Source organism: Pseudomonas sp. RIT-PI-r (assembly GCF_001297015.1).
In the GTDB taxonomy this organism is placed as follows: Bacteria; Pseudomonadota; Gammaproteobacteria; order Pseudomonadales; family Pseudomonadaceae; genus Aquipseudomonas.
In genome coordinates this window covers 56868-113081 of the sequence record NZ_LIGE01000013.1, presented here as the reverse complement: position 1 = coordinate 113081, position 56214 = coordinate 56868, and the positions used below count along the sequence as shown (strand labels likewise).

The 56214-nt window shown below is 60.8% G+C and carries 60 protein-coding genes (2 of these 60 running past the window's edge); 30 read left to right on the top strand and 30 right to left on the bottom strand.

Annotation, left to right across the window (positions count from 1 at the left end; genetic code table 11):
* Together AK821_RS03265 and AK821_RS03260 are read left to right on the top strand one after the other, a co-directional pair.
* Positions 1–521, top strand: partial view of an adenosylmethionine--8-amino-7-oxononanoate transaminase gene (locus AK821_RS03265; protein ID WP_064388100.1) — the 3' portion only. It extends 886 nt beyond the left edge of the window; only the last 521 of its 1407 coding nucleotides appear in the window; its start codon lies beyond the left edge, outside the window; it ends in the stop codon at positions 519–521.
* Positions 522–653: 132 nt separating this feature from the next.
* Entirely contained in the window at positions 654–1373 is a 720-nt protein-coding gene (locus AK821_RS03260) for a 16S rRNA (uracil(1498)-N(3))-methyltransferase (RefSeq protein WP_007913710.1), read from the top strand.
* A gap of 130 nt (positions 1374–1503) precedes the next feature.
* Here AK821_RS03260 and trhA read toward each other — a convergent pair whose 3' ends face one another.
* Positions 1504–2121, bottom strand: coding sequence for a PAQR family membrane homeostasis protein TrhA (gene trhA, locus AK821_RS03255; protein ID WP_064388099.1), 618 nt, complete (start codon positions 2119–2121; stop codon positions 1504–1506).
* Positions 2122–2308: 187 nt separating this feature from the next.
* Here trhA and AK821_RS03250 point away from each other — a divergent pair, with 187 nt between their 5' ends.
* Entirely contained in the window at positions 2309–3229 is a 921-nt protein-coding gene (locus AK821_RS03250) for a LysR family transcriptional regulator (RefSeq protein WP_064388098.1), read from the top strand.
* Positions 3230–3526: 297 nt separating this feature from the next.
* Here the strand turns inward: AK821_RS03250 and madM are convergent, their stop codons facing one another.
* The 16 genes from madM to pilG form a co-directional block, all read right to left on the bottom strand.
* Complete coding sequence (gene madM / locus AK821_RS03245) at positions 3527–4291, bottom strand: malonate transporter subunit MadM (RefSeq protein ID WP_064388097.1); 765 nt, start codon at positions 4289–4291, stop codon at positions 3527–3529.
* 1 nt (position 4292) lies between these two features.
* Positions 4293–4709 (bottom strand): malonate transporter subunit MadL, encoded by a 417-nt coding sequence (gene madL, locus AK821_RS03240; RefSeq protein WP_038358777.1) that lies wholly within the window; start codon positions 4707–4709, stop codon positions 4293–4295.
* Positions 4710–4774: 65 nt separating this feature from the next.
* Complete coding sequence (gene mdcH / locus AK821_RS03235; RefSeq protein ID WP_064388096.1) at positions 4775–5695, bottom strand: malonate decarboxylase subunit epsilon; 921 nt, start codon at positions 5693–5695, stop codon at positions 4775–4777.
* Positions 5692–6312, bottom strand: a complete 621-nt coding sequence (locus AK821_RS03230; RefSeq protein ID WP_064388095.1) for a malonate decarboxylase holo-ACP synthase — start codon at positions 6310–6312, stop codon at positions 5692–5694. The genes mdcH and AK821_RS03230 overlap by 4 nt, the downstream gene beginning before the upstream one ends.
* Positions 6306–7091, bottom strand: a complete 786-nt coding sequence (mdcE, locus tag AK821_RS03225; RefSeq protein ID WP_064388094.1) for a biotin-independent malonate decarboxylase subunit gamma — start codon at positions 7089–7091, stop codon at positions 6306–6308. The genes AK821_RS03230 and mdcE overlap by 7 nt, the downstream gene beginning before the upstream one ends.
* Entirely contained in the window at positions 7088–7939 is an 852-nt protein-coding gene (locus tag AK821_RS03220; RefSeq protein WP_064388093.1) for a biotin-independent malonate decarboxylase subunit beta, read from the bottom strand. Before AK821_RS03220 ends, mdcE begins: the two co-directional genes overlap by 4 nt.
* Complete coding sequence (locus AK821_RS03215; protein ID WP_007913697.1) at positions 7932–8231, bottom strand: malonate decarboxylase subunit delta; 300 nt, start codon at positions 8229–8231, stop codon at positions 7932–7934. Before AK821_RS03215 ends, AK821_RS03220 begins: the two co-directional genes overlap by 8 nt.
* Positions 8231–9103 (bottom strand): triphosphoribosyl-dephospho-CoA synthase, encoded by an 873-nt coding sequence (locus tag AK821_RS03210; protein WP_064388092.1) that lies wholly within the window; start codon positions 9101–9103, stop codon positions 8231–8233. The genes AK821_RS03215 and AK821_RS03210 overlap by 1 nt, the downstream gene beginning before the upstream one ends.
* Positions 9103–10773: a malonate decarboxylase subunit alpha gene (mdcA, locus tag AK821_RS03205; RefSeq protein WP_064388091.1), complete on the bottom strand. Its 1671-nt coding sequence runs from the start codon at positions 10771–10773 to the stop codon at positions 9103–9105. Before mdcA ends, AK821_RS03210 begins: the two co-directional genes overlap by 1 nt.
* A gap of 298 nt (positions 10774–11071) precedes the next feature.
* The gene (locus AK821_RS03200) at positions 11072–11437 is read right to left on the bottom strand and encodes a DUF6124 family protein (protein WP_064388090.1); all 366 of its coding nucleotides are present in this window, start codon (positions 11435–11437) and stop codon (positions 11072–11074) included.
* A gap of 509 nt (positions 11438–11946) precedes the next feature.
* Positions 11947–12417 (bottom strand): chemotaxis protein CheW, encoded by a 471-nt coding sequence (locus AK821_RS03195; protein WP_064388089.1) that lies wholly within the window; start codon positions 12415–12417, stop codon positions 11947–11949.
* Positions 12410–18319, bottom strand: coding sequence for an Hpt domain-containing protein (locus AK821_RS03190; RefSeq protein WP_064388088.1), 5910 nt, complete (start codon positions 18317–18319; stop codon positions 12410–12412). Before AK821_RS03190 ends, AK821_RS03195 begins: the two co-directional genes overlap by 8 nt.
* Positions 18320–18330: 11 nt before the next feature.
* Positions 18331–20376, bottom strand: coding sequence for a methyl-accepting chemotaxis protein (locus AK821_RS03185; protein WP_064388087.1), 2046 nt, complete (start codon positions 20374–20376; stop codon positions 18331–18333).
* A 144-nt stretch (positions 20377–20520) separates the two neighbouring features.
* Positions 20521–21060, bottom strand: a complete 540-nt coding sequence (locus tag AK821_RS03180; RefSeq protein ID WP_007913675.1) for a chemotaxis protein CheW — start codon at positions 21058–21060, stop codon at positions 20521–20523.
* 10 nt (positions 21061–21070) lie between these two features.
* The gene (gene pilH, locus AK821_RS03175) at positions 21071–21436 is read right to left on the bottom strand and encodes a twitching motility response regulator PilH (RefSeq protein WP_007913674.1); all 366 of its coding nucleotides are present in this window, start codon (positions 21434–21436) and stop codon (positions 21071–21073) included.
* Between the two features lie 60 nt (positions 21437–21496).
* On the bottom strand, positions 21497–21901 hold the full coding sequence (pilG, locus tag AK821_RS03170) for a twitching motility response regulator PilG (RefSeq protein WP_007913673.1): 405 nt from the start codon (positions 21899–21901) through the stop codon (positions 21497–21499).
* Between the two features lie 225 nt (positions 21902–22126).
* On the opposite strand from pilG, the gene gshB reads away from it, so the two are divergent.
* The 7 genes from gshB (at position 22127) to AK821_RS03135 (ending at position 28175) form a co-directional block, all read left to right on the top strand.
* On the top strand, positions 22127–23098 hold the full coding sequence (gene gshB, locus AK821_RS03165; RefSeq protein WP_064388086.1) for a glutathione synthase: 972 nt from the start codon (positions 22127–22129) through the stop codon (positions 23096–23098).
* A 107-nt stretch (positions 23099–23205) separates the two neighbouring features.
* Entirely contained in the window at positions 23206–24105 is a 900-nt protein-coding gene (locus tag AK821_RS03160; protein WP_064388085.1) for an energy transducer TonB, read from the top strand.
* Between the two features lie 173 nt (positions 24106–24278).
* Positions 24279–24851 carry a YqgE/AlgH family protein gene (locus AK821_RS03155; protein WP_064388084.1) on the top strand — a complete coding sequence of 191 codons (573 nt, stop codon included), beginning with the start codon at positions 24279–24281 and terminating at the stop codon, positions 24849–24851.
* Positions 24851–25288, top strand: a complete 438-nt coding sequence (gene ruvX / locus AK821_RS03150; protein WP_034153652.1) for a Holliday junction resolvase RuvX — start codon at positions 24851–24853, stop codon at positions 25286–25288. The genes AK821_RS03155 and ruvX overlap by 1 nt, the downstream gene beginning before the upstream one ends.
* A gap of 80 nt (positions 25289–25368) precedes the next feature.
* Complete coding sequence (pyrR, locus tag AK821_RS03145) at positions 25369–25875, top strand: bifunctional pyr operon transcriptional regulator/uracil phosphoribosyltransferase PyrR (RefSeq protein WP_064388083.1); 507 nt, start codon at positions 25369–25371, stop codon at positions 25873–25875.
* 27 nt (positions 25876–25902) lie between these two features.
* Complete coding sequence (locus tag AK821_RS03140) at positions 25903–26907, top strand: aspartate carbamoyltransferase catalytic subunit (protein WP_007913665.1); 1005 nt, start codon at positions 25903–25905, stop codon at positions 26905–26907.
* Entirely contained in the window at positions 26904–28175 is a 1272-nt protein-coding gene (locus tag AK821_RS03135; protein WP_064388082.1) for a dihydroorotase, read from the top strand. Before AK821_RS03140 ends, AK821_RS03135 begins: the two co-directional genes overlap by 4 nt.
* Before the next feature lie 102 nt (positions 28176–28277).
* Here the strand turns inward: AK821_RS03135 and AK821_RS03130 are convergent, their stop codons facing one another.
* Positions 28278–28691: an NINE protein gene (locus AK821_RS03130; protein ID WP_161806643.1), complete on the bottom strand. Its 414-nt coding sequence runs from the start codon at positions 28689–28691 to the stop codon at positions 28278–28280.
* Positions 28692–28957: 266 nt separating this feature from the next.
* Between AK821_RS03130 and AK821_RS03125 the strand changes: the two genes are divergently transcribed.
* Complete coding sequence (locus AK821_RS03125) at positions 28958–29575, top strand: C40 family peptidase (protein ID WP_016985978.1); 618 nt, start codon at positions 28958–28960, stop codon at positions 29573–29575.
* A 124-nt stretch (positions 29576–29699) separates the two neighbouring features.
* Here AK821_RS03125 and AK821_RS03120 read toward each other — a convergent pair whose 3' ends face one another.
* Positions 29700–30734 (bottom strand): type IV pilus twitching motility protein PilT, encoded by a 1035-nt coding sequence (locus AK821_RS03120; protein WP_064388080.1) that lies wholly within the window; start codon positions 30732–30734, stop codon positions 29700–29702.
* 56 nt (positions 30735–30790) lie between these two features.
* On the opposite strand from AK821_RS03120, the gene AK821_RS03115 reads away from it, so the two are divergent.
* The 11 genes from AK821_RS03115 (at position 30791) to AK821_RS03065 (ending at position 38480) form a co-directional block, all read left to right on the top strand.
* The gene (locus AK821_RS03115) at positions 30791–31477 is read left to right on the top strand and encodes a YggS family pyridoxal phosphate-dependent enzyme (RefSeq protein WP_064388079.1); all 687 of its coding nucleotides are present in this window, start codon (positions 30791–30793) and stop codon (positions 31475–31477) included.
* 23 nt (positions 31478–31500) lie between these two features.
* Positions 31501–32319 (top strand): pyrroline-5-carboxylate reductase, encoded by an 819-nt coding sequence (proC, locus tag AK821_RS03110; RefSeq protein ID WP_064388078.1) that lies wholly within the window; start codon positions 31501–31503, stop codon positions 32317–32319.
* Between the two features lie 10 nt (positions 32320–32329).
* Positions 32330–32920, top strand: a complete 591-nt coding sequence (locus AK821_RS03105; RefSeq protein ID WP_064388077.1) for a YggT family protein — start codon at positions 32330–32332, stop codon at positions 32918–32920.
* A complete protein-coding gene (locus AK821_RS03100; RefSeq protein WP_064388076.1) occupies positions 32917–33213 on the top strand; it encodes a DUF167 domain-containing protein in 297 nt (98 codons plus the stop codon). The genes AK821_RS03105 and AK821_RS03100 overlap by 4 nt, the downstream gene beginning before the upstream one ends.
* A gap of 228 nt (positions 33214–33441) precedes the next feature.
* Positions 33442–34581, top strand: coding sequence for a homoserine O-succinyltransferase MetX (gene metX / locus AK821_RS03095; RefSeq protein ID WP_007913641.1), 1140 nt, complete (start codon positions 33442–33444; stop codon positions 34579–34581).
* Between the two features lie 7 nt (positions 34582–34588).
* Positions 34589–35209: a methionine biosynthesis protein MetW gene (gene metW / locus AK821_RS03090; protein ID WP_064388075.1), complete on the top strand. Its 621-nt coding sequence runs from the start codon at positions 34589–34591 to the stop codon at positions 35207–35209.
* 25 nt (positions 35210–35234) lie between these two features.
* Complete coding sequence (locus AK821_RS03085) at positions 35235–35669, top strand: DUF4426 domain-containing protein (protein WP_064388074.1); 435 nt, start codon at positions 35235–35237, stop codon at positions 35667–35669.
* Positions 35666–36262 carry an RdgB/HAM1 family non-canonical purine NTP pyrophosphatase gene (gene rdgB, locus AK821_RS03080; RefSeq protein ID WP_064388073.1) on the top strand — a complete coding sequence of 199 codons (597 nt, stop codon included), beginning with the start codon at positions 35666–35668 and terminating at the stop codon, positions 36260–36262. Before AK821_RS03085 ends, rdgB begins: the two co-directional genes overlap by 4 nt.
* A complete protein-coding gene (gene hemW, locus AK821_RS03075; RefSeq protein ID WP_064388072.1) occupies positions 36259–37464 on the top strand; it encodes a radical SAM family heme chaperone HemW in 1206 nt (401 codons plus the stop codon). The genes rdgB and hemW overlap by 4 nt, the downstream gene beginning before the upstream one ends.
* Positions 37465–37486: 22 nt before the next feature.
* Positions 37487–37810: a DUF3392 domain-containing protein gene (locus AK821_RS03070; protein ID WP_064116274.1), complete on the top strand. Its 324-nt coding sequence runs from the start codon at positions 37487–37489 to the stop codon at positions 37808–37810.
* Positions 37811–37931: 121 nt separating this feature from the next.
* On the top strand, positions 37932–38480 hold the full coding sequence (locus tag AK821_RS03065) for an RNA 2'-phosphotransferase (RefSeq protein ID WP_064388071.1): 549 nt from the start codon (positions 37932–37934) through the stop codon (positions 38478–38480).
* A 123-nt stretch (positions 38481–38603) separates the two neighbouring features.
* Here the strand turns inward: AK821_RS03065 and AK821_RS03060 are convergent, their stop codons facing one another.
* From AK821_RS03060 to AK821_RS03040, 5 genes are all read right to left on the bottom strand, one after another.
* Positions 38604–39392 (bottom strand): hypothetical protein, encoded by a 789-nt coding sequence (locus AK821_RS03060; protein WP_064388070.1) that lies wholly within the window; start codon positions 39390–39392, stop codon positions 38604–38606.
* Positions 39393–39567: 175 nt separating this feature from the next.
* Positions 39568–40293: a tRNA (guanosine(46)-N7)-methyltransferase TrmB gene (gene trmB / locus AK821_RS03055; RefSeq protein WP_064388069.1), complete on the bottom strand. Its 726-nt coding sequence runs from the start codon at positions 40291–40293 to the stop codon at positions 39568–39570.
* Between the two features lie 9 nt (positions 40294–40302).
* Positions 40303–41097 (bottom strand): thiazole synthase, encoded by a 795-nt coding sequence (locus AK821_RS03050; protein ID WP_007913621.1) that lies wholly within the window; start codon positions 41095–41097, stop codon positions 40303–40305.
* A 60-nt stretch (positions 41098–41157) separates the two neighbouring features.
* Complete coding sequence (gene thiS / locus AK821_RS03045) at positions 41158–41358, bottom strand: sulfur carrier protein ThiS (RefSeq protein WP_161806642.1); 201 nt, start codon at positions 41356–41358, stop codon at positions 41158–41160.
* A gap of 71 nt (positions 41359–41429) precedes the next feature.
* Positions 41430–41810, bottom strand: coding sequence for a DUF423 domain-containing protein (locus tag AK821_RS03040; protein WP_064388068.1), 381 nt, complete (start codon positions 41808–41810; stop codon positions 41430–41432).
* A 74-nt stretch (positions 41811–41884) separates the two neighbouring features.
* On the opposite strand from AK821_RS03040, the gene mtgA reads away from it, so the two are divergent.
* The gene (mtgA, locus tag AK821_RS03035; protein WP_007913618.1) at positions 41885–42607 is read left to right on the top strand and encodes a monofunctional biosynthetic peptidoglycan transglycosylase; all 723 of its coding nucleotides are present in this window, start codon (positions 41885–41887) and stop codon (positions 42605–42607) included.
* A 180-nt stretch (positions 42608–42787) separates the two neighbouring features.
* On the opposite strand, the gene rpoH is transcribed toward mtgA, so the two are convergent.
* The 4 genes from rpoH to ftsY all read right to left on the bottom strand — a co-directional run bounded on the left by rpoH (position 42788) and on the right by ftsY (position 46994).
* Complete coding sequence (gene rpoH, locus AK821_RS03030) at positions 42788–43642, bottom strand: RNA polymerase sigma factor RpoH (RefSeq protein ID WP_007913617.1); 855 nt, start codon at positions 43640–43642, stop codon at positions 42788–42790.
* Between the two features lie 114 nt (positions 43643–43756).
* The gene (gene ftsX, locus AK821_RS03025; RefSeq protein WP_064388067.1) at positions 43757–44782 is read right to left on the bottom strand and encodes a permease-like cell division protein FtsX; all 1026 of its coding nucleotides are present in this window, start codon (positions 44780–44782) and stop codon (positions 43757–43759) included.
* The gene (ftsE, locus tag AK821_RS03020; protein ID WP_003229148.1) at positions 44779–45450 is read right to left on the bottom strand and encodes a cell division ATP-binding protein FtsE; all 672 of its coding nucleotides are present in this window, start codon (positions 45448–45450) and stop codon (positions 44779–44781) included. The genes ftsX and ftsE overlap by 4 nt, the downstream gene beginning before the upstream one ends.
* Positions 45447–46994 carry a signal recognition particle-docking protein FtsY gene (gene ftsY / locus AK821_RS03015; RefSeq protein WP_064388066.1) on the bottom strand — a complete coding sequence of 516 codons (1548 nt, stop codon included), beginning with the start codon at positions 46992–46994 and terminating at the stop codon, positions 45447–45449. Before ftsY ends, ftsE begins: the two co-directional genes overlap by 4 nt.
* Before the next feature lie 345 nt (positions 46995–47339).
* Here ftsY and AK821_RS03005 point away from each other — a divergent pair, with 345 nt between their 5' ends.
* From AK821_RS03005 to AK821_RS02985, 5 genes are all read left to right on the top strand, one after another.
* On the top strand, positions 47340–48695 hold the full coding sequence (locus tag AK821_RS03005; RefSeq protein ID WP_008077830.1) for a M16 family metallopeptidase: 1356 nt from the start codon (positions 47340–47342) through the stop codon (positions 48693–48695).
* Positions 48688–50178 carry a M16 family metallopeptidase gene (locus tag AK821_RS03000; protein ID WP_064388065.1) on the top strand — a complete coding sequence of 497 codons (1491 nt, stop codon included), beginning with the start codon at positions 48688–48690 and terminating at the stop codon, positions 50176–50178. The genes AK821_RS03005 and AK821_RS03000 overlap by 8 nt, the downstream gene beginning before the upstream one ends.
* Positions 50178–50792 (top strand): 16S rRNA (guanine(966)-N(2))-methyltransferase RsmD, encoded by a 615-nt coding sequence (gene rsmD / locus AK821_RS02995; RefSeq protein ID WP_064388064.1) that lies wholly within the window; start codon positions 50178–50180, stop codon positions 50790–50792. Before AK821_RS03000 ends, rsmD begins: the two co-directional genes overlap by 1 nt.
* A 64-nt stretch (positions 50793–50856) precedes the next feature.
* Positions 50857–51852, top strand: coding sequence for a hydrolase (locus AK821_RS02990; protein WP_064388063.1), 996 nt, complete (start codon positions 50857–50859; stop codon positions 51850–51852).
* On the top strand, positions 51849–52679 hold the full coding sequence (locus AK821_RS02985; protein WP_064388228.1) for an AraC family transcriptional regulator: 831 nt from the start codon (positions 51849–51851) through the stop codon (positions 52677–52679). Before AK821_RS02990 ends, AK821_RS02985 begins: the two co-directional genes overlap by 4 nt.
* A 79-nt stretch (positions 52680–52758) precedes the next feature.
* On the opposite strand, the gene AK821_RS02980 is transcribed toward AK821_RS02985, so the two are convergent.
* Both AK821_RS02980 and AK821_RS02975 read right to left on the bottom strand, forming a co-directional pair.
* On the bottom strand, positions 52759–53613 hold the full coding sequence (locus AK821_RS02980) for a sulfurtransferase (protein ID WP_064388062.1): 855 nt from the start codon (positions 53611–53613) through the stop codon (positions 52759–52761).
* A 32-nt stretch (positions 53614–53645) separates the two neighbouring features.
* Positions 53646–54317, bottom strand: a complete 672-nt coding sequence (locus AK821_RS02975; RefSeq protein WP_064388061.1) for a TetR/AcrR family transcriptional regulator — start codon at positions 54315–54317, stop codon at positions 53646–53648.
* Between the two features lie 146 nt (positions 54318–54463).
* Here AK821_RS02975 and AK821_RS02970 point away from each other — a divergent pair, with 146 nt between their 5' ends.
* Together AK821_RS02970 and AK821_RS02965 are read left to right on the top strand one after the other, a co-directional pair.
* Positions 54464–55894 carry a coniferyl aldehyde dehydrogenase gene (locus AK821_RS02970; protein WP_064388060.1) on the top strand — a complete coding sequence of 477 codons (1431 nt, stop codon included), beginning with the start codon at positions 54464–54466 and terminating at the stop codon, positions 55892–55894.
* A gap of 29 nt (positions 55895–55923) precedes the next feature.
* Positions 55924–56214: the 5' portion of a hypothetical protein gene (locus AK821_RS02965; RefSeq protein ID WP_064388059.1), read on the top strand. It continues 255 nt past the right edge of the window; only the first 291 of its 546 coding nucleotides appear in the window; it begins with the start codon at positions 55924–55926; its stop codon lies off the right edge, out of view.

The following is a 56214-nucleotide window of genomic DNA, read 5'->3' as shown; positions in this document are numbered from 1 at the left end:
GCCTGACCACCGACGAGGTTTACAGCGCGTTCTACGACGACTATCCGACCCTGCGCGCCTTCCTCCATTCGCACAGCTACACCGGAAACCCGCTGGCGTGTGCGGCGGCACTGGCGACGCTGGATATCTTCGAGCACGACAACGTTATCGAAAACAACAAGGCACTGGCCCAGCGCATGGCCTCGGCGACGGCGCATCTGGTCGATCACCCGAACGTCTCCGAAGTGCGCCAGACCGGCATGGTTCTGGCCATCGAGATGGTCAAGGATAAAGCCACCAAAGAGGCCTACCCTTGGCAGGAGCGCCGCGGTTTGAAGGTGTTCCAGCATGCGCTGGAGCGTGGTGCGTTGCTGCGCCCGCTCGGCAGCGTGGTGTATTTCCTGCCGCCGTACGTAATCACCCCGGAGCAGATCGACTTCCTCGCCGAAGTCGCTAGCGAGGGTATCGACATTGCCACGCGCGACAGCGTCAGCGTCGCCGTACCGAAAGACTTCCACCCCGGCTTCCGCGATCCGGGCTAACCGTAACTTATCGTTCCCACGCTCCGCGTGGGAATGCAGCCCGGGACGCTCCGCGTCCCAAAGCGGACGCAGAGCGTCCATTGAGGCATTCCCACGCAGAGCGTGGGAACGATCTAATCTGAGAGACCCGAAATGAGACTGTCCCGCTTCTTTATCGACGCCCCCCTGAGCACCGGCGAACACGAATTGCCGGAGGCCCAGGCGCATTACATCAGCCGCGTGCTGCGCATGGCCGAGGGCGATGCGGTGCAGTTGTTCGACGGATCTGGCCATGAGTTTCGCGGCGCTCTGCTGGAAGTCGGCAAGAAGCGCGTGACCGTGCAGATCGACGAGCAATTCGCCGGTCAGGTCGAATCGCCGCTGCACATCCATCTCGGCCAGGGTTTGTCCCGTGGCGAGCGCATGGACTGGGCGATTCAGAAAGCCACCGAGCTGGGCGTGAATGAAATCACGCCGATCTTCAGTGACCGCTGTGAAGTCCGCCTCAAGGACGAACGCGCCGACAAACGCCTGCTGCACTGGCGCCAGGTGGCGATCAGCGCGTGTGAACAGTGTGGGCGCTCGCGGGTGCCGGTGATTCATCCGCCGGTGTTGTTGGCAGACTGGATCAAGCAGACCGAAGCCGAGTTGAAACTGGTGCTGCACCCGGTCGCGGAGCCGTTGGTGAGTCATGCCAAACCGGCGACGCTGGCTTTCCTGATCGGGCCGGAAGGCGGTTTGACGGATGCCGAAGTCGAGCAAGCCAAAGGCAACGGCTTCCACGCCGCCCGCCTTGGCCCGCGGGTCTTGCGTACCGAGACGGCGCCGGTGGTTGCACTGGCAGTGGCCCAGCAGCTTTGGGGGGATTTCTAATCCACAATTGGAATACGTTCCCCTGTAGGAGTGAGCCTGCTCGCGATAGCGGTGGATCAGCCACAAACGCTGTCGACTGACAGGACGCTATCGCGAGCAGGCTCACTCCTACAGGGGGATGGTGGCGTCTCTAGAGGACATAAAACAGAATCGCGACAAAGTGCAGCAAGCTCCCGGCAATCACGAACAGATGCCAGATCCCATGCGCGTGCCGCAGCCGGTGATCCAGGGCAAAAAAGATAATCCCCACCGTGTACAAAACCCCGCCTGACGCCAGCCAGGCAAACCCGGTAGTGCCCAGCGCCGCAATCAGCGGCTTCACCGCCACCAACACAATCCAGCCCATCACCGCGTAAATCACGATCGACAGAATCCGCGCTTCCGAACGCGGTTTGATTTCCTGCAGGATGCCAATCAGCGCCAGCCCCCAGACAATCCCAAACAACGTCCAGCCCCATGGCCCGCGCAGGGTCACCAGGCAGAAAGGCGTGTAGCTACCGGCAATCAACAGATAGATCGAAAAGTGATCGACCTTCTTCATGATCGCTTTCTTGCGCCCGCGCACGCTGTGGTACACGGTGGATGCGCTGTAGAGCACCAGCAAGGTGAACGCGTAAATCGCCACACTGACAATCTTCCACGGGCTGCCGTCGAGGCAGGCGATCACCAACATCCAGACGCCGCCGACAAAAGCCGCCACTGCCCCGACCAGATGGGTCCAGGCGTTCAGTTTTTCTCCGTGATACATGTATCGCTTACCTCATATTCATTACCGCAGCGCGCAAGGCTCGGGCCTTGAGCGTAAAAGCGCAATCAAAAGATCGCAGCCTTCGGCAGCTCCTACCTTCGAACGCATTCCAATGCAGGAGCTGCCGAAGGCTGCGATCTTTTGCTCTTGCGTGCACAATCGACGCATTCCAAAAAGAGTCCGCGCCATGCTGATCGACGAAGAGTTGACCCTGAAAAAACTCGAGGTGTTCCTCGCTTTCATGCGCACCGGCAACCTCGCCCGTGCTGCTGCCGAGCTGCAGACCAGCAACGTCAGCGTGCACCGCGCGATCCACTCGCTGGAAAGCGCCCTGCGCTGCCCGCTGTTCAAACACGAGGGCCGCAACCTGACACCGCTGGAAAGTGCTTATGTGCTGGAGGAGCGCGCGCAGAAGCTGATCAACGACGTCGTCGAAAGCGTACGCCTGACCCGCGAAGCCGCTGGCTTCTCGGCTGAACGCTTCAAGCTTGGCTCGCTGTACTCGCTGACGGTGAAAACCGTGCCGCAACTGATCATGGGCCTGAAAATCCGCCGCAGCGAACTCAACATCGACCTGATACTCGGCTCAAACATCGACCTGCTCTACAAGCTGAAGAACATGGAAGTCGACGCGATACTGGTGTCGCTGGACGACAGCATCAACGACCCGGATTGCGAGCAGATTGCACTGTTTTCCGACGACATCTTCCTCGCCACCCCGGCGGACTCAAAGTTCGCTCAGCGCAGTGAAGTGGATCTGGCTGAGGTGCGTGATGAAACGTTCATCACCCTGACCCAGGGCTTTGCGACGCATCAGGACGGCAACCGGGTGTTCAAGCAAGCGGGTTTCGAGCCGAAGGTGGCGATGCAGGTGAATGACATCTTCACGCTGTTGAGCATGGTCAGTTCGGGGGTGGGTTATGCGTTGCTGCCAGGAAGGATTGCGGCGGTGTATGAGAATCGGGTGAAGCTGATTCCGTTGCAGGCGAAGTATCGGTTGCAGCAGCACATTGGCGTAGTGTTTTTGAAAGCCAAGGAGCGCGATCCGAATTTGCTGGCGTTGTTGGCGGAGTGTCGGATGTATGCGAATCGGCAGTTGGCGGATTAACAGCAGATCAAGAGCTTACCCCCTCACCCCAGCCCTCTCCCCCAAGGGGGCGAGGGGGAAAGGGAGCAGATCGGGGGCTTTTCAAAACCTGAGTTCGACTCAGGAATTTCAGGTCGGCGTACCTCCAACATCCACCTCGGTCAGTCCTCTCTCCCTCAAGGGGTAGAGGGAGCAGATCTCCATGGGTCTCAAAGCCTGAGTTCGACTCAGGACTTTCAGGTCGATGTATAACGCCAAAACACCTCGGTCAGTCCCCTCTCCCCCCGGGAGAGGGCTAGGGTGAGGGGCTTTTGATCTTCAGCCCACAATCCCGCGAACAATGAAGAACAACAGCGACGGCCCAAGCAAACACCCCAGCCCGGTATGGAACGTAGCCGTCAACGCCCCATAAGGCACCAACCGCCGATCCGTCGCCGCCAGCCCCGCCGTCACACCGCTCACTGTCCCGGCCAAGCCACCAAACACCATCGCCGAACGCGGGTTATCCAGGCCCATCCAGCGCGCCGCGACCGGCGTGCCGACCATCACCAGAATCGCCTTGATCAACCCGGTGGCAATCGACAGCGCCATCACATCCGAGGTCGCGCCAATCGCTGCACCGGTCACCGGCCCGACGATATAAGTCACCGCGCCCGCGCCAATGGTGGTCATGCTCACCGCATCGCGATAACCGAACGCCCAGGCCATGCACGCGCCGACAATAAACGGCAGGATCGTGCCCAGCAGCAGCGCAATCACACCAATCATCCCGGCCTTCTTCGCCTCGGTCGCCTGCACTTCAAACGCCGTGGCCACAATCGCAAAGTCACGCAGCATCGCCCCGCCCATCAGGCCGATGCCGGAGAACAACGTCAGGTCCGCCAGACCTTTCTGGCCACCGGTCATGGTGCCGCCGACCCACGCCAATACCAGACCGATGACGATGGCAATCGCCGAGCCGTGGATGCGTCCGAACGTCAGGCGTTTGGACAGAACCACCGACACCCACATGATCACGCCGACAAAAGCGAATGCAGTGACCAGTCCGTTATGTTCCAGACCTTTCTCGATGAGATCCCACATATCAGCGGCCTCCTACTGGCGTGCCGACCGGGGAGATTTCCGCCGGCTCGTCGGGCAATGGCTCGCCTTTATGCGTGCGGCTGATCAAGGCAATCGTGCAGCCACAAACCACCACCGAACCGATTGCCGCCAGCACCGCCACCGGGCCACCGTGCAGCGCAGTGACAACGTTCTGTTGCGCCGCCATCGCCACCACCACCGGAATGTACATCGCGCCCCAGAAGCCGACGCCCATCTCGCATTCCTTGGTCATGCCGCCGCGCTTCTGCATCCACAACCGCGCGCAGATCAACAGGATCATGGCGATGCCGACCCCGCCGACATTGGATTTGACGCCCAACAACACGCCGAGCATGTCACCCATGATCACCCCTGCCAGCGTACAGATCGCGAGCAGCGCCACACCGTAAATAATCATTGTTGTAGTCCTCAAAGTGCATCGTCGAATGTTGTTTTTGTTGTTCGAAGCTTGAGTCGGCGGTTTTAAGGTTGGCGGCCACCCTCCTCACGCAACAGCGCCTGCAAGGTGTCGAGACGCGCACTGTCGAAGGCAGCGACCGTGCCCTGCTCGAACACCCGGCGCGCCAGCCCGGTCAGTACCGCACCGGGCGGCAGTTCGATCTGTAAACGCACGCCGCGCTCGTAGGCGCTTTGCACGGTGCCGCGCCAGTCCACCACGCGGCACATGTTGAAGGCGAGGTCGTCGCGCAGCGCTTCTACTTTGGTCACAGGGCGTGCGCGACTGCCGCTCAGGTAGGCGACCCGAGGGGTTTTCAGTTCAATTTTGGCGAAAGCTTCGGCGAGGGTTTGCGCCGGTTTTTCCAGCAATGGGCAGTGCGACGGCACGCTCACTGCCAAACGTTTTGCCAGACCAGCGCCGCGACTGCGCGCCAGTTCGGCCACGGTTTGCATGGCCTTGTCGCTACCCGCAATCACCACTTGGTTATCGGCGTTGATGTTGGCCAGATACACCGGCGAATCCTCGCTGTGCACCTGCGCCAGCAGCGTTTCGACTGTGGATAACTGCAGACCGATGATCGCGGTCATGCCGTAGCCTTGTGGATAAGCCTGTTGCATCAGTTCGCCGCGCAGGCTGACCAGATGCAACGCGTCGCTGAAGCTCAAAGAACCGGCAACCACCGCTGCCGGGTAAGCGCCGATGGACAGACCGGCGACGTAATCCGCTGTGAGTCCGTCCTGCAATAACTGCCGTGAAGCAGCGACACCAGCGATCAGCAGGCAGAGTTGAACCGCTCTTGTCGTGCGCAGTGCTTCGCTGGAATCGAGCAGCAAAACATCCTCACCAAGCACATCACTGGCTTCGACCAAGGTTTCGCGAGGCAAGCGCTGAAGCATGCCCGCTTGCTGCGCGCCCTGGCCGGGGAACACCAGCAGGCTGCTCACGCTGCCTGCTCCTGCGGGTTCCACGGATCAATCACCAGGCAAGCCTGATGAGCATTTTTCAGCAACACGCGCGCCGAACCGCTGGCCCATTCACGCAACGCCACAGCGCCTAGCGGCGTCTGCAATTGCATATCGACCCGGCACACGGCTTGATCGAAAATCGCGACGAATTTGCGTGCCTGATTACGGGTGATCAGTTGCGGTGTACGCAGAATCAAATCGAGGTCGCTGGCCGCGTGCATCGCGGTAGAACCACTGGCCAGTTCAAACCCGACACTGCCGCTGACACCCCAGACCCAACCGCAATCATCAAGCATCGGCCGCAGTTGCTTGAGCGCCTGCATGACCGGCAGATCGCGCTCGCAGTCGACGTGACACAGCGCTTCCGGACTGACCCGACAGGCAATCGAATCGACCGCCATAAACGCTGCCAGCCGCTGCTCGCGCAACACGCCGCGCAAACCGACCGCGACGTAACCTTCCTCGCTCAACGCCCGCCGCACCACCACCGGTTGCCCGGCGCCCAGCGACTCGACTGCCCACAGCGGCGCATCCGCCGGCAACTGCGCCGGGGTCATGCCCCAGAGCAGATCGTGGGCCAGAGGCGTGTTCACCACTGCGCCCTCAACAATTCGCGCACGCGGCTGGAGGCAGCACGATTCTTCGCGCCGAGACGATTGCTCAAGTCAGTGCTGGAGATATCGCCGATGGCTTGTTTGAGGCATTCGTTCACCCGTGCCAGATCCTCTGCGGTTGGCTGCTCAATCTGCTGCACCGACAGGGTTTCCCAGAGCAAACCGAGGCTCGCATAACTGTCGATGTCATAAGCCATTGGCGGCACACTGGCGGCCAGCGCTTCCAACTCTTCAACACTGCGCAACGTCACCCGCGCCGCCGAAGCCTTGCCCATCGCATGCACCATCACGCCCGGATCACGCAGCGCAATCAAACGATTGGCCTGATAACCGTGAGCCAGAAACGCTCCGGACATCGCCTTACCGACCAACAACGCAATCACTGGATGCCCGGCCAAACGTGCGCGGGCATAACTGTCCGCCGCCCCGGCCAGCGCCTGATGAATACCGAGCGCTTCTTCGCGCCGACCATAAGCCTGGCTCGGCACATCGACGATGGCGATGATCGGGCGCTTTTGCGCTTTATCGCGGTCAGCGCTGATCGCATCATCCACAGCTTTGGCCAGACCCCAGCCCTCAAGCAAACCGACTTCGCCATTGCGAGCGCGCGGGAAACGATTGTCCGGATCAGCAACCACCGCGATAAAACGCCCCAGCTCACCGTCGGCAACTTTCAACGAGGCCGGCAGCCCTTCGACCGCGACAGCGCCCGCGCTCAAGGCGTTGAACCAGTTCAAACCCCGCAGTGAATAACCGCTCATGAGCGCTCTCCTTGATACAGATCGCGAACCACCGACGGTTCGATTTGCGGGTCAGTGTTCAGACTGCTCAGGCGTTGCAGAAACCACTCGGCGCGCTGGCTGCGCGGTTGCTTCGGCAAACCTTGCTGAAGCAATTCGCCGACCTGCTGACGAATCTTCGCCACGTCATCAGCGACATAACGATCGACCAGACCGCTGGCGAAACGCTGCTCGCCACCGGTCAGGCTCCAAATGAACGGCCGGTCGCGGGAGTCGTATTCTTCGATCCCGGCTTCTTGCTCAATCACCTGCGGGCCGTTCAAACCGAGACGTGCTTCCTGAGTCACCAGCAAATAGCTGCACAACGCCGCCGCAATCGACATACCACCGAAGCAACCGACGCTGCCCGCAACCACGCCGACCACCGGTTGGTACTGCTGCAGATCGACAATCGCCGCGTGAATATCGGCAATTGCCGCCAGCCCGAGATTGGCTTCCTGCAAGCGCACACCACCGGTTTCCAGCAGCAGCACCGCGCGGGTCGGAATGCCTTTGCGGTTGTCCTCAGCCGCCAGTTCCAGCGCGCCGGCAATCTTCGCCCCGCCGACTTCGCCAAGGCTGCCACCCTGAAACGCGCCTTCAATCGCGGCAATCACCACCGGCAACCCGTCGAGGCTGCCCTTGGCGATCACCACACCGTCATCGGCCTGCGGCACCACGCCCTGGCGTTCAAGCCACGGCGACATCACCCGTTGAAACGGGTCGAGCAATTCGCGAAAGCTGCCGGCATCGAGCAAGGCTTTCGCCCGTTGCCGCGCGCCGAGTTCGACGAAGCTGTGTTTGTTGAGCAACGCGGCGCTGTCAGTCATGGCCGATCTCCTCGAAACCTTGTTCCAGACGCAAGCGCACCACCCCCGGCGTCGCGCCGAAATCGTGGATATCAATAGCCATGGCCGGCGGCGTGGTGCCGTCGAACATCCGCGCAAACAGGTGCTGCCAACGCAGTTGCGCGCCGTTGACCGAGGTCTGCACATTGATCGTCAGCTTGCCGGCCAGGCCCGGTTCGATCAGCACTTCCAGATCACCCGAGCCGACACAACCGACCAGCGCACGACCGCGTGGCGGCTGCCCGGCGGGGAATTCAAACGATAGGGTTTCCATCAAAACGCTCCCTGAAGGATGCCGTCGCGCTCGATGCGATCGAGCAGCAGCGTGGCGGCGAGCAAGTCGGCGGCGCCACCGGGCGAGGCATTCAATGCGATGAGTTGTTGATCCAGTTCGTGCAAGCGACGGCGACCGCTGAGACTGGCGCTGCCACCGGCGTCGAGCACCGCTTGCGCGCCGAGTTGCATGGCCTGCAAACCCTCTTCGCCGGCGCGGTAGAGCACGCAGGTGTCGGCCAGATTGGTCATGATTGCGAGCAAAGCGTCGAGCCGGGCGTTCTGTTCGCCGTGGCCATTGGCGCGGCTGCGCTTGAGTTGTGGCAGGCCGCGTTGCAGCACCGAAGGGAAGCCGAGTTGCGCTTCTTCACGCGCGCCGCGTGCGCCGTAACGCAGGGCGACTTGCGCGCCGTGGCTCAAGGGTTTTGGTGCGTGGCGATCGTCCAACAAGGCTAGACGTGCGGCGCGCAGAGAGACTTCGTTGACACTAGAAGATTGTGGTTCCAGTGCAGCGGCGGTCACCAATAATCCCAAGGCCCAGATCGCCCCGCGATGCGTATTCACACCGTTGGTGGTGGCGAGCATCGCTTGTTCACCTTCACGGCCGATGCGGCCAATCGCTTCGCGCAACGTTGAATCGACTTCACCGATTTCAACCGCCGCTTCAGCCATTTCCTTGAACGCCGGCCACAACGACAGCGCCGACGCGTGCATCAGGCCCAAGTGCAGATCGGCGTGTGCGCCATTGCCACGACGGTCGACCAGTGCCGGTTTCGGCGACAGATCGGCTTCGTCGATCAGCGCGTCCACCGCCAGATCGGCCAATCGATCAGCCAGAGATATTGGTTTCGCTTGCAGGTTAAGTGCGTGCATTACCAGCTCCTGAATTTCGCGGGCGGGTTGTACAGGCCGCCGGACCACTCGACCAGATCAGCCACGCTTTTCGCCGCGAGCAATTCGCGGGTGGCGTCGGTGCGGCGGATACCGAGGTCTTCGGGCAAGGCGATCAGGCCTTCGCGGCGCATGCGTTCGGTGTCTTTCGGGTTGTGGCGCAGGCCGATGGCGGTGACACCCGCGACGGCGGCGATCATCGCCTGGCGCTCTTCCAGCGAGCGCGCCTTGTACAGGTAGGCGATGCCTTCTTCGGTGAGCAGGTGGGTAACGTCGTCGCCGTAGATCATGATCGGCGCCAGCGGCATGCCGCTTTTCTTCGCCACTTCTACCGCGTCGAGGGTTTCAACGAAGGTCGGTTTGCCGCCCTCCTGGAAGGTCTCGACCATTTGCACCACGAGTTTTTTGCCGCGTTCGAGCATCGGCTGCTGCGAGTCGTCATGACGCATGTCCAGCCACGCCGGGGTGCCGTGACGCCGACCGCGCGGGTCGTGGCCCATGTTCGGCGCGCCACCGAAACCGGCGAGGCGGCCACGGGTCACGGTTGAGGAATGGCCATCGCCATCGACCTGCAACGTCGCGCCGATAAACAGATCCACCGCGTATTGTCCGGCGAGCTGGCAGAACATCCGGTTGGAACGCAGCGAACCGTCGCGGCCGGTGAAAAACACGTCCGGGCGGGCGGCAATGTAATTTTCCATGCCCAGTTCGGTGCCGAAGCAATGCACGCTTTCGACCCAGCCACTTTCAATCGCCGGGATCAATGTTGGGTGCGGGTTGAGCGTCCAGTTGCGGCAGATCTTGCCTTTGAGGCCGAGGGATTCGCCGTAGGTCGGCAGGATCAATTCGATGGCGGCGGTGTTGAAACCGATGCCGTGGTTGAGCGACTGCACGTTGTGTTTTTCGTAGATCCCGCGAATCGCCATCATCGCCATCAACACGTGCACAGGCTTGATGTGCCGTGGGTCGCGGGTGAACAGCGGTTCGATGTAGAACGGCTTGTCGGCCACCACGACGAAATCGACCCATGACGCAGGAATATCTACGCGCGGCAGTTCGCTGACGTCGTCGACCAATTGGTTGACCTGGACGATGACGATGCCGTCGCTGAACGCGGCCGGTTCGATCAGCGCCGGGGTGTCTTCGGTGCTCGGGCCGGTGTAGATGTTGCCGGCGCGGTCGGCCATGAACCCGGCCGAGAGCACGACGTTGGGAATCAGGTCCACCACCAGTCGGGCATAGAGTTCGATGTAGGTGTGGATTGCGCCGATTTCCAGCAGGCCGTCTTCGAGCAACTGGCTGATGCGCAGGCTCTGGGTGCCGGCGAAGGAGAAATCGAGCTTACGGGCGATGCCGCGTTCGAACAGGTCGAGGTGCTCGGAGCGACCGACGCTGGGCATGATCATGTGCAGGTCGTGGAGCTTTTCCGGGTCGGCTTTGGCCAGCGAGCGCGAAAGGAAATCCGCTTGCTTCTGGTTGTTGCCTTCCAGCACCACACGGTCGCCGGGATGGATCAGCGCTTCGAGCGCGGCGACGATCTTGTCGGTGGGCAACACCACACCGTCGGCCAGCGCGCGCACCTTGTCGAGGCGGCGCTGCTTCTCATCGCGCCGCCGCGTCCAGCGCGAGTCGGGGGAAATTGTTGTTGTCATGCTCACTCCACGGGGTTCGCTGTCGTGGAGCTAAGGTAGGCGTCTGGGGGTGGGGGCATCAATCAAGCTAGGTGGTGAATCGTTACGCTCAGGGTAATGATCAAGAGCCGCCCTCACCCTAGCCCTCTCCCGGAGGGAGAGGGGACTGAACGGGGGATGCTTTAGAGATACGCCGACCTGATCGTGCTTTACCGAATCCATAATCGACTCGGTTTTTCAGGTCGATGTATCACGCCAGACACCTCGGTCGGCCCCCTCGCCCTCCGGGAGAGGGCTGGGGTGAGGGTCAGCTTTTAAGTCACTCCGTCGGCACCAACCTGTCCAACAAACGGTTGACGGCCATCTCCGCCACCATCACCACCTGCGCAATACCTTGCACAGTCTTGCGGTGTGTACCTTCCACCATTGCCGCATGGTTGTTGAGCATAACCGTAGCGGAACCGAGAGTTTCACTGGCGTCGGCCAGCAGGGATTCGGTGTCGGCATTGGGATTGGCCATGTACAGCGTGTTCGGGGTGTAGGGCGTGGCCATGAGGTCGGCGTTGGTCGGGCCGAGGCAATGGTCGAGGGCGCGCTCGGCGGCTTCGTGGAATTTCTTTGAGTCGGGGGTTTCGTAGGGGGGTGCCGGGTCGGTGGGCGGCGGGTTAGGCGTTGGTTTGAACATGGGGATGAACCTCTATTAGGCCTCACCATCTCGCTGCTAAACGGTAGGGTGGCGGCTATGCGCAAGTTAGCAGACCGGTCAAACCCCAACCCGGCGCACCCGAAGGTGCCATGCGCACAGCCACCATCAAGCGCAGGCGAACGCCTGACTGGATGAGACTTGTACAACCGAGGTAAGGACAAAGCCGGGCTGCTAAACCCGATCACTGGGAATCAGTGACGGAATCAAGTTACGCAGCCAGCCCTAGGCGCACAAGCCGGCGGATTCTGGTACATGCGTAGGCAGCGGCGCAAGGATTTGTAGGTTAGGGAGCCGTAACACCGGGTGTCTTTAAACAGATGTGCCTGGATGCGTTTATTGCGCTGCGGGGATTGAGGATTTGTCTGTCGGATTTTGGTGGATGCCGCAGGCGCTATCGCGAGCAGGCTCACTCCTACAGGGGAATGCATTCCAAATGTAGGAGTGAGCCTGCTCGCGATGAGGCCAGTCAGGCCAATGAAAATTCTGGATCAGTGAACCAGCCCAGCATCCACCAACAACTGCTCCAACCCCAACAAATCCGGCACCTTCGCCACCTGTTCCCCGACCTGCACCGCCGCCTGCTCCAACCCACACAACGGCACATCGACATAACTCAACTGACTGTCGAGCTTGTACGACCGCGGAATCCCCTGCACCAGCAGCGCAATGAACTTCAGCTCCGGCAACCCGCCGAGGGCATTGAGGATGACAATCCGCGCGCGCTCGCCAATGACAATTTTCTGCCCGCACGCCGACTCAAAACTCAGCAACGGAATCTGCCGCTCGCGCCACTTCACCCGCCCCAGATACCAAGGCGGCGTATCGAGATCGAAGGCACTGGCCTGATAGTCAATCAACTCAGCGACAGCGACGTTAGGCAAAATCAAATTGCGATCCGCCAACGGCAGCAGCAACCCGGTCAGCTGACTGCTGCGCTGATTATGCCGGCGCTCATGCATGTTTCTTGCTCCAGTGGGCAATGCTTTCAAGCAGCACCGACTCTTGATACGGCTTGCCGAGGTAGTCGTTGACGCCAATCGCCATGGCGCGGTCGCGGTGTTTCTGCCCGGTACGCGAGGTGATCATGATGATCGGCAGGTGTTGCAGGCGTTCGTCGTTGCGCACCTGGGTAGCGACTTCGAAGCCGTCCATGCGCGGCATTTCGATGTCGAGCAGCATCAGGTCAGGCATGTGTTCTTCCAGCAGTAGCATGGCGTCGACACCGTCCTTGGCCGTCAGCACGTTCATACCGTGGCGTTCGAGCAAGCGGCTGGTGACCTTGCGCACGGTGACCGAGTCGTCGACCACCATCACCAGCAGCGGTTTGTGTGGTTCGCTGTCGATCTCCGGCAGCGTCGGTGTCTGCGCAACTCGCGCCTGCATCGCGCGGATTGGCGCGAGCAGATCGAGAATCAGCACCACCCGGCCATCGCCGAGAATCGTCGCGCCGGACACGCCCTGCACCGCAGCGAATTGCGCGCCGAGGCTCTTGACCACGATCTCCCGGGTGCCGGCCATGGTATCCACCAGCACCGCGATGCGCCGGTCGTTGTAGTGCACCAGCAGCACCGGCAATGGCAGATTCTGGCCAAGCAGTTTCGGCCGTAGCGCGGTTTTCAGCAGTTCACCGAGGTAGCACAGTTCATAGGTCTGGCCGCCGTACTGGTAACGCGGCGGATCAACCCGGAAGTGCGCTTCCAGATCATTCGGCAACACGCGAACGATGCCTTCGATGGTGTTCAGCGGGATCGCATATTGATCCTCACCGCACTGCACCATCAGCGCACGGTTGACCGACACGGTGAACGGCAGGCGAATGCGGAAATGCACGCCCTGCCCCGGCACCGAGTCGATGCTCATGCTGCCGCCCAGTTGCCGCACCTCTTCGTGCACCACGTCCATACCGACGCCACGTCCGGAAATCTGGGTGATCTTCTCCGCTGTGGAAAACCCCGGTTGGAGGATGAACTGCAACACGTCGCGGTCGCTGATCTCGGCTTCCGGCGCGAGCATGCCACGCTTGATCGCCTTGCGCCGCACCGCTTCCAGCGGCACCCCGGCGCCGTCATCGCGAATATCGAAAACGATGTCGCCGCCCTCGCGGGACAGGTCGAGGCTGATCTGCCCTTGCGCCGGTTTACCCGCCGCCAGCCGCACTTCGGCAGACTCCAGACCATGGTCGACGGCATTGCGCAGCATGTGTTCCAGCGGCGCCGCCATGCGTTCGAGCACATTGCGATCCATCTCGCCTTCGGCGTTGCCGACGACAAACGCGACGTCTTTATTCAGCTCTTCAGCGACCTGGCGAACGATGCGTTTGAGGCGCGGCAACATGCGCTCGAACGGCACCATGCGCGTACGCATCAGGCCTTCCTGCAATTCGGTGTTGATGCGGCCCTGTTGCTGCAACAGGTTCTCGGCGTCGTGATTGCGGCGGTCGAGGGTTTCCTTGAGGTCGAGCAAATCGGAGGCGGATTCAAACAGCGCCCGCGACAGTTGCTGCAACTGCGAATGGCGGTCCATTTCCAGCGGGTCGAATTCCTCGTAGCCGAGGCGTTCGGCATCGACTTGCTGACGGCTGAGAATCCGCCCCTGAGTTTCAGTGTCGAGACGGCGCAACTGATCGCGCATCCGTTCGATGGTGGTTTCCATCTCGTTCAGCGCGATCTGTGCGTCGTTGACTTGCTGTTCGATACGACCACGGAAGATCGAGGTTTCGCCGGCCAGATTGACCAGTTCATCAAGCAGTTCGGCGGAGACCTTGACCATGTCTGCGCCCGCTTCGGAGGTCGGTGGCGCCGCATCAGTCTTGACCGGCACAGGTAGCACTGGCGGCGTTTTTACCGTCACCGGATGGCTGAAATTCTGGATCGCGTTGATCAGCCGATCCGCTGGCGGACACGGTTGCCCGGCGCGCACGCCATCGAGCATTTGCGCCAAGCGATCATGCCCGCGCTGCACCAGCGCAAACAGCTCCGCCGATGGCTGCAACGCGCCGCTGGAAAGACTTTCGTAAAGGTATTCCAGCTCATGGGCGAGGTCGCCGATCGGGCCGATCTCGACCATCCGCGCACCACCCTTGAGGGTGTGCAGATCGCGCAGCAGGGTTTCCACCTCCTGACGATTGCCCGGCTCGGCCTGCCAGCGCAGCAATGCGGCGCCAGAGTTTTCGATGATGTCGAAACCTTCTTCGAGGAAGATCTCCAGCAGCTCCGGGTCGTGGCCGGCGCTGTCGTGATCAATCGTTGCTGGCGGCGTTTCGGCGACGATTGGGCCTTGGCGAACCTGACGAATCGCGTCGATCAGATCCTGCGCCGGGGTCAGCGGCTGATGGTTTTGCAACTGATCAAGCAACAGCGCCAAGCGGTCATGACTCTTGAGCAGCAAGCGCCCCAGGCTTTCGCTGTAGTGATAACGACGATCGACCAAACCTTCGTAAAGGCTTTCCAGCTCTTGAGCCAGATCGCCGATGGCCTCGACTTCAGCCATCCGCGCGCCGCCCTTGAGCGTATGCAAATCGCGCTGCAAAGAGGACAGCGGCGCAACGTTGTCCGGGTCGCTCAGCCAGCGCTGCAACGCTTGGCCTGAGCTGTCGAGAATGTCCACGGCCTCTTCAAGGAAGATCTCGACGATCTCATCATCGGGTTCAAGCGCCGTTGCCTTTTGCTGCAACTCGGCGGTGGCGCTGCCCAGTTCACGGATGCTCAGGGTGCGGCTGCCATCGCTGCGAATCAGGCCCATCGACGACGGGTCGAGACTCTCATCGAGCAGGTCATGCAGGGCCCGAATCCGCGCCGGTTGCGGCGTGACTTCCTGCCCGGCGGCCAGCTCGTCGAGCATGTTGATCAGCGCTTCATGGGCGTTTTGCGCTTCCTGGAAAAACCGCTCGCTGACCGCCAGGCTGCTTTCTTCCACCGCGCCATACAGGTCGAGCAAGGCTTCACAGAGCACATCGACCGGCAGCAGATCGGCCATGTGCGCGCCTTCGCCAAGCGTCGTCAGTTCATCCAGCAAGGCGCTGAGTTCCTGACGCTCACCGGGGTGTTGCTGCCAGCGCTGCAAGAGGCTTTCGGCGTCGAGCAGGATGTCCATGCCTTGAGCGAGGAAGTTGTTGATCAGTTGCGGATCACGCTTGATCCGCAGGCCGGTGTTCGGCGCATTGAGGATGGTTTCCAGGCGCTCGGCGAGCAGTGTGTCGGTGCGTTTGATCAGCGACTGCGCACCGACAATCGGCGCCAGCGGATCATGCTTGAGCTGGCGCAAGCCGATACGAAACAGGCCTTCGGCTTCCAGCAGCAATTCCACTTCATCGAGGTCCAGCGGCAACTGATGCGCCTTGAACTCCCGAGCCAATTGATCGAGCGATGCGGCCAGTTCGGCAATCGGCAACACGCCTGCCATCGACGCGCTGCCCTTGAGCGTGTGCAGGGCGCGCTGCAATTCGTCGCTGGCCTGCAACGGCACATGCTCGGCGGCCTGATCAAGGAAGCGATTGAGGCTGGCGAGGTGGGTTTCGGCTTCCTTGCGGAAGATTTCCAGCAGCAGCGGATCGAGCGCCGCGACATCGTCGACGTCTTCGGCAGCCAGCGGCTCGTCCCCCTTGGCCAAGGCGTGAGCGCGGGCAGCGAGTTGATCGACATCGCTGCGCTGGCGTTGGCTGTTGGTGGCGAATTCGCTGATCAACTCGGGCAACAACAGCACGGTGTCGGTCAGCACTTGCTGCACCACCGAGCCCGGCTCGACACTTTGTTCAAGCACACGGTTGAGCAGGTTTTCCACCGACCAGGCCAACTCACCGAGAATCAGCGCGCGGACCATGCGCCCGCTGCCCTTGAGGGTGTGAAAAGCGCGGCGCAGTTCGGTCAGCGCATCACGATCCTGCGAATTGGCGATCCAGCGCGGCAGGTATTCGTGGAGAACTTCGAGGACCTCGTCGGTCTCTTCGAGGAACACTTCGCGCAGTTCATCGTCGACCGGTTCTTCATCGGCCGGTGGCGGCATCAGGCTGCCGGGGGTGATCAGTGCTGGCGGGTTGACCGCAGACACCGGGCTGGCCAGAACGTCGGCCAGCGACTGCACGATTTCCGGGTCATCCAGCGCCTGCATGTCCTGCATCACCAGCGCTTCGCTCGGGCTGAGGACATCATCGAGTACTGGCACGTGCGGCGCACCGGGCTGCTCATCGGGAAAGAAACCGAGACTGGCGAGGGATTTCTGCGCGACATCCAGCAGTTGTTCGCCGGGGGCCTGCGGATCGTCGCTCAAGCGTTCGAGGTAATACTCAAGGCTGCTGATGACATCCGCCAGATGATCCAGTTGCTCCCAGCCCGGCTCATGCGGATCGATTAGCAAATGTTCGCGGATAAAACCGTTGCACGCCTCGACCAGACTCGCCGCGCGATTCAACGGAATCATCGCCAGCGCACCGCGCACCTGAGTCAGCAGCGCCGGCAACGGTTGCAGTTGCTGGCGATCCCAATCGGCGTCGATGTAGTCGACGATCATGTCCTTGGCCTGTTGCAGGCAGATGCGCGCTTCCTTGATCACGATCTGGTGAATCTGCGTCAGGTCTGTGGTTGGCAGGCGCGCGTCTTCCGGATTTTCCGGCTCGACGGTGCCGACCATTCCGGCCAGCGTCGCTTCGACGTAGAGCAGCGCGCCGGCAACATCCATCAGGATCGCGTCGTTCGGCTCACGCTGGCCCTGGGCGAGGCTGAGCACCACCGCCAATTGATCAATGATGACTTTGCGCGGCTGGCCAAAACCGAGCACGGCGAGCGTGTCGGCGATCTGCCGCAGCGGTGCCAGCAGGCTTTCCAGATCGGAAGTGTGCTGGCGGTCGCTGCGCACGAACAGGTCGAGGCGTTCCTTGACCCGCACCAGTTCCTCACACAGCGCTGCCAGCACCGAGCGCATCGCATCGCGGTCGGGGCCGGCCAGGCGCGCGCGTTCTTCATCGACCATCGCGCTGTCGGGCAACGCGTCGTCCAGGGAGTAGCGATCTTTCATGGTCAGCATCTGCCCGGTGGGATGTTCGGCTTTGGCAATATAGAACAACAGGCTTTTCAGCAGCTCCGCCGGCGCCGGTTGATTAAGGCCGGACAGGCCTTGCTCGAGCAGGCGCTTGAGTTCTTTGTCGGCGTCCTTGAACAGGCTGCGCAGCGCCGGACTGTTGGCGATCACGCCTGCGCGCATGCCTTCGACCAGCGCCGAGGCGACCTGCCACAACGGGCTCAGGGGCGAATCACCGCTCAGCGCTTCGAGGCGGGTGAAGACTTTGGCCAAGTATTCGAGGTGCGTCTGGTCATCTTGTTCGCGCAGTAAACCGACCAGCGCCATTTGCAGCATCTGGCGTAATTTGCGCAGTACGTTCGGCAGTTCCGTCGGTTCGAGCAGTGCCAGTTCGTCGGCCCGCAGCGGCGCCAGTTCGGGGAGCTGCGGGCTGAACAGACTGGTTTCCGAGAGCAGGCTTTCGCCCCGGGCGCTGCGCAGATCGTTGATCAGCGGCAGCACCACCAACGGCAAATCACGCCGAGCGCTCTGCACGCGGTCGAGGTAGATCGGCAATTGCCCGAGGGCTTGCAGCAACAGGTGCAGCGCTTCGTCGCGATGGCTGACGCGCTCGTGCTGCAAGGCTTCGACCAGATGTTCCATCTCTTCGGCGAGCAAGGCTGCGCCGTAGAACTCGACCATCTGCAGGCTGCCGTGGACCTGATGGATGTATGCCAGGCACTCGTCCAGCCCCGGGAAGGCCTGCGGATCGTCGAGCACGGCTTCAATCGCCTGATGCGCCTGTCTCAGCGTTTCGGCAATTTCGCCTTTGACCCATTCGAGGGCCACGTAGTCATGCCGGTCACCCATAACCGCTCCGATCACACTTTTTCCGCCGCCGGCAAGGTGAAGCCGGACACCGAACGGCGTAACTGACTGGCCATTTTCGCCAGGTTACCGATGCTTTCCGCAGTGGCCGTGGAGCCGGACGAGGTCTGCGAGGTGATCTGCTGGATCACGTTCATCGTCAGCGAGATCTGCCCGGCGGAAGACGTTTGCTGCTGCGCCGCGTTGGAGATGCTTTGAATCAGCGCCGCAAGGGTCTTCGACACGCCTTCGATTTCTTCCAGGGCCACACCGGCATCCTGCGCCAGTCGCGCGCCGCGCACCACTTCTGTGGTGGTTTGTTCCATCGAGATGACGGCTTCGTTGGTGTCGGTCTGAATCGCCCGCACCAGAGTTTCGATCTGTCGCGTGGCAGCAGACGAGCGTTCGGCAAGGCGCTGCACTTCGTCCGCGACCACGGCAAACCCGCGCCCGGCATCACCGGCCATGGACGCCTGAATCGCCGCGTTGAGGGCGAGGATGTTGGTCTGGTCGGCGATGTCGTCGATCAGGCTGACGATGTCGCCGATTTCCTGCGACGACTCGCCGAGGCGCTTGATGCGTTTGGCGGTGTCCTGAATCTGTTCGCGAATGTTGTCCATGCCGTGGATGGTGTTGTGCACCACCTCGTTGCCCTTGTTGGCGATCTCCACGGAGCGCTCGGCTACGGCAGAGGATTCGGCGGCGTTGGCCGAAACCTGATCGATGGATTCAGCCATGTCGCTGATTGCCGTCGAGGCTTCGGAAATCTGCTGGGCCTGATGCTCCGAGGCTTGGGCCAGGTGCATGGCGGTGGCCTGGGTTTCCTGCACCGCTGCGGCGACCTGGCCGGCGGTGAGGTTGATGGTCGCAACCAGATCGCGCAGTTGGTCGACGGAGTAGTTGATCGAGTCGGCGATGGTGCCGGTGAAGTCTTCGGTCACCGAGGCGGTCACGGTGAGGTCGCCATCGGCGAGGTCTTCGATTTCATCGAGCAGGCGCATGATCGCGTTCTGATTGCGCTCGTTCTTCTCGGCGGTTTCGCGCAGTTGCCGATTGGTTTCGCGGACCATCACCAGACCGATGAGGATGATCGAGGCCAGCGCCAGCAAGCCCAAAACGTAGCCACCGATGGTGTCGGTATTGCGCCCGCCGGCAAGGTTCTCAAAGCGAGTGGCCAGGTGCGAGGCTTCGTCGAGCAGGGTTTGCGAGAGGCTGAAAATGTTGCTCGCCGATTCACGCACCTTGAACAGCTCTGGCGAGGTCTCGAGGATTTCATCCACCGAGCCGGAAACGAACTGGAACAGCTCGGAGATTTCGCTCAAACGCGCGCGGGCATCACGGTCTTCGACCTGGCTGATTTTCAGCGCCGGGTTGCCTTGCAGCATGCCGTTAAGCACTTGGCCGAAACGGGTGGCGTCGCGGCCAAAGGCATCGGCAGCTTGCTGCGAGTTTTCGTCGCCGGCAAGCACGGTGTTGACCGCGCCGAGGATACGTTCAGCCAGCAACGACTGACGTTGGGCCATCGCCACTTGCGCGGCCGGTGCACCACGCTGAAGGAGGATTTCGACGACTTTTTCGTATTCGATCTGCAACTGCGGCACGGTTTCGGCCAGGGTCGCGGCGACCTGATGCAGCGACAGCACGGTCTGTTCGCTGGAGAGAATCGCGTCGGTATTTTTCAGCAGGCGTTCCCAGTCGAGCTGCACGGCGCGCATTTCCGGGCGCACGGTGGCCGGTGCTGGCGGCAGGCCAGTGGCCGGATCACCCTTCTTCAAGTAACCCCAGCGCTGGGCGAAATCGTTGCGCGCATCGCTGAGCAACTTGAACGCGGCAGCCTTGCCGGCGGCGGCTTCGGTGGCGTTCTTGGCGATGCGTTGCGAGAGCACGCGCAGCTCACCGGCGTGGCCGATGTACTGTTTGTCGTAGTTCGCCTGGGTGTTGAGGTAAGCGAAGTTGGCGAACAGCAGCATGATGAACACGATCAGTGCGATGAACAGCACGATGATCTGCGAGCGACTGCGCGATCCTTCCGCCGGCTTGCCTGTTTTTGCTTTTATCATCGGTCCTCGCCTGTTTGAAGCTCACCGGTAGAACCTGTAGGAGTGAGCCTGCTCGCGATTGAACGATAACGCGGTGTACTTGATACACCGCGGTGCCTGAATCGCGAGCAGGCTCACTCCTACAAGGGATCTTTGTTGTAACGGCTATATCGCGACGCTCATGAACACCGGGGATTTCGCCAACGCGAACAAGCTGAACACCCGCCAGTTCTGCTCACGGCGGAAATAGCCTTTGACGAACTCGGCCTTGGAGCCCTGGCGCTTGCTGATCGAGATCGGTTCGAAGCTGTCCTGCTCGAAATGTTGCAAGCCAATAACCTCATCGACCATCAGCCCGGCAAACACATCGCCATGCTCGACCACCAATACCCGCCGCTGTTTACGCAGCGGCGACAGCTCATGCCCGAAGAACCCGCACAGGTCCATGATCGGCAGCAGCCGCCCGCGCAGGTTAGCCACGCCTTTGACCCACGGCTTGACCCCGGGCAATTGAGTGAAGCGCGGTTCGTGCAGCACTTCGCTGACTTCGCCCATCGGCGCCACATACCAATGCTCGCCGAGGCGAAAGCCGATGCCGCTCCAGCGATCCTGACGCGCCGGTTGCGACGGCAGGTCCGCCGCCAGCAAGCGGCAGCGCTGGTCGATTTGCCAGAGCAGTTCGAACGCGGTCAGCGATTCGCTCATGGTCGCGCGATCAGCCTTTGAGTACGTTGTTCAGGGTCTTGATCAGGGTGTCTTCGTCGACCGGTTTGGTCAGGTAGTCCTTGGCGCCCTGACGGGTGCCCCAGACCTTGTCGGTTTCCTGATCCTTGGTGGTGATGATGATCACCGGGATGTGGCTGGTGTCGGCATCCTTGGTCAACTGGCGGGTGGCCTGAAAACCGTTGAGGCCGGGCATGACGATGTCCATCAGCACGGCGTCGGGTTTTTCCTGACGGGCCAGGGCCACGCCGTCGGCGCCATTCTCGGCCTTCAACACTTCATGACCGTGCTTTTCGAGCATGCCGGTCAGTTTGTACATTTCAGTCGGCGAATCATCGACGATCAGGATACGTGCCATGGTTTTCCCCATTTTTCTTGTCGACGCGCGGCCCGCTGGCCGAGCGTCACTGTACGTGTCTTACTGCGGCAAAACGGCGGCAAAGCCCGGAACATGGGCCTGAATCGCGTTGAGCAGTTCTTCCTTGCTGAAAGGCTTGGTCAAAAATTGATCAGAACCGACAATCCGCCCCTTGGCCTTGTCGAACAGCCCGTCACGCGATGACAGCATGATCACCGGCGTGGCCTTGAACGCACTGTTGTTCTTGATTAAAGCGCAGGTCTGATAGCCATCCAGACGCGGCATCATGATGTCGACAAAAATGATCCCGGGATGGTTGTCGGCGATCTTCGCCAGGGCGTCGAAACCGTCGATCGCCGTGATCACTTCGCAACCGACATTCTTCAACAATGTTTCGGCGGTGCGACGAATCGTTTTCGAGTCGTCGATCACCATGACCTTCAAGGCGCTGGACTGCTGTTCCATAAGAGGGCTCTACCGTCGCCTTTGCGAATCAATTTGTCCGTTTTGCGGTTATGAATGGCTCGAAACCCTTGATGCTCAAGGGCCAGCACGCTACGCCAGCCTTTTTAGCACAGTCTCCAGATGCAATCTATCGACGGGTTTTTCCTTGACCGAAAACCCGCCCGGCGCCACTCTGGCGGCACTTTTTCAATACCGATCCGGTAGCCAATTTTCGAGGAAAACCCAATGAGCGTTCGCGTCGGGATTGTCATGGACCCTATCGCCAGCATCTCCTATAAAAAGGATAGCTCGCTGGCCATGCTGCTGGCCGCGCAGAAGCGTGGCTGGGAACTGTTCTATATGGAACAGCGCGACCTGTATCAGGGTGAAGGTCAGGCCCGGGCGCGCATGAAGCCGCTGAAAGTCTTCGCCAACCCGGAAAAATGGTTCGAACTGGACGCCGAGCAGGACAACCTGCTGAGCGATCTCGACGTGATCCTGATGCGCAAGGATCCGCCGTTCGACATGGAGTTCGTCTACTCCACCTACCTGCTCGAACAGGCTGAAACCGCTGGCGTACTGGTGGTGAACAAGCCGCAGAGCCTGCGCGACTGCAATGAAAAGCTGTTCGCCACGCTGTTCCCGCAGTGCACGCCGCCGACCATCGTCAGCCGTCGCGCCGATGTGCTGCGCGAGTTCGCCGCCAAACACGGCGACGTGATCCTCAAGCCGCTGGACGGCATGGGCGGTACTTCGATTTTCCGCCACCGCGCCGGTGATCCAAATCTGTCGGTGATTCTCGAAACCCTGACCGCCCTCGGTGGCCAGCAGATCATGGGCCAAGCCTATCTGCCGGCAATCAAGGACGGCGATAAACGCATCCTGATGATCGACGGCGAGCCGGTGGATTACTGCCTGGCGCGGATTCCGGCGCAGGGCGAAACCCGTGGCAACCTCGCCGCCGGTGGCCGTGGTGAAGCGCGTCCGCTGACTGAAAAGGATCGCTGGATCGCGGCTCAAGTCGGCCCGACCTTGCGCGAAAAAGGCCTGCTGTTCGTCGGTCTCGACGTGATTGGCGAAAGCCTGACCGAAATCAACGTCACCAGCCCGACCTGCATCCGTGAAATCGACAACGCCTTCGGCACCGACATTGGCGGCATGTTGATGGACGCGATCGCCAAGAAGCTGCAAGCCGCCGGCAAAATGCCACAAGCTTGATGCACGTCACATGCAGTCTGTCGCTTGAAGCGTGAAGCCCAAGGCGTGAAACCAACATTGCGTTATCATGCGCAGCCTCTGAAAAACGCGATGTTGGTTTTCTTGTCATGACCCTCCCGTCCGATCTGCCCGCAGAACTCGCCCACCGTGGCGTGCGCCCGGCCGATCGCCTCGGATTTACCCTGTTTCTTGCGGCGCTGATCCACTTGGCGCTGCTGCTCGGTGTCGGCTTCACGATGGTCGAGCCCAAGCAAATCAGCAAAACCCTGGAAATCACCCTCGCCACCTTCAAGAGCGAAAAGAAGCCGGAGAAGGCTGACTTTCTCGCCCAAGAACATCAGGAAGGCAGCGGCACGCTGGACAAGAAGGCGATTCCAAAGACCACCGAGGTCGCGCCATTCCAGGACAATCAGGTCAAGAAAGTCACCCCGCCACCGGCCGCCAAGCCGCAAGTGCAGGAAGCCGCGCCCAAGGCTGCGGTGACCACCGTTGCGCCGAAGCCGAAAAAAGCACCGACCAAGAAAGAAGAAACCAAGACCGAGGTCAAACCGACGGTCGACGCACCGGAGTTCGATAGCTCGCAGCTGTCCAGCGACATCGCCAGCCTCGAAGCCGAACTGGCCAAGGAACAACAGCTGTACGCCAAGCGCCCGCGTATTCACCGCTTGAGCGCGGCGTCGACCATGCGCGACAAGGGTGCCTGGTACAAGGATGACTGGCGCAAGAAGGTCGAACGCATCGGTAACCTCAATTACCCCGAGGAAGCCCGGCGCAAGCAGATCTACGGCAATTTGCGCCTGATGGTTTCGATCAACCGCGACGGTTCGCTGTATGAAGTGCTGGTGCTGGAATCGTCCGGCCAGCCGCTGCTGGATCAGGCGGCGCAGCGCATTGTTCGACTGGCGGCACCGTTTGCCCCGTTTACCGGGGACTTGTCGGATATCGACCGTCTGGAAATCATTCGTACCTGGAAATTCGCCCGGGGCGACAAGCTCTCAAGCAACTGAATACACCGCATAACCCCCTGTGGGAGCGAGCCTGCTCGCGAATGCGGTGGATCAGCCACAGCAATGTTCAATGACACACCGCTTTCGCGAGCAGGCTCGCTCCCACATTGGATCGGTGTGTCACCTGCATCTCCAGCTTGTCAGTTTGCCCCCCGAACGCCACACTAGCGCACATGAAAAACGTCAGCCCCAGCTACCTCAAGCATCAATTCCTGATCGCCATGCCACACATGGCCGACCCGAACTTTGCCCACACCTTGACCTACATCGTCGAGCACACGGCCAATGGCGCTATGGGGATTGTGGTCAATCGACCGCAAGAGCTGAATCTGGCCGACATCCTTGAGCAACTGCGCCCGGACATCGACCCGCCAGCACTCTGCCAGCATGTACCGATCTTTATCGGCGGCCCGGTGCAGACCGATCGCGGTTTTGTCCTGCACCCGACGGGCAAGACCTTCCAGGCCACCGCGCAGCTGGACGGCGATCTGGCTCTGTCGACCTCGCAGGACGTGCTGTTCGCCATCGCGGACGGCGTCGGCCCGGCGAAAAGCCTGATTGCCCTCGGATACGCCGGTTGGGAAGCCGGGCAGCTGGAAGCGGAACTCGCCGACAACGCCTGGCTGAACTGCCCGTACGACGCCGACATCCTGTTCAACACCAGCAGCGAACTGCGTCTGGAAGCGGCGGCCAGGCATTTGGGGATCAACCTCAGCCTGCTGACCAGCCAGGCAGGTCACGCCTGATGGCCCTGCGCCTGATTCTCGGCTTCGACTACGGCACCAAACAGATCGGCGTTGCCGTCGGTCAGGTGATCACCGGCCAGGCCCGCGAGCTGTGCACCTTGAAGGCACAGAACGGCGTGCCGGACTGGAACCAGGTCGAAGCCCTTATAAAAGAATGGAAACCCGACGCCGTCGTCGTCGGCCTGCCGCTGAACATGGACGGCACGCCAAGCGACATGTGCGTACGCGCGGAGAAATTCGCCCGCCGCCTCAACGGCCGCTTCAATGTGCCCTTCTATACCCACGACGAGCGCCTGACCACCTTCGAGGCCAAAGGCGAACGCCTGGCCCGTGGCGGCCAGAAAGGCAGTTACCGCGACAACCCGGTGGACGCCATCGCTGCCGCTCTGCTGTTGCAGGGCTGGCTCGATGAAAACACTGCATTGTTTGAATCCTGACAAGCGCTTCGGCGCTTTTCTTTTGAGTGAAAAACCGAGTCGTGTCCAAGGACCCTACTCGCCCCCAACAAGGAGCAACCATGAGCCTGCCAAATCCCGCCGATCTGATCAGCCAGATGGCAACCCGCCTCAAGGCGCACCTTGCCCAGCGTGACATCAGTGAACCGCGTTACATCGGCATCCGCACCGGCGGCATCTGGGTCGCGCAGGCCTTGCTCAAGGAACTGGGCAGCGACGCGCCACTGGGCACGCTCGATGTGTCCTTTTACCGCGACGACTTCAGCCAGAACGGCCTGCACCCGCAAGTGCGCCCGTCCGCCCTGCCCTTCGAGATCGAAGGCCAGCATCTGGTGCTGATCGACGACGTATTGATGAGCGGCCGCACCATCCGCGCCGCCATGAACGAATTGTTCGACTACGGCCGCCCGGCCAGTGTGACCCTGGTCTGCCTGCTGGATCTGGACGCCGGCGAGTTGCCGATCCGCCCGAATGTGGTCGGCGCGACGCTGTCGCTGGCTGCTCACGAACGGGTGAAGCTGTCCGGCCCCGAGCCGCTGACGCTCGAACTGCAAGACTTCAACCTTTAATCCGCCCTATTGAGAGTCCCCTTCGCGATGACGCCTCTAGATACCAAGCGCCCGCTGCAGCTCAATGATCAGGGCCAGCTGCGCCACTTCCTCTCGCTCGACGGCCTGCGCCGCGAGTTGTTGACGGAAATCCTCGACACTGCCGACTCGTTCCTCGAAGTCGGTGCCCGGGCGGTGAAGAAAGTCCCGTTGCTGCGCGGCAAGACCGTGTGCAACGTGTTCTTCGAAAACTCCACGCGCACCCGCACCACCTTCGAACTGGCGGCCCAGCGGCTGTCGGCGGACGTGATCACCCTGAACGTGTCGACCTCGTCGGCAAGCAAGGGCGAAACCCTGCTCGACACCTTGCGCAACCTTGAAGCCATGGCCGCCGACATGTTCGTCGTGCGCCACGGTGATTCCGGTGCAGCGCACTTCATCGCCGAGCATGTTTGCCCGCAAGTGGCGATCATCAACGGCGGTGACGGCCGTCACGCTCACCCGACGCAGGGCATGCTCGACATGCTCACCATCCGTCGGCACAAGGGCGGTTTCGAAAACCTCTCGGTGGCCATCGTCGGCGACATCCTGCACTCGCGGGTGGCGCGCTCGAACATGCTCGCGCTGAAGACCCTCGGTTGCCCGGACATCCGCGTGATCGCGCCGAAAACCCTGCTGCCGATCGGCATCGAGCAATACGGCGTCAAGGTCTACACCGACATGACCGAAGGCCTGAAAGACGTCGACGTGGTGATCATGCTGCGCCTGCAGCGTGAGCGCATGACCGGCGGCCTGTTGCCGAGCGAGGGCGAGTTCTACCGCCTGTTCGGCCTGACCACCGCGCGTCTGGCCGGGGCCAAACCCGATTGCATCGTCATGCACCCGGGGCCGATCAACCGCGGGGTGGAGATCGAGTCCGCAGTGGCCGACGGCCCGCACTCGGTGATCCTCAATCAGGTGACCTACGGCATCGCGATTCGTATGGCTGTGCTGTCCATGGCCATGAGCGGGCAAACGGCCCAGCGCCAATTCGAGCAGGAGAACGCCCAGTGAAGCTCAGCATTCTCGGCGCACGCGTCATCGATCCAAGCAGCGGCCTGGATCAAATCACCGACATTCACGTTGAAGCCTGCAAGATCGTCGCCCTCGGCGCGGCCCCGGCCGGTTTCAGCGCAGTAGAAACCATCGACGCCCAAGGCCTTGTCGCCGCTCCGGGCCTCGTCGATCTGAATGTGGCCCTGCGCGAGCCGGGCTACAGCCGCAAAGGCTCAATCATCAGCGAAACCCGCGCCGCCGCTGCTGGCGGTGTGACCAGCCTGTGCTGCCCGCCGAAAACCAAACCGGTGCTCGACACCTCCGCCGTGGCCGAACTGATCCTCGACCGCGCACGCGAAGCCGGCAACACCAAAGTGTTTCCGATTGGTGCGCTGAGTAAAGGTCTGGACGGCGAACAACTGGCTGAGCTGGTGGCGTTGCGCGACGCTGGTTGTGTGGCGTTCGGCAACGGTCTGGAGAGTTTCCGCAACACCCGCACCCTGTGCCGGGCGCTGGAATACGCGGCGACTTTCGACCTGACGGTGATTTTCAACTCGCAGGATCATGATCTGGCCGAGGGTGGTCTGGCCCATGAAGGCGCAGTAGCCAGTTTCCTCGGCTTGCCCGGGATTCCGGAAACCGCTGAAACCGTGGCATTGGCCCGTGATCTGCTGCTGGTCGAGCAGACCGGCGTGCGTGCGCACTTCAGCCAACTGACCAGCGCTCGCGGCGTTGCCTTGATCGCGCAGGCTCAGGCCCGTGGTTTGCCGGTAACGGCGGATGTCGCGCTGTATCAGTTGATTCTGACCGACGAAGCGCTGATCGACTTCAGCAGCCTGTATCACGTGCAGCCGCCGCTGCGTACGCGTGCTGACCGTGATGGCCTGCGTGAAGCAGTGAAGTCCGGCGTGGTGTCGGCGATTTCCAGCCATCACCAGCCGCACGAACGTGACGCCAAATTGGCACCGTTCGGCGCGACCGAACCGGGCATCAGCAGTGTTGAGCTGTTGCTGCCATTGGCGATGACGCTGGTGGAGGATGGCTTGCTGGATCTGCCGACCTTGCTGGCGCGTTTGAGCGCTGGCCCGGCTGAAGCGCTGCGCTTGCCGGCGGGCAAACTGGCGGTGGGAGGGGCGGCGGATATCGTGCTGTTCGATCCGCAGGCTTCGACGGTGGCCGGTGAAGGCTGGTTGTCGAAGGGTGAGAATTGCCCGTTCATTGGGCACACTTTGCCGGGTGTGGTTCGCTACACGCTGGTGGATGGGCGGATCAGTCACCAGGCTTGATACCGGGTTGCCCCCATTCGCTGGCAAGCCAGCTCCCACAAGGTCTTGCGCTATCTTTGGGTTAGCGCAAAAACCTGTGGGAGCTGGCTTGCCAGCGATGGCCTACTGGAAGGCGCCTCTGCCTTCGGCGTTACGCACCGAGACCTGATCATTCAGCGTCCAGAAGTCATACAGCACGCCAAGAAAGAACAACCCGCCCGTCAGCAGATAAATCAGTCCGCTGATCCATTTCCCCTGATACATCCGGTGCACGCCCAATGCTCCAAGGAACGTCAGCAGAATCCACGCCACGTTGTATTCGATCGGCCCTGCGGTAAAACGCAGATCCGCCTCGCGATCCATCGCCGGGATCAGGAACAGGTCGATCAACCAGCCAATCCCCAGCAGACCGAAGGTGAAGAACCAGATCGTCCCGGTCACTGGCTTGCCGTAATAGAAGCGGTGAGCGCCGGTAAAACCGAAAATCCACAGCAGATAGCCGATGACTTTGCTGTGTGTATCTTGCGGCTGTGCAATTTGTTGATAGCGGTTCATGAAGACCTCGATTCACACGATAGATAAATATTCTTGAATTCTTTGTGACTTTTTTACAGGTAGCCGACGTACGGCAAATGTTACCGTTGCTACCGTCAAAGCCTTATAGCACCTGACTTCTGTCCGACAATTGCGTCCATTTGCCGCTTATTTGGTTCCGTTGGCTGCCAACTGAATCGACCAACGGACTCGGAATGAAAAAAAACTCTGTTATAAAGTTGCGCGCTATCACTGAAGAGCCACGCCTAATGCGACCATTTTTCAAGACATGGCTGACCATCTGCCTATTAATGCCACTGGCCGCCCACGCCACCAATCGTGAGCAACGTCTTCCTAACGTTAACGGCTTTACTCCTAAATCCCATGCTTCGGCTCCTTCGAGCAAAAGCAGCAAAAGCAAAACCACCACGCTGAGCAGCAAGAGCCACAGCAAGCTGGTGCCACCGATGGCGAGCAAGGAAAGCAGCAACGTGCTGAGCCGTGCGGTAAACGTCCTCGGTACGCCTTATCGTTGGGGCGGCAGCAGCCCAAGTAAAGGCTTCGATTGCAGCGGTCTGGTGAAATACGCGTTCAACGACGCCACGTTCGACCTGCCACGCACCTCGAATGCCATGGCCAGCGGCCACGGCGAGAAAGTCGAGCGCAAGGATCTGAAGCCGGGCGACCTGATTTTCTTCAACATCAAGAGCCGTCGGGTCAACCACGTTGCCATCTACCTGGGCAACGACCGCTTCATCCACGCACCGCGTCGTGGCAAAGCGGTGAGCATCGACACGCTGAACAAGCCGTACTGGCAGCAGCACTACGTGGTGGCCAAGCGTGTGTTGCCGAAAGAACAGAGCCAGATGCGCGTGGTTCAGCGCTAACACCAACCGATCGTTCCCACGCTCCGCGTGGGAATGCCTCAATGGACGCTCCGCGTCCGCTTCGGCAGGGACGCAGAGCGTCCCGGGCTGCATTCCCACGCAGAGCGTGGGAACGATCACTCCCTCAGAAATTATCCGGTGTACGCGCCTTCTCCCGCGCATGCTCGCGGCTGATCAAGCCCTTGGTCACCAGATCCTTCAGGCACATGTCCAGTGTCTGCATCCCCAACGACCCACCGGTCTGAATTGCCGAATACATCTGCGCGACCTTGTCCTCACGGATCAGGTTACGGATCGCCGACGTCCCCAGCATGATCTCGTGGGCCGCCACCCGCCCGCCGCCGATCTTCTTGATCAGCGTCTGCGAGACTACCGCCAGTAGCGACTCCGACAGCATCGAACGCACCATCGACTTCTCGTCTCCGGGGAACACGTCCACCACACGGTCGATGGTTTTCGCCGCTGAGGTGGTGTGCAGCGTGCCGAACACCAGATGCCCGGTTTCCGCAGCGGTCAACGCCAGGCGAATGGTTTCCAGGTCACGCATCTCGCCGACCAGGATCACATCCGGGTCTTCACGTAGCGCCGAGCGCAAAGCGGTGGCGAAACTGCGGGTATCACGATGGACTTCACGTTGATTGATCAGGCATTTGCGCGATTCGTGAACGAATTCGATCGGGTCTTCAATGGTGAGGATGTGGTGATGCCGGTGGGTATTGAGGTAATCGATCATCGCCGCCAGCGTGGTCGACTTGCCCGAACCGGTCGGCCCAGTGACCAGCACCAGCCCGCGCGGGGCGTCGGTGATCTTGCGAAAGACATCGCCCATGCCGAGGTCGTCCATGCTCAGCACTTTCGACGGAATGGTCCGAAACACCGCGCCGGCACCACGATTCTGGTTGAAGGCATTGACCCGAAAACGCGCGACACCGGGGACTTCGAAAGAAAAGTCGGTTTCCAGATGTTTCTCGAAGTCGACCCGCTGGGTGTCGTTCATGATGTCGTAGATCAATTCGTGCACTTGCTTGTGATCCAGCGCCGGCAGATTGATCCGCCGCACATCGCCATCGACACGGATCATCGGCGGCAGACCGGCCGACAGGTGCAGGTCGGAAGCTCCCTGTTTGGCGCTGAAGGCCAGCAGTTCAGTGATATCCATAGCGCTCCTCAATTCCAGTAGAATGCCGCGAACCTTCAGACCGCCGGCGCCTCTTGATGTCCACGATAGCAGACAACATTCTTCAGGTTGGTTCGCGCATCCAGGCAGCAGCCAACGCTGCGAACCGCGACGAAAACAGCATTCAGTTGCTCGCCGTGAGCAAAACCAAACCCGCCGAGGCGTTGCGCGAAGCGTATACCGCCGGCCTGCGTGACTTTGGCGAGAACTACCTGCAGGAAGCCCTGGGCAAACAGCTCGAACTGGCCGACCTGCCCTTGATCTGGCACTTCATCGGCCCCATTCAATCGAACAAGACTCGGGCGATTGCCGAGCATTTCGACTGGGTGCACTCCGTGGATCGCCTGAAAATCGCTCAACGCTTGTCCGAACAGCGCCCGGCTGAACTGCCGCCGCTGAACATCTGCATTCAGGTCAATGTCAGCGGTGAAGCCAGTAAATCCGGCTGCACTCCGGCTGACTTGCCGGCATTGGCGGAAGCCATCAGCGCCCTGCCCCGGCTGAAACTGCGCGGGCTGATGGCAATTCCCGAGCCAACAGAAGATCGCGCCGAGCAGGACGCGGCCTTCGCCGCCGTGCAGAAATTGCAGGCGAGCCTCGATCTGCCGCTCGACACACTGTCCATGGGCATGAGCCACGACCTCGAGTCGGCCATTGCCCAAGGCGCCACTTGGGTGCGTATCGGTACCGCCCTGTTTGGCGCCCGTGATTATTCCCAGTCTTGAACCATTCCAGATAAGGACCACACATGAGCAACACACGTATTGCGTTTATCGGTGCGGGCAACATGGCGGCCAGTCTGATTGGCGGCCTCCGTGCCAAGGGGTTGGAAGCCGGGCAGATCCGTGCCAGCGACCCCGGTGAAGAAACCCGCACCAAAGTCAGCGCCGAACACGGCATCGAAACCTTTGCCGATAACGCCCAGGCCATCGACGGCGTCGATGTCATCGTACTGGCGGTCAAGCCGCAGGCGATGAAAGCCGTGTGCGAGGCGATTCGCCCGAGCCTGAAACCGAACCAACTGGTGGTGTCGATTGCTGCCGGCATCACTTGCGCAAGCATGACCGCGTGGCTCGGCGAACAGCCGATCGTGCGCTGCATGCCGAACACCCCGGCGCTGCTGCGTCAGGGTGTCAGCGGTTTGTATGCGACCAGCGAAGTGACCGCCGAACAACGTCAGCAAGCCGAAGAGCTGCTGTCCGCCGTGGGCATCGCTCTGTGGCTGAATGAAGAACAGCAACTGGACGCGGTCACTGCGGTTTCCGGTTCCGGCCCGGCGTACTTCTTCCTGCTGATCGAAGCCATGACCGCTGCCGGCGTCAAACTCGGCCTGCCGAAGGACATCGCTGAACAACTGACTCTGCAGACCGCCTTGGGCGCCGCACACATGGCGGTTTCCAGCGATGTCGACGCCGCCGAACTGCGCCGTCGCGTGACTTCGCCAAACGGCACAACCGAAGCCGCGATCAAATCATTCCAGGCCAATGGCTTTGAAGCCCTGGTCGAAACCGCACTCGGCGCCGCCGCGCACCGCTCGGCCGAAATGGCCGAACAACTGGGCAAATAAGGAGCCTTACATGATTGGATTGAACACTGCAGCGGTTTACGTGCTGCAAACCCTCGGCAGTCTGTATTTGCTGATCGTGCTGCTGCGCTTCGTTCTGCAACTGGTACGGGCGAACTTCTACAACCCGCTGTGCCAGTTCATCGTCAAAGCCACCCAGCCGCTGCTCAAGCCACTGCGCCGGATCATCCCGAGCCTGTTCGGCCTCGACATGTCGTCGCTGGTCTTGGCGATTCTGGTGCAACTGGCGCTGATGGCGCTGACCCTGCTGCTGACTTACGGCACCACCGGTAACCCGCTGCAACTGGTGATCTGGTCGCTGATCGGGGTGACCGCGCTGTTCCTGAAGATCTTCTTCTTCGCCCTGATCATCAGCGTGATCCTCTCGTGGGTCGCGCCGGGCAGCCACAATCCGGGTGCTGAGCTGGTTAATCAGATCTGCGAACCGGCATTGGCGCCGTTCCGCAAAATCCTGCCGAATCTCGGCGGTCTGGATCTGTCGCCGATCTTCGCCTTCCTGGCGCTGAAGCTGATCGACATGCTGGTGATCAACAATCTGGCGGCGATGACGATGATGCCGGAAATCCTCCGTCTGCTGATGTGAGCTGGTTTCGATGGGACGGTGACGACTTGATCCTCGAGTGTCACCTGCAACCGGCAGCCCGCAGCGATGACTTCGCCGGGCTGCACGGCGATCGTCTGAAGATTCGCCTGACTGCGCGGCCGGTCGAGGGCAAGGCCAATGCTTACCTGATGGGCTTTCTGGCCAAGGCATTTGGCGTTTCGAAGAGCCAGGTCAGTTTGCTCAGTGGTGAGTTGAACCGGCAGAAGCGGGTGAAGATCTGCTCGCCGAAGAAGTTGCCGGATTTGCCGGGGTTGGTTGGGCGCTTGTCTTGAGTTTTGCGGCGTCTGTGCCCCTCACCCCAGCCCTCTCCCCCTGGAGAGGGAGCCGATCCAGGGTGTTTTCGGAACCTGAGTTCAGCCCGGATAGATCAGGTCGGCGTAACTCAAAAGAACACCTCGGTCGGTCCCCTCTACCTCTGGGAGAGGGCTAGGGTGAGGGCCGCTTGCCGCTAACCCCCCCGGTCTTTAGACTTACGCCTCATTTCAACGAGAGCAGGGTCGATGCCAACTGCCTTTCCCCCCGATTCTGTTGGTCTGGTGACGCCGCAAACCGCGCACTTCAGCGAACCGCTAGCGCTGGCCTGTGGCCGTTCGCTGGCCGCCTATGACCTGATCTACGAAACCTACGGCACGCTGAACGCGCAAGCGAGCAACGCCGTACTGATTTGCCACGCCTTGTCCGGTCACCACCACGCCGCTGGCTATCACAGCGTCGACGACCGTAAACCCGGTTGGTGGGACAGCTGCATCGGCCCCGGCAAACCGATCGACACCAACAAGTTCTTCGTGGTCAGCCTGAATAATCTGGGCGGCTGCAACGGCTCCACCGGCCCGAGCAGCATCAACCCGGAGACCGGCAAACCGTTCGGTGCCGACTTCCCGGTGCTGACCGTGGAAGACTGGGTGCACAGCCAGGCTCGCCTCGCTGATCTGCTCGGCATCGGCCAGTGGGCGGCGGTGATCGGCGGTAGCCTGGGCGGCATGCAGGCGTTGCAATGGACCATCACTTACCCGGATCGCGTGCGGCACTGCCTGGCCATCGCCTCGGCACCGAAGCTGTCGGCGCAGAACATCGCCTTCAACGAAGTCGCCCGCCAGGCGATCCTGACTGACCCTGAGTTCCACGGCGGTTCGTTCCAGGAAGCCGGCGTGATCCCCAAGCGCGGTTTGATGCTCGCACGCATGGTCGGCCACATCACTTACCTGTCCGACGATTCCATGGGCGAGAAATTCGGCCGTGGTCTGAAGAGCGAGAAGCTCAACTACGACTTCCACAGTGTCGAATTCCAGGTCGAAAGCTACCTGCGTTATCAGGGCGAAGAGTTCTCCGGACGCTTCGACGCCAACACCTATCTGTTGATGACCAAGGCGCTGGACTACTTCGATCCGGCGGCGAACTTCGACGATAACCTGGCAAAAACCTTCGAAAACGCCACGGCCAAATTCTGCGTGATGTCGTTCACCACCGACTGGCGCTTCTCCCCGGCCCGCTCGCGGGAGCTGGTGGATGCGTTGATGGCGGCGCGCAAGGACGTCAGCTATCTGGAGATCGATGCGCCGCAGGGCCACGACGCCTTCCTGATTCCGATCCCGCGCTACTTGCAGGCGTTCGGCAATTACATGAACCGCATCACGTTGTGAGAAAGCCATGAGAGCTGATCTGGAAATCATCCAGGAATGGATCCCCGCCGGCAGCCGCGTCCTCGACTTGGGCTGCGGTAACGGCGAGCTGCTGACCTGGTTGCGCGACAACAAGAACGTCACCGGTTATGGCCTGGAAAACGACGCCGACAACATCGCCGAGTGCGTGGCCAAAGGCGTCAACGTTATCGAGCAGGATCTGGACAAGGGGTTGGGCAACTTCGCCAGCAACAGTTTCGACATCGTCGTCATGACCCAGGCCCTGCAAGCCGTGCACTACCCGGACAAGATCCTAGACGAAATGCTCCGGGTCGGTCGCCAATGCATCATCACCTTCCCGAACTTCGGTCACTGGCGCTGCCGCTGGTACCTGGCGAGCAAGGGCCGCATGCCGGTCTCCGAGTTTCTGCCGTACACCTGGTACAACACGCCGAACATCCACTTCTGCACCTTCGAAGACTTTGAAGAACTTTGCCGCGAACGTGATGCAAAGGTCATTGATCGGCTTGCCGTGGATCAACAGCACCGCCACGGGTGGGCCAGTAAGCTATGGCCTAATCTGTTAGGTGAGATCGGTATCTACCGCGTCAGCAGCCCGCAGCTTGCAGACCACAAAGTCGCGGTCTGAATCCCGTCATTTCGAGGAGACGATCATGGGTCGTTTAGCGTTGTTGTTATTGACTGCCTGCCTGAGCGCCAGCGCTCTGGCGGCCGACGTCATCAAGGGCGAACGCAAGGAAACCTTTGGCGACGTGACGGTGCACTACAACACTTTCAACTCGACGTTCCTGCAACCGGACATCGCCAAGGCCGCGGAGCTGATCCGCAGCAAGCATCAGGGCGTGATCAATGTCTCGGTAATCAAGGACGGCAAACCGTTGATCGCCAACGTCACCGGCACGGTCAAAGACCTGACCAGCAACAGCGTGCCGCTGAATTTCCGCCAGATCACCGAACAGGGCGCGATCTACTACATCGCCCAGTATCCGGTGGAACAGCAGGAAACCCGCACCTTTGAAATCAAGGTGCAGAACGGCGACAAGATCAACACCATCAATTTCAACCAAGAACTCTTTCCCGGCGAATGATGAACCTCAAGCAGCTCGTACTGGCCAGCCATAACGCCGGCAAACTCAAAGAACTCCAGGCCATGCTCGGCGAATCGGTGCAACTGCGCTCGATTGGCGAGTGGAGCAAGGTCGAGCCGGAAGAAACCGGCTTGTCGTTCGTCGAGAACGCGATCCTCAAGGCGCGCAATGCCGCACGCATTTCCGGTTTGCCGGCGCTGGCCGATGACTCCGGTCTGGCGGTGGATTTCCTCGGCGGTGCGCCGGGCATCTATTCGGCGCGCTATGCCGATGGCAAAGGCGATGCGGCGAACAACGCGAAACTGCTCGATGCCTTGAAAGACGTCCCGGAAGCAGAGCGCGGCGCGCAGTTCGTCTGCGTATTGGCGCTGGTGCGCCACGCCGATGATCCGCTGCCAATCCTCTGCGAAGGCCTGTGGCACGGACGGATTCTGACCGCTGCCAGCGGCGAGCACGGTTTCGGTTATGACCCGCTGTTCTGGGTGCCGGAGCGCGACGTGTCCAGCGCTGAACTGAGCCCGGCCGACAAGAACCAGATCAGCCACCGCGCCCGAGCAATGGATCTGCTGCGCCAGCGTCTGGGCCTGAAATGACCCGTGCCTCTTCTGCGTCGTCGCTGATTGTCGGCGGCGCCGCTTCTTCGCCTCGGGCACCGCTGCCAACGCTACCGCCCCTGGCGCTGTACATCCACATCCCGTGGTGTGTGCGCAAATGCCCGTATTGCGATTTCAACTCGCACACCGCAAGCCCGGTGTTGCCGGAGCAGGAATACGTCGACGCCTTGCTGGCCGATCTCGATCAGGATCTGCACGCTGTTTACGGCCGCGAAATCAGCTCGATCTTCTTTGGTGGCGGCACGCCGAGCCTGTTCAGCGCCGAAGCCCTTGGGCGTTTACTCGAAGGCGTCGAGCAGCGCATTCCGTTTGCCGGTGACATCGAAATCACCCTGGAAGCCAATCCGGGCACCTTCGAGCAGGAGAAGTTCGTCGCGTACCGCAAGCTGGGTATCAATCGCCTGTCGATCGGTATCCAGAGCTTCCAGCAGGAAAAACTCAAGGCGCTGGGGCGGATTCACAACGGTGACGAAGCGGTACGTGCGGCCGGCATGGCGCGGCAGGCCGGGTTCGATAACTTCAACCTCGACTTGATGCACGGTTTGCCCGATCAATCGCTGGACGATGCCTTGAGCGATCTGCGTCAGGCCATCGCGCTAAATCCGACGCACATCTCCTGGTATCAGCTGACACTGGAACCGAACACCGTGTTCTGGAACCAGCCGCCAGTGCTGCCGGAGGACGATACGCTGTGGGACATTCAGGAAGCCGGGCAGGCGCTGCTGGCCGAGCACGGTTACGCGCAATACGAAGTGTCGGCTTATGCCCTGGCAGGGCGCCCGGCGCGGCATAACCTCAATTACTGGAGTTTTGGCGACTTCATCGGCATTGGCGCCGGTGCGCATGGCAAGCTGAGCCATCCGGACGGACGCATCGTGCGTACCTGGAAGACCCGTTTGCCGAAGGACTATCTCAACCCGGCAAAAAGCTTTCAGGCTGGCGAAAAAGCGCTGAGCAATGACGAGATGCCGTTCGAGTTTCTGATGAACGCTTTGCGCCTGACCGCAGGCGTCGAATCGCGCCTGTATCCGCAGCGCACTGGCCTGTCACTGGAAAGCCTCGCCGAGGGCCGGGCAGCGGCAGAACAAAGCGGTCTGTTGCAGGTCGAACCGTCACGTCTGGCGGCCACCGAGCGCGGACAGCTGTTCCTCAACGATTTGCTGCAACAATTTCTGAACTGATTTCAGTGCTAAGGGAAAACGCATGGATTTGATACTCGACCTGCTCGCCACCGTCTCCCGCTGGAGCCGCAGCAACCTCTCGGAAATCGCCCTGGCGCTGGTCGGCTGCCTGCTGGTGCTGTTCGGCGCTGACTTCAAAGGCTGGGTCGAGCAACGTCTGGGCAGCATCGCCGGCGCCTTGCGCGTACCGCTGATGTCGCTGCTGTGCGTGATCGGCAGCGGCGCGGCGCTGATCTATGCCACGCCTTGGGTGGTCAAGGGTTTGAGCCAGTTCAACAACTACAGCCTGGCGCCGGTGCTGCTGGTGGTGCTGGTGCTGATCGGCGTGGTTGCTGATCGCCGCTGACTTGCCAGCCGATTGAGCGTTCCTACGCTTCGCGTGGGAACGATCAGATCAAAAGATCGCAGCGTGCCGCAGCTCCTACAGCGCGTGGTTCTTCCTTTTTTACTGTTAGTCAGGGACGTTCATGAGTAAAAAAACGCTGGACGAAACAAGCAAGTTTCTCAGCTTCGTGTTGCGTCACGAGCCTCAAGCGATTGGTCTTACGCTGGATTCGGATGGCTGGGCAGATATCGACGCACTGATTAATGGCGCTGCGCGTGACGGTCGTAACCTCGATCGCGATTTGATTGAAACGGTGGTGGCAAGTAGCGACAAAAAGCGTTTTGCCATTTCTACTGACGGCTTGTGCATCCGCGCTGTTCAGGGCCACTCGACGAAGACTGTCGAGTTGCAGTTCGACGAGAAACCCCCACCGCAAACGCTGTATCACGGCACCGCGACGCGTTTTCTCGATTCGATCAATGAACAAGGTTTGATCCCTGGATCACGCCATCACGTGCATCTTTCGGAAGAGATCGCCACTGCCACTTCCGTAGGTCAACGCTACGGCAGCGTAGTGGTGCTCGCAGTCGCCACGCAGCAGATGCTGGAAGAAGGCTTCAAGTTCTATCAGGCCGAAAATGGCGTCTGGTTGACAGAGCAGGTGCCCGCTCGATTTCTTGCGCCCTTGTAATCTCCTAATACACAAACAACTGTGAGAGCGAACCTGCTCGCGAAGGCGTCTTAACATCCAACAACATCGTTGATTGTCAGACCGCTTTCGCGAGCAGGCTCGCTCCCACTATTGGGCCTTGGTTCAATGATTCTTCGATAAGCGGCTCTGCGCCTGAAGGATCGCCTTGAGGCCAACGGAATCCTTGCAGCCCAGCGCTATCGCTTTATCAAAGTGTTCGATATTGCCGCTGTCGCGCATATCGCTGCCGTTCACACGAGTCAACGCGAGTATGTAGTAGGCCTCAGCCCGAAACTGGTCTTCGGACAATACCAAGCCAGCTGCGCGGGCGCGCATGGCGGCCATCGGCCCGACCTTGCCGGCAGGCGCCCCGTGTTCTTCGAAACACAGCGAACGTTTGGCCTGCAACGGATAGTCGTCAGCATGCGTATCAGGCTTGAGCAGCAACTGCTCGAGAGACTGCAAGAATTTCAAATGATCAGGATTTTGCGCATCAAATCGTTCATACGCTTTGTCGCACAAATGGTAATAGCCCACCGCAGCCGCTAACAATCCATCATCCATGGCCTGCTGATAAAGACCACAGGTCTGTAAGCGCGTCTGCTCGGAAAACATCGGGTTGTCCTGCAGGCTGGCCAGAACATAGGTGGCCAGCGTGTGCCCGCCGCCCGACGCATGCTTGAGGTTGTCCACAAGAGCCTCGAGATCACCTTCGGCAACGCGCAACTGTTCAGGGGTGTATTGCACGCTTTCCCCGGCGGCCTCACGCTTGATCCGGTCATTGGCGTCGCGCTCGATCTTTGCCGCCGTTCTCTGCGCACTCGCGAAGTATTCCTCGGGGCTGACTACCCGTTCGCACGCTGCGCAACAAATGAGACCCAGAACCAGCGTGCAGGCAAAAATGGCTTTCAAGATTTGTCGTCCTTTACAAATGGGGGCCTCGAGCTTTCGGCGGATCATAGCCAAACTTGAGCAAACTCCAGAAACAACTGTAGGAGCTGCGGCACGCTGCGATCTTTTGATCTTGAAAATCAGGATCAAAAGATCGCAGCGTGCCGCAGCTCCTACAGGGGGTATTGCCTAGGACTCAGGACTGTTTTTCGAACTTCAGATCCCACACGCCATGGCCAAGACGTTCGCCGCGGCGTTCGAACTTGGTGATCGGGCGTTCGGCCGGGCGCGGTACGCACTTGCCGTCTTCGGCGAGGTTGCGGTAGCCCGGGGCGACGTTCATCACTTCCAGCATGTATTCGGCGTACGGTTCCCAGTCGGTGGCCATGTGCAGAATGCCGCCGACCTTCAACTTGCTGCGCACCAGTTCAGCGAACGAGGCCTGAACGATACGACGCTTGTGGTGACGGCTCTTGTGCCACGGGTCCGGGAAAAACAGCATCAGGCGATCGAGGCTGTTGTCGGCGATGCAGCGGTTGAGCACTTCGATCGCGTCGCAATCGTAGACCCGCAGGTTGGTCAGGCCCTGAGTCAGCACGCCATTGAGCAGCGCGCCAACACCCGGACGGTGCACCTCCACGCCGATGAAATCCTGCTCCGGTGCCGCCGCGGCCATTTCCAGCAGCGAGTGGCCCATGCCGAAACCGATCTCCAGCGAGCGCGGTGCCGAACGGCCGAACACTTGATCGTAATCCACCGGCGCGTCGGCCAGCGGCAGCACGTACAGCGGCGCGCCCTGATCCAGACCGCGTTGCTGGCCTTCGGTCATGCGCCCGGCGCGCATCACGAAACTCTTGATGCGGCGGTGTTGGCGCTCGTCGCCTTCTTCCGTCTGGATAGGCGTGTCGTTCGATTCAGTCATCAATGGCTCTTACTTGATCAGACCATCCAGCGGCGAAGAGGCGCTGGCATAGAGTTTTTTCGGCATACGGCCAGCGAGGTAGGCCAGACGGCCTGCAACGATGGCGTGTTTCATGGCTTCAGCCATCATCACCGGCTGCTGGGCGTGGGCGATGGCCGAGTTCATCAGCACCGCATCGCAACCCAGTTCCATGGCGATGGTCGCGTCGGAGGCTGTACCGACACCGGCATCGACCAGCACAGGAATCTTGGCTTCTTCGAGGATGATCTGCAGGTTGTACGGATTGCAGATCCCTAGGCCGGAACCGATCAGGCCGGCCAGCGGCATCACTGCGATGCAGCCGATTTCCGCCAGTTGCCGGGCGATGATCGGGTCATCGCTGGTGTAGACCATCACGTCGAAACCTTCTTTGACCAGCGTTTCGGCGGCCTTGAGGGTTTCGATGACGTTCGGGAACAGGGTCTTCTGGTCAGCCAGTACTTCCAGCTTCACCAGGTTGTGGCCGTCGAGCAGCTCACGGGCCAGGCGGCAGGTGCGCACGGCTTCGATGGCGTCGTAGCAACCGGCGGTGTTCGGCAGGAAGGTGTAGCGCTCCGGCGACAGCACATCGAGCAGGTTCGGCTCGCCCTCGATCTGGCCCAGGTTGGTGCGGCGCACGGCGAAGGTGACGATCTCGGCACCCGAGGCTTCGATGGCCTGACGGGTTTCTTCCATGTCACGGTACTTGCCGGTACCAACCAGCAAACGCGACTGGTAAGTACGACCGGCCAGAACAAAAGGCTTGTCGCTACGAACGATGCTCATGGGGAATCCTCTTTAGGGGTGAGGGTCTTGCAGAATTCTGTGCCCGTACGGGCCGCCCGGTCAGCCGCCGCCGATGGCGTGCACGACTTCGACGTTGTCGCCGTCGTTGAGCGTGGTGACGGCATGCTGGCTGCGCGGGACGATATCCAGATTGAGTTCGACTGCCACTCGACGTCCGGTCAGTTCCAGACGAGTGATCAGGGCCGCAACGGTCTCGCCGTCGGGCAGTTCAAGGGATTCGCCGTTCAACTGAATGCGCATGCGCAACGCCGCCATCATTTTTAGGGGCAGGCATTCTAGCCCGATCATGACCTAAAGGTCAGCACCAAGCGTCAAGCGGTTGGTTGCAAGCGCCAGGCGGCCAGCCCGAGGCAAACCCAACCGGCCAGAAACGCCAGGCCACCGAACGGGGTGATGATGCCAAGCTTGCTGATACCGGTCATGGTCAGCACGTACAGGCTGCCGGAGAACAGCAGGATGCCGGCGGCGAACGACACGCCAGCCCAAGCAACCAGTCGCCCTTGTATCTGCGTGGCCAACAGCGCCACACCGAACAGTGCCAGGGTGTGCACCAATTGATAGGTAACGCCGGTGTGGAAAATCGCCAGATACTCCGGCGTCAGGCGGTTTTTCAGACCATGGGCAGCGAATGCGCCCAAAGCGACTCCGGTGAAACCGAAAAAAGCGGCCAGCATCAAAAAGCCACGCAGCATGGGGAACTCCAGTCAGACTCGATCGGCAGGGTCTGTATAATGGCCCGCTCCACGGGTTCGGCCAAGCCATCTCTATGCTGCGTACTATTTTCCGTCGTCTCACGAAGGCCCTGCTCTGGTTCGCGGGCGGCAGCGTATTGCTGGTGCTGGTGTTTCGCTTCGTGCCGCCGCCGGGCACGGCGCTGATGGTCGAGCGCAAGGTCGAATCCTGGGTCGATGGCGAGCCGATTGATCTGCAGCGAACCTGGAAGCCGTGGGACGAGATCTCCGATGATCTCAAGGTAGCGGTGATGGCTGGCGAGGATCAGAAATTTCCTGAGCACTGGGGTTTTGACTTCAGTGCGATCCAGGCAGCGCTGGCCCACAACGAACTCGGCGGTTCAATTCGCGGCGCCAGCACCTTGAGTCAGCAAGTGTCGAAGAACCTGTTTCTCTGGGCCGGTCGCAGTTATTTGCGTAAAGGTCTGGAGGCGTGGTTTACCGCGCTGATCGAAGTGTTCTGGCCCAAGCAGCGGATTCTCGAGGTGTACCTGAACAGCGTCGAGTGGGATGACGGGGTGTTTGGTGCCGAGGCTGCGGCCCGCCATCACTTTGGCGTGAGCGCGAAGTCGCTGTCCCGGCAGCAGGCGAGTTATCTGGCTGCCGTACTGCCAAACCCACGCGTCTGGAGTGCCAGCCATCCGACCGCTTATGTGTCGCGTCGGGCCGGGTGGATTCGGCAGCAGATGAGTCAGTTGGGTGGGGATAGTTATTTGCTGGGGCTCAATGATTCTCGGCGGGCGCCTTGGTCTCGATGACACCGAGGAGTTAAATGTAGGAGTGAGCCTGCTCGCGATAGCGGTACATCAGTGACGGCAATGCTGACTGTCACACCGCTATCGCGAGAAGGCTTACTCCTACATTGGTTTGTGGCGAAGCAGAAATGAAAACGCCCCGATCATCGCTGATCGGGGCGTTTTTTGTTGCCTGCTCGCCGGTTAGGCGGCGATCGACAACTTGAGCTTGTTCATCGCGCTCTTCTCGAGCTGACGGATCCGCTCGGCCGACACGTTGTACTTCTGCGCCAGGTCGTGCAGCGTGGCTTTCTCTTCTGCCAGCCAGCGCTGGTAGAGGATGTCGCGGCTGCGTTCGTCCAGCACTTCCAGTGCTTCGTGCAGGTTGCTGTTGGAGTTGTCGCTCCAGTCGGCATCTTCCAGTTGACGCGCCGGGTCGTACCGGTGGTCTTCCAGGTAATTGGCCGGCGACTGGAAAGCGCTGTCGTCGTCGGCTTCAGCAGCCGGGTCGAAGGCCATATCATGGCCGGTCAGGCGACTTTCCATCTCGCGCACTTCCCGCGGCTCGACGCCGAGGCTTTCCGCCACACGGTGGACTTCCTCGTTGTTCAGCCACGCCAGACGTTTCTTCTGGCTGCGCAGGTTGAAGAACAGCTTGCGCTGGGCCTTGGTGGTCGCGACTTTCACAATGCGCCAGTTGCGCAGGATGAACTCGTGAATTTCCGCCTTGATCCAGTGCACGGCGAACGACACCAGACGCACACCCATTTCCGGGTTGAAGCGCTTAACGGCCTTCATCAGGCCGACGTTACCTTCCTGGATCAGGTCAGCCTGAGCCAGACCGTAGCCGGAATAGCTACGGGCAATGTGTACGACAAAACGCAGGTGGGCGAGCACCATCTGCCGAGCCGCCCCCAAATCCTGCTCATAGTAGAGACTCTCGGCCAGTTCACGCTCCTGCTCCGGCGTCAGCAATGGAATGCTGTTGACGGTGTGCACGTAAGCTTCCAGGTTCGCACCCGGAACCAACGCATACGCAGGTTGCAAAGAATTGGTCATACGAAAAAACCTCCCACTTACATACTCGTGCTTCTCAGCACTGCGAAAAATTGACCGGGAACTCAGATACAAGTTCCCAAAAAACCGCGAGGTCAATCACGCGCAAAAAAGATTCTACTTCGGCGCCAGCTCCCTGAGATGGCGTGCGACTGCAATCCATGCACCGATATAACCCAACAGCACCGCGCCAAGCAAGAGCGACAGACCGTCGGCAACTGGCACTCCGGCCAGCGCGAAATCACTGCCGTACAAGCCGGCCAGCCCAACCACCGCGTCGTTCAGCCAGTTCAGGCCGAACGCCAACACACCCCAGGACAACAGTCCCGCACCGAAGCCATACAACGCCCCCATATAAAGGAAGGGACGTCGCACATAGCTGTCAGTGCCGCCGACGAGTTTAATCACTTCTATCTCGGTGCGGCGGTTTTCAATATGAAGACGAATGGTATTGCCTATCACCAAAAGTAATGCAGAAACCAAAAGCACCGTCAAACCGAAGACAAAACGATCGCCGAGCTTGAGGATGGCGGCCAGACGCTCGACCCAGACTAGATCAAGTTGCGCCTGTTGTACCTTGGGCAGCTCGGAAAGTTTTTGTCTTAATGCTTCCAGGGTCGGCTTGTCGACTTCGTTCGGGGTGACCAGCACCACGCCCGGCAACGGGTTCTCCGGCAGCTCGCGCAGGGCTTCACCCAGCCCGGACTGCTGCTGGAACTCTTCCAGCGCCTGATCGCGGCCGACATATTCAGCATCAGCTACACCGGGCATGCCCTTGATCTGCTCACGCAACGATTCGCCCTGCTGCGGGCTGGCGTCGAGTTGCAGGTACAGCGAGATCTGCGCCGCTCGCTGCCACGAACCGCCGAGACGCTCGACGTTGTTGAGCAACAGCGAAAGCCCCATCGGCAGGCTCAACGCCACCGCCATCACCATGCACGTGAAGAAGCTGCCGATCGGCTGCTTGCCGAGACGACGCAGGCTGTCGAGCAGACTGGCGCGATGGCTTTCGATCCACGCACGAAACAGTGTGGCGAAATCCGGGCCATCGTCATCGTCGTGCTTTTTCTTCTTCGGCGGCTGCGGGTCGGCGGCTTTCGGGGCCACGCGTTCGGAAACCTTGGGACTGCGTGTCGCACTCATACCCCGGCCTCCCCGTCGCCGATCAATCGGCCACGTTGCAGGGTGAGCATACGGTGGCGCATGCGCGCGATCAGCGCCAGGTCGTGACTGGCGATCAGCACGCTGGTGCCCAGCCGATTGATATCTTCGAACACGCCCATGATTTCCGCCGCCAGACGCGGGTCGAGGTTACCGGTCGGTTCGTCCGCCAACAGCAAGGCCGGGCGGTGAACGATGGCGCGGGCAATGCCGACACGCTGTTGTTGACCGGTGGACAGATCGCCCGGGTACAGATCGGTTTTATCCGACAGCGCCACGCGCTCCAGCGCCGAATCGACACGTTTGGCGATTTCGGCCTTGGACAGCCCGAGAATCTGCAGCGGCAAGGCGACGTTGTTGAACACGGTGCGATCGAACAGTAACTGGTGATTCTGGAACACCACGCCGATCTGCCGGCGCAGGAACGGAATCTGCGCGTTGCTGATGGTGCTCAGGTCTTGCCCGGCCAGCAGCAGTTTGCCGCTGGTCGGACGCTCCATTGCCAGCAACAGGCGCAACAAGGTGGATTTACCGGCACCGGAGTGGCCGGTGACAAACAAGAACTCGCCACGACGGACTCGAAAGCTCAGCTCATGCAAGCCGACGTGACCGTTCGGGTAGCGTTTACCGACCTGTTCGAAACGAATCATGAACGCTCCCGCTCGGCAAACAGTGCCTGGACAAAGGGTTCGGCTTCAAAGGTACGCAAGTCGTCGATGCCTTCACCGACGCCGATGTAGCGGATCGGCAAGCCGAACTGCTTGGCCAGGGCGAAGATCACCCCGCCCTTGGCGGTACCGTCGAGCTTGGTCAGCGCCAGACCGGTCAGTTCGACGGTCTGGTTGAATTGCTTGGCCTGGTTGATGGCGTTCTGGCCAGTACCCGCGTCGAGCACCAGCAGCACTTCGTGCGGCGCGTCGGCGTCGAGCTTGCCGATCACCCGGCGAACCTTTTTCAGCTCTTCCATCAGGTTGTCTTTGGTGTGCAGACGACCGGCGGTGTCGGCAATCAATACGTCGATGCCACGGGCCTTGGCCGCCTGCACGGCGTCGAAGATCACCGAAGCCGAGTCGGCGCCGGTGTGCTGGGCGATCACCGGAATCTTGTTGCGCTCACCCCAGACCTGCAACTGCTCAACAGCTGCGGCGCGGAAAGTGTCACCGGCGGCGAGCATGACTTTCTTGCCTTCCAGTTGCAGTTTCTTCGCCAGTTTGCCGATGGTGGTGGTTTTGCCAGCGCCGTTGACGCCGACCACCAGAATCACGAACGGTTTGTTCTGCGAAGCGATTTTCAGCGGCTGTTCGACCGGTTTGAGCATCGCGGCCAATTCGGCCTGCAGGGATTTGTACAGTGCGTCGGCGTCGGCCAGCTCTTTGCGGGCGACCTTCTGGGTCAGGCGCTGGATGATCTGCGTAGTGGCTTCGACACCAACGTCGGCGGTGAGCAGACGGGTTTCGAGGTCATCGAGCAGATCGTCGTCGATGGTTTTGCGGCCGAGAAACAGGCTGGCCATGCCCTCGCCGATGCTGGCGCTGGTTTTCGACAGGCCTTGCTTGAGACGGGCGAAGAAGCCGGCTTTGGTTTCTTCGGTGCGCGGGGCTTCGATGGAGGCTTCGGCAACCACTTCGACCGGCACGACTGGAGCGGCAACTACGGGAGCAGGTGCAGGTGCCGGTGCCGGCTCGGGCTGTTGCACGACTGGAGCAACAGGAGCAACAACGACCGGAGCAACAGGCTCAGGCGCAATAATTTCAGGAGCAGCTTCAGCCACAACGGTCGCAGGCTCGATGATCGGCTCAACCACTGGCGCCGGCGCCACTTCAGGCACAAACGCAGCAGGCGCAGGGATCACTGGCGTAACGTGCGGCGCAGCCTCTTCACCCAACGCCACCGGCTCTTCCGCCACAGGCAAGGTCAGCCACGGCTCGACCGCCGGGGTCAACGGCAATTCTGCAGCCACTGGCGCTTCCGGCTCTGGTTCCGGCTCAACCGGTTGCAGCACCGGTTCGGCAATCGGCAGAACGATCGGTGCCGGCTCTTCTTCTATAACCGGAGCAGGTTCCGGCGCAGGCACAGGAATCGCGGGCGGCTGTTCGACGACGGGTTCCTGCGGTTTCTTACGCAGCCATCCGAACAGGCTTTTCTTCTCGCCAGCCGCAGCTGGGGTCTTCTTGTCGTCGTTGGAACCAAACATGGAGGACGGCTATCTCACGGTAGCGACGCGCCATAAGGGCGCCCCGGCAAATAAATATTCGATGCAGAACAGACTGTGTTTCATCCAGCTTGTTCACGCGCAACATTTTGTCGAGGCGCCAGAGGCACCTCAAAGGTCGATTAATACGAAGGACTGGAACGGCATCTTCGGCGAAAACGCAGAGTTTAGCTGACAAACTCAAAGCTTATGCCGGGAACCCATACAACCTATCGACCGATCAGTGGCTTGATAGGCGTGGCCGCCAGTAAAACGGATCAGTATCCTAGCACCCTCTCGCCCGCCGACGCTAAGACCAAGCGGGCAGCCCAACAGGTTAAAAAACGAATGAATGCTCTAGCCCGCCGCGCTGCAGGCCTGCTGCTCAGCACAGTCTGCCTGCCCCTTTCGGCCCTGGCGGCCGACCCGCAACCGACCCACGAATTTACCCTCGACAACGGCCTCAAGGTCGTCGTGCGCGAAGACCATCGCGCGCCAGTGGTGGTCTCGCAGGTCTGGTACAAGGTCGGCTCCAGCTACGAAACTCCGGGCCAGACCGGTCTGTCCCACGCGCTCGAGCACATGATGTTCAAGGGCAGCGAGAAAGTCGGTCCCGGCGAAGCCTCGTTGATCCTGCGTGATCTGGGCGCAGAAGAGAACGCCTTCACCAGCGACGACTTCACTGCTTATTACCAGGTGCTGGCCCGCGACCGTCTGGGCGTGGCGTTTGAACTGGAAGCCGACCGCATGGCCAATCTGCGTCTGCCGGCCGACGAGTTCGCCAAGGAAATCGAAGTCATCAAGGAAGAGCGCCGCTTGCGCACTGATGACAAGCCGATGTCCAAGGCTTACGAGCGCTACAAGGCCATGGCCTATCCGGCCAGCGGCTACCACACGCCGACCATCGGCTGGATGGCTGACCTCGACCGCATGAAGGTCGAAGAGCTGCGCCACTGGTATCAATCCTGGTATGTGCCGAACAACGCCACACTGGTGGTGGTCGGCGACGTCACCCCGGACGAAGTCAAAACCCTCGCCCAACGCTACTTCGGCCCGATCGCCAAGCGCGACGTGCCGCCGGCAAAAAAACCACTGGAATTGGCTGAACCGGGCGAACGCCAGATCACCCTGCATGTGCAGACGCAATTGCCTAGCCTGATGCTCGGTTTCAACGTACCAAGCATTGCCACGGCTGAAGACAAACGCTCGGTCAACGCCCTGCGCCTGATCTCGGCACTGCTCGACGGCGGTTACAGCGGTCGCATTCCGACGCAACTGGAGCGCGGCGAAGAGCTGGTCTCCGGCGGTTCGTCGAACTACGACGCCTACACCCGTGGCGACAGCCTGTTCACCTTGTCGGCAACCCCGAACACGCAGAAGAAAAAGACCATGGCGCAAGCCGAGGCCGGTCTGTGGAAACTGCTCGAACAGCTGAAAACCACCGCGCCGTCCGCCGAAGAACTGGAGCGCGTGCGTGCGCAAGTAATTGCCGGTCTGGTCTTCGAACGCGATTCGATCACCAGCCAGGCCACGGCGATTGGTCAACTGGAAACCGTCGGCCTGTCGTGGAAACTGATGGACACCGAACTCGCCGATCTGGAAAGCGTGACCCCGCAAGACATCCAGAACGCCGCCAAGCTGTATTTCACCCGAGAACGTCTCAGCGTCGCCCACGTCCTGCCACTGGAGACGACTCATGAGTGAGCGCAAATCCCCACGCCTGATGCTGCTCGGCCTGATCGCCATTGCGGTGATCGGCTCGACGGCTTTCTATCTGTCGCCAAGTGCTGACAGCAAAGCCAGTGAAGCCCTCGACAACGCCAAGTCCAGCCAGAAGCTGCAATCACTCACCGAACTCGACGGCAAAGCCCCGGCCAGCCGCAAGCTCGACGTGCAGACCTGGAGCACCGCCGAAGGCGCCAAAGTGCTGTTCGTCGAAGCCCACGAACTGCCGATGTTCGACATGCGCCTGATCTTCGCCGCCGGCAGCAGCCAGGACGGCAGCGCCTCGGGCCTGGCGGTGCTGACCAATGCGATGCTCAACGAAGGTGTTGCCGGCAAAGACGTCGGCGCCATCGCGCAGGGCTTTGAAGGTCTCGGTGCGGATTTCGGCAACGGTGCTTTCAAGGACATGGCGCTGGCTTCGTTGCGCAGCCTGAGTGCTGCCGACAAACGCGAACCGGCCTTGAAGCTGTTCTCGGAAGTCATCGGCAAACCGACCTTCCCCGCCGACTCCTTCGCACGCATCAAGAACCAGATGCTCGCCGGATTCGAATACCAGAAACAGAACCCCGGCAAACTCGCCAGCCTTGAGCTGATGAAGCGTCTGTACGGCGATCACCCGTACGCGCATTCCAGCGACGGTAATCCGCAGAGCGTACCGAAGATCACCCTCGCGCAATTGCGTGAATTCCACGCCAAGGCCTACGCGGCCGGCAACGCGGTGATCGCGCTGGTCGGCGATCTGTCGCGCGCGGAAGCCGAGGCAATTGCCAATCAGGTCTCCTCGGCCCTGCCGAAAGGGCCGGCGTTGGCGAAGATCGCTCAGCCGCAGGAACCGAAGGCCAGCGTTAATCACATCGAGTTTCCGTCGAAGCAGACCAACCTGATGCTCGCGCAACTCGGTATCGACCGTGACGATCCGGATTACGCGGCGCTGTCGATGGGCAACCAGATCCTCGGTGGCGGCGGTTTCGGCACGCGCCTGATGAGCGAAGTGCGCGAGAAGCGCGGCCTGACCTATGGCGTGTACTCGGCGTTCAGCCCGATGCAGGCCCGTGGCCCGTTCATGATCAATCTGCAGACCCGTGCGGAAATGAGCGAAGGCACCCTGAAACTGGTGCAGGACGTACTCGCCGACTACCTGAAAACCGGGCCGACGCAGAAAGAACTCGACGACGCCAAGCGCGAACTGGCCGGCAGCTTCCCGCTGTCGACCGCAAGCAATGCCGATATCGTCGGCCAACTCGGGGCGATGGGCTTCTATAATCTGCCGCTGAGCTACCTGGACGACTTCATGCGTCAGTCGCAAAGCCTGACCGTGGAACAAGTTCGCGACGCCCTGAACAAACACCTGAGCACGGACAAAATGGTCATCGTCACCGCGGGTCCAACCGTGCCGCAAAAGCCGTTACCGGCCCCATCTGATAAACCTGCCGAGCAACCGCTCGGGGTTCCGGAGCATTAATGGCAACTCGTTCTCCTAAAAAACCTGCGCACAACGTTCACAACGGTGTGAACCAGTTGCGCATCATTGGCGGCCAATGGCGCAGCCGCAAGCTGAGCTTCCCCGACGCACCGGGCCTGCGCCCGACGCCGGATCGCGTGCGTGAAACCTTGTTCAACTGGCTCGCGCCGTACGTTGAAGGGGCCAAGGTGCTCGACCCGTTCGCCGGCAGCGGCGCGCTGTTTCTCGAAGCGTTGTCCCGTGGCGCGGCCATGGGCCAGGCGCTGGATGCCAGCATCATTGCCGTCTCCAGCCTGAAAGAACACCTCGGCACCCTGCGCTGCACCAACGGTCAGGTACAGACCGCCGATGCGCTGCGTTATCTGGAAACCCAGACCGCAACACCGTTCGACCTGGTGTTCCTCGACCCGCCGTTCAACCAGAACCTGCTGCCGGCCGTGTGCACCTTGCTTGAAGAGCGTCAGTGGCTGGCGCCGGATTCTTGGATCTACACTGAAAGCGAGACGGCACCCTCGATTCTCGGCCTGCCGGGCAACTGGCGCTTGCACCGTGAGCAGAAATCCGGGCGAGTGCACTACGCCTTGTGGCAACGTATGGCAGAGATCGCCGGTTAACCGACCGGCCTGAACAAGCGGCGCGCTTCACCAGAGGCGCCGCCGCGCTGCATCGAGAATCATCGTGCCCCCTCCTTCAGAACGCTTCACTCCCGCCCTCGGCCTCGGCAATCCACACCTGCAAACCTTGTGGGGACCGCTGTGGCGCAAAACCGTGCATATCGAACGCGAGCGCGAACGCTTGTGGCTTGAGGACGGCGACTTCCTCGACCTCGACTGGCATGGCCCGCACACGGCTGACGCGCCGCTGGTGCTGGTGCTGCATGGACTGACCGGCTCCTCCAACTCGCCTTATGTAGCGGGTATCCAGAGGGCCTTGGCCGATCAAGGCTGGGCCAGTGTCGCGCTGAACTGGCGCGGCTGCTCGGGCGAGCCGAATCTGCTGCCACGCAGCTATCACTCCGGCGCCAGCGAAGACCTCGCCGAGGCCATCAAACACCTGCGTGCGAAACGACCCTTGGCGCCGTTGTATGCCGTCGGTTACTCCTTGGGCGGCAATGTGTTGCTCAAGCATCTGGGCGAAACCGGCAGCGCCAGTGGTGTGCTCGGCGCGGTGGCGGTGTCAGTGCCGTTTCGTCTGGATCAATGCGCCGACCGCATCGGCCAGGGGTTTTCCAGGGTTTATCAGGCGCACTTCATGCGCGAGATGGTCGCGTACATCAAAAACAAGCAACGGCAGTTTCAGCATGATGGTCGCGAGGATGGCCTGGCGGCGTTGGCAGCGCTCGGCTCACTGGAGAACATGCGCACGTTCTGGGATTTCGATGGCCGCGTGACCGCGCCGCTGCACGGTTTTAACGATGCCGAGGATTACTACCGGCGTGCGTCGAGCCGCTATTTCCTCGGCGAGATCCGCACGCCGACCCTGATCATTCAGGCGGCGGACGATCCGTTCGTGTTCCCGCACAGCTTGCCTGCGGAAAACGAACTGTCGGCGTCGACCGCCTTTGAATTGCAGGCACGCGGCGGACACGTTGGATTCGTCGACGGCTCAGTGCGCCAGCCAGGCTACTACCTCGAACGCCGTATCCCGCAATGGCTGGCCAGCGTGCCCGCATGAGCGATCAGGGCGAATCGATCCGATTCTGGCAATCGGCGCCGCTGCCCGGCGTCGAACTGTTGTCGGCGCGCTATATCGAACAGCGCTTCGCCCCGCATGTGCATGACGGTTTTGTGATCGGCATGATCATGGCAGGCGCTCAGCGTTATCGCTACCGCGGCGCCGAGCATCTGGCGGGCAGCGGGACGCTGGTGCTGATCAACCCGGACGAGTTGCACACCGGGCACAAGGGCACCGACGACGGTTGGCTGTATCGAGCCTTCTACCCGGATACCGGCAAGATTGTTTCGTTGCTGGATGAACTTGAACTGTCCACGACAAGTTTGCCGGCATTCGGCGCCACGCTGTATCGCGACCCCGATCTGGTCAGCGGATTTGCACAATTGCACCGGTTGCTCGAAAGCCCTGCCACCGCGCTGCAACAGCAAACGGTGTGGCGCGAGATGATGTTGTTGCTGTTGCAGCGCCACGCGGCGGTGCGAGAAATCGGTAACCCCGGCAAGGAGCACCGCGCGGTGCTGATCGCCAAGGATCTGCTGCACACGCACTTGGCAGCGCCGCCGTCGCTGGAGGAGCTGGCCGCAGCGGTCAACCTGTCACCGTTCCATTTCGCCCGGGTGTTCCGCCGCGCGACTGGTATGCCGCCACACACTTGGTTGGTGCAGCAACGCATCGCTAAGGCGCGGGCACTGTTGCAGAGTGGTTGCTTGCCGCTGGAAGTCGCGACGCAGCTGGGGTTTGCCGATCAAAGCCACTTGAGCCGACAGTTCAAGCAGGCTTACGGCGTCGGGCCCGCCGCGTATCGCAGCGCCCGGATGGAAAGCTAAAAGATCGCAGCCTTCGGCAGCTCCTACAGGGAAATGCATTCCAATGTAGGAGCTGCCGAAGGCTGCGATCTTTTTGATCTTATTCGCCGGTGGCGATGCCGCGAGCCGGCTCGTTGATCCATTCGCTCCACGATCCGGCATACAACGAAGCCAACGGATAACCGGCCAGGCACAACGCAAACAGGTTGTGACAGGCCGTCACCCCAGAGCCGCAATACGCAACCAGATCCGCTGGCGAACGTTCGCCGATCTTCGCGGCGAAACGCTGCTTGAGCTGATCGGCTGACAGGAATCGTCCATCACTGGCGAGGTTGTCAGTGAACGCCGCGCACTGTGCACCCGGAATATGCCCGGCCACCGGATCGATCGGTTCAACTTCACCCTTGAAGCGCGGCAAGGCCCGAGCATCGATCAACGTCAGCGCCGGCTGCCCGAGGCGCTTTTGCAATTTCTCGGCGCTGATCAACAAGCTCATGTCCGGCTGACCACTGAAGTTGCCACGGCTCACCGTCGGCGCATCCAGGCTCAGCGGCAAACCCGCCGCGTGCCAAGCCTTGAGTCCACCATCGAGAATGAACACGCCGTCACGTTTGCCCAGCCACGCCAGCAACCACCACGCCCGCGCCGCGTAGGCACCGGGTCCGTCGTCATACAGAACCACGTCGCTGTCATTGTCGATTCCCCAAGCCTGTAAACGCTCGATCAACGCCGCCGGCTCGGGCAGCGGATGCCGCCCGGTCACGCCCTTGACCACTGTGCCGCTGAGATCGCGCTCAAGATCGGCGAAGCTCGCACCGGCAATGTGCCCTTCGGCATAGCTGCGTTGCCCGTAATCCGGGTCTTCGAGGGCGAAACGACAATCGAGAATCACCAGCCCCGACTGTTCCTTGCGGGCATCCAGCGTTTGCGGGCTGATCAGTTGCGCAATCGGCATAACGGGCTCCTGTGGAGTTTCAACAGAACGGTTTATTTCACGTCTTCGAGGGCCTGGGCCAGCGGTACGTAAAACTCATCAAACAATGCGTTGACCTGTTCACGCGCCTCGTCAGTGACGAACCCGGCTTCGAGGACCAATACCTGATACACGCCACGTTTAACAGCTTGCTCGCTGAGGTGGTTGGAGTTTTCACGGGTGGTGCACAGAAAGCGCACCCATGACGTCAGGATGATCCACGCGTTGAGGGTCAGGGATTCGATCTGCACGCGATCCATCTTGAGGATTCCGGCGGCGACAAAGCCTTCGTAGATGGCGGCGCCTTGAATCACGCAGCGCTGGGAAAAGCGCCGGTAACGCGCAGCCAGTTCCGGATCGCTGTCGAGCAAATGTTCAAGGTCACGGTGCAGAAAGCGGTAACCCCACATCGCCGACAGCAGCTCCTTGAGATAGAAACGCTTGTCTTCAACCGTCGCGGCACGCCCCTGCGGCGGGCGCAGAAAGCTATCCACCAAGGCTTCGTACTCACTGAACAGCACGGCGATGATCGCCTGCTTGTTGGGGAAGTGGTAGTACAGGTTGCCCGGAGAAATCTCCATATGGGCGGCAATGTGGTTGGTGCTGATGCTGCGCTCGCCCTGCTGATTGAACAGCTCGAGGCTGTTCTGCACGATGCGCTCGCTGGTTTTTATTCGTGGGGCCATGGCTTGAGCTTTAATTCAGAGTGCGATGAGGGGCATCTTACGACCTATCCGGAAATGGATAAAACAAAGCTGCGCACGGAAGTCATTTGACTTTATAGAGCATAGACTCTAAAAAGTTCACCACTACAATAAATCCGGAGCCTACGATGACTGCCGACATTGCCTACCTGCAAACGCTGCAACAGCCACTGGAGGAGCTCAATCGGCTGTTCAATGCGCAACGGGCAGCGTATGCCGCCAACCCGATGCCGCCTGCCGCCCAACGCCAGCAATGGTTGAAGGCACTGCGCGATTTGTTGAGCAGTGAACGTCAGGCGTTGATCGAAGCCATCAGCGCGGATTTCAGCAACCGCAGCGCCGATGAAACCTTGCTCGCCGAATTGATGCCCAGCCTGCACGGCATTCATTACGCCAGTCGCCACCTCAAGGGCTGGATGAAACCCTCGCGGCGCAAGGTCGGCATGGCGTTCCAGCCTGCTGCGGCGAAAGTGATTTACCAGCCGCTGGGCGTCGTCGGCGTCATTGTGCCGTGGAATTACCCGCTGTATCTGGCCATCGGGCCGTTGGTCGGCGCACTTGCGGCGGGCAATCGAGTGATGCTCAAACTCAGCGAATCGACCCCGGCCACCGGACTGTTGCTCAAGGAATTGCTGGCGCGCATCTTCCCCGAAGATCTGGTGGGCGTGGTTCTCGGCGAGGCCGACGTGGGCGTAGCGTTCTCCCGCCTGCCGTTTGATCACCTGCTGTTCACGGGTTCCACCAGTGTCGGCAAGCACGTCATGCGCGCCGCGGCCGAAAACCTCACGCCCGTGACGCTCGAACTGGGTGGCAAATCCCCCGCCATTGTCTCCAGAGACGTGCCGCTGAAGGACGCTGCCGAACGCATCGCCTTCGGTAAAACCCTGAACGCCGGGCAAACCTGCGTCGCCCCCGATTACGTGCTGGTGCCGGAAGACCGTGTCGGCGGCTTCGTCGAAGCCTATCGTCAGGCGGTGCAAGGTTTTTATCCGAGCCTCAGCGACAACCCGGACTACACCGCGATCATCAATGACCGCCAACTGACCCGCCTCAATGGTTATGTCAGCGATGCCACCAGCAAGGGCGCGCTGCTGATTCCGCTGTTCGAGCAGGCTCAGGGCCGACGCATGCCGCACAGTCTGCTGCTGAATGTCAGCGACGACATGACCGTGATGCAGGACGAGATCTTCGGCCCGCTGCTGCCGATCGTGCCGTATCGCGATCTGGAGCAGGCATTTGCCTACATCAATCAGCGGCCACGTCCTCTGGCTCTTTACTATTTCGGCTACGACAAAGGTGAGCAAACCCGCGTGCTGCACGAAACCCATTCCGGTGGGGTGTGCCTGAACGACACGCTGCTGCACGTGGCGCAGGACGACATGCCGTTCGGCGGCATCGGCCCCTCCGGCATGGGCCATTACCACGGTCACGAAGGTTTTCTGACCTTCAGCAAGGCCAAAGGCGTGTTGGTGAAACAGCGCTTCAACGCGGCCAGGCTGATTTATCCGCCGTACGGGACGTCGATCCAGAAACTGATCCAGAAGCTGTTCATTCGCTAAACATTTGTCACTGCCGGGTAATAACAATAATGCACCCAAGCCTGACCGAAACACCTGCGCTGTCGCGCCGTGGCCTGCTGAAATTCAGCCTCGGCGCCACGGCGTTCCTCGCCACTGCTGGCCTCGGTGCCAGCCTCAGCGGTTGTTCTTCCAACGTCGCAGCCAACGGCTTCATCACCTTGCGCGACGGCGATCTGCTGTTTTTGCGCGCACTGATACCAGTGATGCTCGAAGGCGCCGTGGTCACTGAAAAGATGCCGAACGCGATTGAAGGCACGTTGAAGTCGCTGGATTACAGCCTCAATCATCTGTCGCCGGAA

Bases quoted from the DNA above. Each gene is read 5' to 3' on its own strand.
- AK821_RS03140 (WP_007913665.1), top strand. From the start codon at position 25,903: ATGACGCCTCTAGATACCAAGCGCCCGCTGCAGCTCAATGATCAGGGC.
- AK821_RS03155 (WP_064388084.1), top strand. From the start codon at position 24,279: ATGAAAAACGTCAGCCCCAGCTACCTCAAGCATCAATTCCTGATCGCC.
- pilG (WP_007913673.1), bottom strand. From the start codon at position 21,901: ATGGAACAGCAGTCCAGCGCCTTGAAGGTCATGGTGATCGACGACTCG.
- thiS (WP_161806642.1), bottom strand. From the start codon at position 41,358: ATGCGCATTCAGTTGAACGGCGAATCCCTTGAACTGCCCGACGGCGAG.
- proC (WP_064388078.1), top strand. From the start codon at position 31,501: ATGAGCAACACACGTATTGCGTTTATCGGTGCGGGCAACATGGCGGCC.
- AK821_RS03195 (WP_064388089.1), bottom strand. From the start codon at position 12,417: ATGCATGAGCGCCGGCATAATCAGCGCAGCAGTCAGCTGACCGGGTTG.
- AK821_RS02970 (WP_064388060.1), top strand. From the start codon at position 54,464: ATGACTGCCGACATTGCCTACCTGCAAACGCTGCAACAGCCACTGGAG.
- AK821_RS03050 (WP_007913621.1), bottom strand. From the start codon at position 41,097: ATGAGCATCGTTCGTAGCGACAAGCCTTTTGTTCTGGCCGGTCGTACT.
- madL (WP_038358777.1), bottom strand. From the start codon at position 4,709: ATGATTATTTACGGTGTGGCGCTGCTCGCGATCTGTACGCTGGCAGGG.
- ftsX (WP_064388067.1), bottom strand. From the start codon at position 44,782: ATGAGTGCGACACGCAGTCCCAAGGTTTCCGAACGCGTGGCCCCGAAA.
- AK821_RS02975 (WP_064388061.1), bottom strand. From the start codon at position 54,317: ATGGCCCCACGAATAAAAACCAGCGAGCGCATCGTGCAGAACAGCCTC.
- AK821_RS03125 (WP_016985978.1), top strand. From the start codon at position 28,958: ATGCGACCATTTTTCAAGACATGGCTGACCATCTGCCTATTAATGCCA.
- AK821_RS03180 (WP_007913675.1), bottom strand. From the start codon at position 21,060: ATGAGCGAATCGCTGACCGCGTTCGAACTGCTCTGGCAAATCGACCAG.
- mdcE (WP_064388094.1), bottom strand. From the start codon at position 7,091: ATGAGCGGTTATTCACTGCGGGGTTTGAACTGGTTCAACGCCTTGAGC.
- AK821_RS03005 (WP_008077830.1), top strand. From the start codon at position 47,340: ATGAATGCTCTAGCCCGCCGCGCTGCAGGCCTGCTGCTCAGCACAGTC.
- AK821_RS03200 (WP_064388090.1), bottom strand. From the start codon at position 11,437: ATGTTCAAACCAACGCCTAACCCGCCGCCCACCGACCCGGCACCCCCC.
- AK821_RS03185 (WP_064388087.1), bottom strand. From the start codon at position 20,376: ATGATAAAAGCAAAAACAGGCAAGCCGGCGGAAGGATCGCGCAGTCGC.
- AK821_RS02985 (WP_064388228.1), top strand. From the start codon at position 51,849: ATGAGCGATCAGGGCGAATCGATCCGATTCTGGCAATCGGCGCCGCTG.
- AK821_RS03190 (WP_064388088.1), bottom strand. From the start codon at position 18,319: ATGGGTGACCGGCATGACTACGTGGCCCTCGAATGGGTCAAAGGCGAA.
- AK821_RS03260 (WP_007913710.1), top strand. From the start codon at position 654: ATGAGACTGTCCCGCTTCTTTATCGACGCCCCCCTGAGCACCGGCGAA.
- AK821_RS03070 (WP_064116274.1), top strand. From the start codon at position 37,487: ATGGATTTGATACTCGACCTGCTCGCCACCGTCTCCCGCTGGAGCCGC.
- gshB (WP_064388086.1), top strand. From the start codon at position 22,127: ATGAGCGTTCGCGTCGGGATTGTCATGGACCCTATCGCCAGCATCTCC.
- AK821_RS03065 (WP_064388071.1), top strand. From the start codon at position 37,932: ATGAGTAAAAAAACGCTGGACGAAACAAGCAAGTTTCTCAGCTTCGTG.
- AK821_RS02980 (WP_064388062.1), bottom strand. From the start codon at position 53,613: ATGCCGATTGCGCAACTGATCAGCCCGCAAACGCTGGATGCCCGCAAG.
- ftsY (WP_064388066.1), bottom strand. From the start codon at position 46,994: ATGTTTGGTTCCAACGACGACAAGAAGACCCCAGCTGCGGCTGGCGAG.
- trmB (WP_064388069.1), bottom strand. From the start codon at position 40,293: ATGACTGAATCGAACGACACGCCTATCCAGACGGAAGAAGGCGACGAG.
- pilH (WP_007913674.1), bottom strand. From the start codon at position 21,436: ATGGCACGTATCCTGATCGTCGATGATTCGCCGACTGAAATGTACAAA.
- AK821_RS03115 (WP_064388079.1), top strand. From the start codon at position 30,791: ATGTCCACGATAGCAGACAACATTCTTCAGGTTGGTTCGCGCATCCAG.
- trhA (WP_064388099.1), bottom strand. From the start codon at position 2,121: ATGTATCACGGAGAAAAACTGAACGCCTGGACCCATCTGGTCGGGGCA.
- mtgA (WP_007913618.1), top strand. From the start codon at position 41,885: ATGCTGCGTACTATTTTCCGTCGTCTCACGAAGGCCCTGCTCTGGTTC.
- AK821_RS03250 (WP_064388098.1), top strand. From the start codon at position 2,309: ATGCTGATCGACGAAGAGTTGACCCTGAAAAAACTCGAGGTGTTCCTC.
- mdcA (WP_064388091.1), bottom strand. From the start codon at position 10,773: ATGACAACAACAATTTCCCCCGACTCGCGCTGGACGCGGCGGCGCGAT.
- AK821_RS03220 (WP_064388093.1), bottom strand. From the start codon at position 7,939: ATGACTGACAGCGCCGCGTTGCTCAACAAACACAGCTTCGTCGAACTC.
- pyrR (WP_064388083.1), top strand. From the start codon at position 25,369: ATGAGCCTGCCAAATCCCGCCGATCTGATCAGCCAGATGGCAACCCGC.
- metW (WP_064388075.1), top strand. From the start codon at position 34,589: ATGAGAGCTGATCTGGAAATCATCCAGGAATGGATCCCCGCCGGCAGC.
- rsmD (WP_064388064.1), top strand. From the start codon at position 50,178: ATGGCAACTCGTTCTCCTAAAAAACCTGCGCACAACGTTCACAACGGT.
- ftsE (WP_003229148.1), bottom strand. From the start codon at position 45,450: ATGATTCGTTTCGAACAGGTCGGTAAACGCTACCCGAACGGTCACGTC.
- ruvX (WP_034153652.1), top strand. From the start codon at position 24,851: ATGGCCCTGCGCCTGATTCTCGGCTTCGACTACGGCACCAAACAGATC.
- AK821_RS03105 (WP_064388077.1), top strand. From the start codon at position 32,330: ATGATTGGATTGAACACTGCAGCGGTTTACGTGCTGCAAACCCTCGGC.
- AK821_RS03160 (WP_064388085.1), top strand. From the start codon at position 23,206: ATGACCCTCCCGTCCGATCTGCCCGCAGAACTCGCCCACCGTGGCGTG.
- metX (WP_007913641.1), top strand. From the start codon at position 33,442: ATGCCAACTGCCTTTCCCCCCGATTCTGTTGGTCTGGTGACGCCGCAA.
- rpoH (WP_007913617.1), bottom strand. From the start codon at position 43,642: ATGACCAATTCTTTGCAACCTGCGTATGCGTTGGTTCCGGGTGCGAAC.
- madM (WP_064388097.1), bottom strand. From the start codon at position 4,291: ATGTGGGATCTCATCGAGAAAGGTCTGGAACATAACGGACTGGTCACT.
- AK821_RS03120 (WP_064388080.1), bottom strand. From the start codon at position 30,734: ATGGATATCACTGAACTGCTGGCCTTCAGCGCCAAACAGGGAGCTTCC.
- AK821_RS03210 (WP_064388092.1), bottom strand. From the start codon at position 9,103: ATGCACGCACTTAACCTGCAAGCGAAACCAATATCTCTGGCTGATCGA.
- AK821_RS03000 (WP_064388065.1), top strand. From the start codon at position 48,688: ATGAGTGAGCGCAAATCCCCACGCCTGATGCTGCTCGGCCTGATCGCC.
- AK821_RS03085 (WP_064388074.1), top strand. From the start codon at position 35,235: ATGGGTCGTTTAGCGTTGTTGTTATTGACTGCCTGCCTGAGCGCCAGC.
- rdgB (WP_064388073.1), top strand. From the start codon at position 35,666: ATGATGAACCTCAAGCAGCTCGTACTGGCCAGCCATAACGCCGGCAAA.
- AK821_RS03040 (WP_064388068.1), bottom strand. From the start codon at position 41,810: ATGCTGCGTGGCTTTTTGATGCTGGCCGCTTTTTTCGGTTTCACCGGA.
- AK821_RS03215 (WP_007913697.1), bottom strand. From the start codon at position 8,231: ATGGAAACCCTATCGTTTGAATTCCCCGCCGGGCAGCCGCCACGCGGT.
- hemW (WP_064388072.1), top strand. From the start codon at position 36,259: ATGACCCGTGCCTCTTCTGCGTCGTCGCTGATTGTCGGCGGCGCCGCT.